We start from the raw sequence: 55,527 nt of genomic DNA on the forward strand, positions 1-55,527 counted from the left end.
GCGGTGCCCGGGATTCGTCCGCCTTCCCAGCGCGTGACGCCCGATGCGCGATCGCCTGGAGCCGGCTTGCAGCGCCCGCGGTGGCGAGCCGGATGGAGGGACGTTCGTTCATGGAAGCATATCTACTCGACTGGGCCAACCTGCTGCTGCGCTGGCTGCACGTGATCGTGGCGATCGCCTGGATCGGCTCGTCGTTCTACTTCGTCTTTCTCGACAACAACCTGCTCGCGCCCACCGCCGACGACCTGAAGAAGAAGGGCGTGGACGGCGCCATGTGGGCGGTGCATGGCGGCGGCTTCTACAACCCGCAGAAGTACATGGTGGCGCCGCAGGGCGGCATCATCGACAGCAAGCTGCATTGGTTCTACTGGGAGAGCTACAGCACCTGGCTGTCGGGCTTCGCGCTGTTCGCCGTGCTGTACCTGTGGAACGCCAGCGCGTTCCTGGTCGACCGGCAGGTGCTGGACTGGTCGCCGGTGGCGGCGGGGGCGGCGGCGCTGGGCTTCCTGGTGGTGTTCTGGATCGTCTACGACGGCATCTGCCGCGTGTTCGGCTTCCGCGCCAACGGCGAACGCACGGTGGCGGCGCTGCTGATCGTGGTGGTGGCCTTCGCGGCGTGGCTGGCGTGCCAGCTGTTCTCGGGCCGCGCCGCCTTCCTGATCGTCGGCGCCATGCTGGCCACGGCCATGAGCGCCAACGTGTTCTTCTGGATCATCCCCGGCCAGCGCAAGGTGGTGGCGGCCATGACCGGCGGCCAGCCCCGCGACGCCGACGCGCTGGCGATCCATGGCAAGCGCGGCAAGCAGCGCAGCGTGCACAACACCTACTTCACGCTGCCGGTGCTGCTGGCCATGCTGAGCAACCACTACAGCTTCCTCTACAGCCACCCGCGGCGCTGGCTGGTGCTGGTGCTGCTGATGCTGGCCGGCGCGCTGATCCGCCAGTTCTTCGTGCAGCGCCACGGCTGGCACCTGGGGCGCGCCCGCAACCCGTGGCCGCATGCGGCGGTGGGGGTGGCGGTGATCCTGGGCGTGATCGCGTGGCTCAGGCCGGCGCCCTCCGCGCCCTCGGCCGCCGCGCCGGCGGCGGTGGGCTACGCCCAGCTCAAGCTGGTGCTGGAGCAGCGCTGCTACGCGTGCCACGGCGAAGCGGTGCGGATGAAGAACCTGCGCCTGGATTCGCCCGGGCAGGTGGCGGCGCACGCCCAGCAGATCTACCAGCAGGTGGTGGTGACGAGGATCATGCCGCTGTCCAACGCCACGCGGATGACCGACGACGAGCGGGCCATGGTGGCGCGCTGGTTCGAGGGGCAGGGCAAATAAGCCCGGTCAGGGGGCGGCGGGCGTCTCGGCCGGCGCTGGCAGCGCCAGCGGCGCGGCCAGCGCCACGCGCACGCAATCGCGGATGTGCTGCTCGCCCAAGTAGCGCAGCGCGGCGTAGCCCAGGGCGCCCGACACCAGTTGCCCGGCCAGCGGTATGTACCGGGCCACCTGGGCGGTGGTCAGGCGCATGCCCAGCATCTTGGCGAAGCGCAGCACCAGCCCCTGGGTGACCACGCGGCCGACCAGCACCGGGCCGATCACGCCGATGGCCTTGTGCACGCGCTCCTTCTCGCGCGCGTCCATCCGCGCGATCTGGTGCGGCGCCAGGCCGAATTCCTCGTTGATGCGGGGCAGCAGGCGCGCCAGCATGGCCGCGTCCACCGCCCAGTCCAGGCCGGGCAGCGGCACCGCGCCGGCCACGCCCGCGACCAGCGCGCGCCGCCGCAGCATCTGGCGGCTGCGCTGCACGGCCCGCTCCAGCCGCGGATGGCCGCGGGCCAGGGCCAACGGGTCGGCCTGGGCGTCGGAGGCCATGGCGTCGTGTCCGCGCTGCGAGGGCTGGGCCCGCTCAGCGCTTCTTGGTGACCAGGCCGTAGACGAACAGCACGACGATGGCGCCGATGATCGAGGCGATCCAGCCCACCGGCGAGCCGGCCGGGTACAGGCCCAGCGCCGCGCCGCCATAGCTGGCGAGCAGCGAGCCGGCGATGCCCAGCAGCGTGGTCATGATCAGGCCCATGGCCTGGTTGCCCGGCATGACGGCGCGGGCCAGCAGGCCCACGATAAAGCCGACGATGATGGTGGTGATGATGCCCATGTGACGTGTCCTTTCCGCGTGTCGCGGTGGTGGATGAAGTCGGGCACTGTAACGCCGTGGGACCGCTTGGCGGACCGGGCGCGGCAAATCGCGGCCTCGGCCTACAGGCGGGTGGACAACTATTCCAGCCCGGCGTTGTTTTCCAGTGCCTCGATGGCGCTGGAGTGCTGCAGCCAGTCATCCTCCAGACGCGCCAGCTCGTCTTGCACCGCTTTCAGCCGGCGCCCCGCCTCGGCGATGTCGGCGGGGGCGAGCGGGGCGCTCAGGCGCTGCTCCAGCTCGGCGCGCTCGCCGCCCAGGGCCTGCATGCGCTTCTCGGCCTGGTCGAGCGCGCGCCGGTGGGGGCGCATGTGCTCGGCCAGTTGCTGGCGGCGCTGCGCCTCCAGGCGGCGCTGCTCGGTGGGGTTGAGGGCGGGTTGAGAAGGTTTTTGGCCACTGGCCCGCGCCGGTTCTATGGTGACAGCTATTGAATCGGTAGCAAACGGCGGGGCGGGCGACTCGCGCACGCGCCGGCTCTCGTCCAGCAGGTAGCGCTGGTAGTCCTCCAGGTCACCGTCGAAGGGCTGCACGCCGCCGCGCGCCACCAGCCAGAATTCGTCGCACACGCTGCGCAGCAGGGCGCGGTCGTGGCTGACCAGCATCAGCGTGCCCTCGAACTCGTTCAGCGCCACCGCCAGGGCCTCGCGCGTGGCCAGGTCGAGGTGGTTGGTGGGCTCGTCCAGCAGCAGCAGGTTGGGGCGCTGCCAGACGATCATCGCCAGCACCAGGCGCGCCTTTTCTCCGCCGCTGAACTGGCCCACGGGCTGCATCACCATCTCGCCGGGGAAGTTGAAGGTGCCCAGGAAGTTGCGCAATTGCTGCTCGCGCGCGGCCTCGGTGCCGTGCTGGCCGGTCTCGCGCGCCAGGCGCACCAGGTGTTCCAGCGGCGTGTCCTGCGGGCGCAGCACGTCCAGCTCCTGCTGCGCGAAGTAGCCGATGGTCAGGCCCTTGCCTTCGGTGAGCTGCCCGTCCAGCAGCGGCAGCGTGCGGGCCACGGTCTTGACGAAGGTGGACTTGCCCTGGCCGTTGGCGCCCAGGATGCCGATGCGCTGGCCGGCCAGCACGGTGCGGTTGACGCCGGCGAGGATGGGGGTCTCGGCACCGTCGTCCGCGCGGTAGCCGAAGCGCGCCTGGCCGATGGCCAGCATCGGGTTGGGCAGGTTGGCCGGCTCCTTGAAGGTGAAGGTGAAGTCGGCCTCGGCCAGCACCGGCGCGACGCGCTCCATGCGCTCCAGCGCCTTGACGCGGCTTTGCGCCTGCTTGGCCTTGCTGGCCTTGGCCTTGAAGCGGTCGATGAACTTCTGCAGGTGGGCGATCTTGTCCTGCTGCCGGGAATAGGCCGCCTGCTGCAGCATGAGCTGCTGCGCGCGCAGTTCCTCGAAGGCGCTGTAGTTGCCGCCGTAGCGGGCGAGGCGCCCGCCCTCGATGTGCAGCGTGACGCGCGTGACGGCGTCGAGGAAGTCGCGGTCGTGGCTGATGACGATCAGTGTGCCGGGGTAGCGCGTGAGCCAGCTCTCCAGCCACACCAGCGCGTCCAGGTCGAGGTGGTTGGTGGGCTCGTCCAGCAGCAGCAGGTCGCTGGGCGCCATCAGCGCGCGCGCCAGTTGCAGGCGCATGCGCCAGCCGCCCGAGAAGCTGTCCACCGGTCGGTCCAACTGGTCGGGCTTGAAGCCCAGCCCCAGGATCAGCGCCTCGGCGCGCGGGCGCGCGTCGTGCGCGCCGGCATCCTGCAGGTCGCTGTGCGCGTGGGCGATGGCCATGCCGCTCGCGGCATCGTCGGGATTCTCGTCGCCGGACTGCTCGGCCGCCGCGAGCTGCGCGTTCAGCCGGGCCAGCCGCTCGTCGCCCGCCAGGACGAAGTCGGTGGCGGACTCGTCGGTCTCGGGCATGTGCTGCGCCACCTGCGCCAGCCGCCAGCCGGCGGGCAGGGAGAAGTCGCCACCGTCCTCGTGCAGCGTGCCGTTCAGCAGCGCGAACAGCGTGGACTTGCCGGCGCCGTTGCGCCCGATCAGGCCGACCTTCTCGCCGGGATGCAGGGTGATGGAGGCGCCGTCGAGCAGCACCTTGGCGCCGCGGCGCAAGGTGACGTTTTGGAGCTGGATCATGCGGTGAGCGCCTCGCGCGTGAGCAGCAGCACCTGGTCGCCGCCGGCGCTGGTGTCCAGCCAGACCGGGTTCAGGCCGGGAAACGCGGCTTCGAAATGCGCGCGCCCGTGGCCGACTTCCAGCACCAGCACGCCGTGTTCACCCAAGTGCGCGGGGGCCTGGGCCAGCAGGGGGCGGATGAAGTCCATGCCGTCGGCGCCGCCGGCCAGGGCCAGGGCGGGCTCGGCGCGGTATTCGGGCGGCAGCGCGGCCATGCTGGCGCTGTTGACGTAGGGCGGGTTGCACAGGATCAGGTCGTAGGGGCCGGGGCAGCGGGCCAGGCCGTCGGACTCGATCAGCGTGATGCGGCCCCGCAGCCCGTGCCGGTCGACGTTGATGCGGGCCACGGCCAGGGCGTCCGCGCTCAGGTCGGCGGCATCGACGGCGACCTCGGGCCAAGCCAGGGCGGCCAGCACGGCGAGGCTGCCGTTGCCGGTGCACAGGTCCAGCACGGTACGGGTCTGCTCGCCCAGCCAGGGATCGATGGCGCCGTCGGCGATGGCTTCGGCGATCAGGCTGCGCGGGACGATGGCGCGCTCGTCCACGTAGAAGGGCACGCCCTGCAGCCAGGCCTCGCGCGTCAGGTAGGCGGCGGGGCGGCGGGTGTCGATGCGTGCTCTTAAAAGAGTAGCTGCCTGCGAAATACTGGCGCCGGCCAAGGGGCCATTCTGTTCTGAAAAGGCGTGCGCGTCGGTGTCCAGCGGCAGGCCCAGGGCGTGCAGCACCAACCAGGCGGCCTCGTCGTGGGCGTTGGTGGTGCCATGGCCGAAGCCGACGCCGGCTTCGACGAGCTGGCGTTCGGCGTCGGCCAGCAGGTCGGCGAGCGTCATGCCGGGCACAGGTTCTCGAGCACGCGGCGGTAGATGCGGGTCAGCGGCTCGATGTCGGCCAGCGCGATGTGCTCGTCGATCTTGTGGATGCTGGCGTTGGGCGGGCCCAGCTCGACCACCTGCGGGCACAGCTGCGCGATGAAGCGGCCGTCGCTGGTGCCGCCGGTGGTGGACAGCTCGGTCTCCAGCCCGGTCTCGGCGCGGATGGCGGCCCGCACGGCCTCGACCAGCGTGCCGGGCGGGGTGAGGAAGGGCCGGCCGCCCAGGGTCCAGGCCAACTCGTGGTCGAGGCCATGTTTTTGCAGCACCGCTTCGACGCGCTGCCGCAGCGATTCGGGCGTGGACTCGGTGCAGAAGCGGAAGTTGAAGTCCACCACCACCTCGCCGGGAATGATGTTGCTGGCGCCGGTGCCGCCGTGGATGTTGCTGACCTGCCAGCTGGTGGGCGGAAAGAAGGCGTTGCCGCGGTCCCACTCGATGGCCACCAGTTCGGCCAGCGCGGGCGCCAGCTCGTGGACGGGGTTGCGCGCCAGGTGCGGGTAGGCGATGTGGCCCTGGATGCCGCGCACCGCGAGCCGGCCGGAGAGCGTGCCGCGGCGGCCGTTCTTGATCATGTCGCCGGTGCGCTGCACCGAGGTGGGCTCGCCGACGATGCAGTAGTCGAGCGTCTCGCCGCGCGCCTTCAGCGCCTCGCAGACGACCACGGTGCCGTCCAGCGCCGGGCCTTCCTCGTCGCTGGTCAGCAGCAGGGCGATGTTCAGCGGTGCGTCGGGCCGCGCGGCGAGGAACTGCTCGGCCGCGACCACGAAGGCGGCGATCGAGGTCTTCATGTCGCTGGCGGCGCCGCGGCCGTAGAGCTTGCCGTCCCGCTCGGTCGGGAGGAACGGGTCGCTCGTCCACTGCGCCAGCGGTCCGGTGGGCACGACGTCGGTGTGGCCGGCGAATACTATGGTTTTAATAGCTTCCGGCGCAGTATCGGTGCGGGATGTGGTCCTTTTTGACCACAAATTGCGCACGCGGAAGCTGTCCGGGCCGCTGTCGATGATTTCGCTGGCGAAGCCCAGCGCGTCCAGGCGTTCGCGGATCAGGTCGATGCAGCCGGCGTCCCGCGGGGTGACGGACGGGCGGGCGATGAGGGCTTCGGCCAGGCGGCGGGTCATGGGGAGGTTGTGCGTTGGGTGTGGGGCGTGGGTGCGGATGGGCGTCGCGGAGGGTTTTCGCTCGACGCGAAACGCCAAACGCTCAACGAATCAGGCGCCGCCCGGTGAAGCTGCGGGCACGGGCGGCTCGCAGCGCCTTCTCAGGGACGCAGCAGGTCGTTGATGCTGGTCTTGGAGCGGGTCTGCGCGTCCACCGTCTTGACGATGATGGCGGCGTACATGCTGTAGGGCTGGCCGTCCTTGGTCTGCTTGGGCAGGTTGCCGCTCACCACCACGCTGCCGCTGGGCACGCGGCCGTAGCTGACCTCGCCCGTCTCGCGGTTGAAGAGGGGGGTGCTCTGGCCGATGTACACGCCCATGCCGAGCACCGAGTTCTCTTCCACGATCACGCCCTCGACCACCTCGGAGCGCGCGCCGATGAAGCAGTTGTCCTCGATGATGGTGGGGTTGGCCTGCAGCGGCTCCAGCACGCCGCCCAGGCCGATGCCGCCCGACAGGTGCACGTTCTTGCCGACCTGCGCGCAGCTGCCGACGGTGGCCCAGGTGTCCACCATGGTGCCTTCATCGACGTAGGCGCCGATGTTGACGAAGCTGGGCATCAGCACCGCGCCCTTGCCGATGAAGCTGCCGCGCCGCGCCACCGCCGGCGGCACCACGCGCACGCCGCTGTCGCGCATGGCGGCGTCGTCGAGGTGGCCGAACTTGGTGGGCACCTTGTCGAAGAAGCCCAGGTCGCCGGCGCGGATGAATTCGTTGTCCTTCAGGCGGAAGGACAGCAGCACCGCCTTCTTGACCCACTGGTGCACCGTCCACTGGCCCACGCCCTGGCGCGTGGCCACGCGCAGGCGGCCGGCGTTCAGGTCGGCGATGACGTGCTCGACCGCGTCGGCCACTTCCTTGGGCGCGGCGTCGGGCGAGAGGCTGGCGCGGGCGTCCCAGGCGTTGTCGATGATCTGCTGCAGTTGGGTGCTCATGTCGTGATCTCGGGGGAGGAGGATTGGATGAACTGGACGATGCGCTCGGCCGCTTCCAGGCACTCGGCCGTGGCGGCCACCAGCGCCATGCGCACGCGGCCCTGGCCGGGGTTGTGCCCCGCGCTCTCGCGCGCCAGGAAGCTGCCGGGCAGAACCGTCACATTGTATTGAGCCAGCAGCTCGCGGGCGAAGGCGGTGTCGCTGCCCCGCCAGGCCGGCGGCACGCCCGCCCACAGGTAGAAGCCGGCGTCGGGCAGGCGCACGTCCATCACCTGGGCCAGCAGCGGCGTGACCTGGGCGAACTTCTCGCGGTACAGGCGCCGGTTCTCGGCCACGTGGGCCTCGTCGTTCCAGGCGGCGATGCTGGCGGCCTGCACCACCGGGCTCATGGCGCTGCCGTGGTAGGTGCGGTAGAGCAGGAAGGGCTCGATGAGGCGGGCGTCGCCGGTCACGAAGCCCGAGCGCATGCCCGGCACGTTGCTGCGCTTGGACAGGCTGGTCAGCAGGATCAGGTTGCGCAGGTCCGCGCGCCCCAGCCTGGCCGCCGCCTCCAGGCCGCCCAGGGGCGGCTCGTCCCGGAAGTAGATCTCGCTGTAGCACTCGTCCGAGGCGATGGCGAAGCCGTGGCGGTCGCTCAGCTCGAACAGCAGCCGCCACTCGTCCAGCGGCATCACCGCGCCGGTGGGGTTGCCGGGCGAGCAGACGTAGACCAGCTGCGTGCGCGCCCACACCTCGTCGGGCACCGCGTCCCAGCGCGGCGCGAAGTTGCGCGCCGGGTCGCTGGGCACGTAGTGCGGCGTGGCGCCGGCCAGCAGGGCCGCGCCTTCGTAGATTTGGTAGAACGGGTTGGGGCAGACCACGGTGGCGCCGGGCCGGGCGGGGTCGACGAGGGTCTGCGCCAGCGCGAACAGCGCCTCGCGCGAGCCCAGCACCGGCAGCACCTGCGTGGCCGCGTCCACCGCCACGCCGTAGCGGCGCCTGATCCAGCCGGCGCAGGCCTCGCGCAGCGCGGGCTCGCCCGCCGTGGCGGGGTAGCCCGCCAGGCCGGTGGGCAGGGCGTCCGCCAGCGCCTGCTGGATGAAGGCCGGCGTCGCGTGCCGGGGCTCGCCGATGCCCAGGCTGATGGGGCGGTGGGCCGGCGAGGGGGTGACGTCGGCCATGAGCTGGCGCAGCCGCGCGAACGGATAGGGCTGCAGGCGGGACAGCAAGGGGTTCATGGCGCCGGATTATCCGGGAGCCGCCATGCCGCCGTGCCGCGGGTGCCGGTTATCGAATTAAATCGGCATCAAGCCGGCGTGGATATTGCGCCGTAAGCTATCAATAGCATAGTGACCGCGGCGGTCGGAGCGGCGGGCGCGCACGCTATCATTGCCGCTTCGTCCTCGTCCGTCTCCTCCCGCGCCAGTGCGTCTCAACTCCATCAAGCTCTCGGGCTTCAAGTCCTTCGCCGATCCCACCAATTTCATGCTGCCCGGCCAGCTGGTCGGGGTGGTGGGGCCCAACGGTTGCGGCAAGTCCAACATCATGGACGCGGTGCGCTGGGTACTGGGCGAATCCAAGGCCAGCGAGCTGCGCGGCGAGTCGATGCAGGATGTGATCTTCAACGGCACCACCACGCGCAAGGCCGCCTCGCGCTCGTCGGTGGAGCTGGTGTTCGACAACGCCGACCACCGCGCTGGCGGGCAGTGGAGCCAGTTCGCCGAGATCTCGGTCAAGCGCGTGCTCACGCGCGACGGCACCAGCAGCTACTACATCAACAACCAGCCGGTGCGCCGCCGCGACGTGCAGGATGTGTTCCTGGGCACCGGCCTGGGCCCGCGCGCCTACGCCATCATCGGCCAGGGCACCATCAGCCGCATCATCGAGTCGCGGCCCGAGGAGCTGCGCCTGTTCCTGGAAGAGGCGGCCGGCGTCAGCAAGTACAAGGAGCGCCGCCGCGAGACCGAGAACCGCCTGACCGACACGCGCGAGAACCTGACGCGGGTGGAAGACATCCTGCGCGAGCTGAACGCCAACCTCGACAAGCTGGAGAAGCAGGCCGAGGTCGCCCAGCAGTACCAGGGCCTGCAGTCGGCCGCCTCGCTCAGGCAGAACCAGCTCTGGTTCCTCAAGCGCGCCGAGGCCGAGGAAGGGCAGGCGCGGCTGAAGGCCGAGGCCGAGAAGGCCGCCAGCGAGCTGGAGTCGCGCGTGGCCGACCTGCGCCACGTCGAGGCCGAGCTGGAAACCATCCGCCAGGCCCACTACGCCGCCGGCGACCAGGTCAACCAGGCCCAGGGCCTGCTGTACGAGGCCAGCGCCGAGGTCGGCCGGCTGGAGGCCGAGATCCGCTTCGTCGTCGAAGGCCGCCAGCGCGCCGAGGCCCGGCTGGCGCAGCTCCAGGAGCAGCTGGCGCAGTGGGCCGCGCGCCGCGGCGACGCCGAGGCCGAGATCGAGACCCTGGCCGGGCAGGGCGCCGAGGCCGAGGACCGGCACCTCACCCTGGCCGCGCAGCTGGAGGAGCAGCAGCAGGCCCTGCCCGAGCTGGACGAGGCGCTGCGCCGCGCCCAGGCCCAGGTCGGCGAGCAGCGCGGCGCCGTGGCGCAGGTGCAGCAGCAAATCCAGGTGCTGGCGGCCGAGCAGCGCGGCATCGAGGACCAGAGCCGCCAGTTGAACGCCCGCCGCGACCGGCTGGGCGCCGACCGCAACGCCCTGGCCGCGCCCGACGAGCAGCGCCTGCTGCACCTGCAGTCGCAGCTCGCCGCCGCGCAAGAGGCCGCGCAGGTCGTCGACGCGCGCCTGCACGAACTGCAGGACGGCGTGCCCCGGCTCGACGAGGACCGCCGTGCGCGCCAGCAGGCGGTGAACCAGGAGACCGCCCGCCAGGCCGACCTGTCGGCGCGGCTGGAGGCGCTGAAGGCGCTGCAGGACAAGGTCAAGACCGACGGCAAGCTCCAGCCCTGGCTGGCCCGGCACGGGCTGGACGGGCTGCAGGGCCTGTGGAGCCGCCTGCACGTCGAGCCCGGCTGGGAGAACGCGCTCGAAGCCGCGCTGCGCGAGCGCATGGCGGCGCTCGAAGTCGGCCGCCTGGACATGGTGCGCGCCTTCGCCGCCGACGCGCCGCCGGCCAAGCTGGCCTTCTACAGCCCGCCCGCCGCGCCCGCCCCCGGCGAGGCCGGCGCGCTGCCGCGCCTGGCCGACCTGCTGCGCCTGCACGACGCCGGCCAGAAGGCGCTGCTGGCCGACTGGCTGGCCGGCTGCTACACCGCCGCCTCGTTGGAGGACGCGCTGGCGCAGCGCGGCCAGTTGCGGGCCGGCGAGGTCATCTACGTGAAGAGCGGGCATGGCGTGGGCGGCCACAGCGTCAGCTTCTACGCGCCCGATTCCGAGCAGGCCGGCCTGCTGGCGCGCGCGCAGGAGATCGAGAACCTGGACAAGCAACTGCGCGCGCAGCAGCTCATCGGCGAGGAGGCGCGCAACGCCCTGGTCAAGGCCGAGGCCGCCTACACCGACGCTGCCCAGCGCCTGACCGCCACGCGCCGCGAGGCCGCCGAGGCGCAGCAGGGCGCGCACCAGTTGCAGGTCGAGACCCTGCGCCTGACCCAGCAGGCCGAGCAGGCCAAGGCGCGCGGCGAGCAGATCGCCGGCGACCTGGCCGAGGTCGATGCCGCGCTGGACGAGTTGCAGGAGCGCCGCGTCACCGCCGAGGCGCGCTTCGAGGAGCTGGACATGCAGTTGGCCGACGCGCAGGAGCGCCACGCTCAGCTGGACGAGCGCGTGATCGGGGCCGAGCGCCGCCTGAACGAGGCGCGCGAGCAGCAGCGCGCGCTGGAGCGGCAGGCGCAGGAGGCGCAGTTCGCCCAGCGCACGCTGCAAGCCCGGCGCGCCGAACTCAGCCGCACCATCGACACCGCCGCGCAGCAGAGCGCATCCATCGAGGCCGAGCAGCAGCGCGCCGGCGACGAGCTGGCGCGCCTGACCGACGCCGCCGCGCAGGCCGGCCTGCAGACGGCGCTGGCGCTGAAGATCGAGCGCGAGCAGGCCCTGGGCGCCCAGCGCAGCCAGTACGACGACCTGACCACCCGGCTGCGCGCCAGCGACGAGCGCCGCCTGCGGCTGGAGCGCGAGCTGGACCCGCTGCGCCAGCGCATCACCGACCTGCAGCTCAAGGAGCAGGCCGCCCGCCTGGGGCTGGAGCAGTACAGCCAGTTGCTGGCCGACGCGCAGGCCGACCTGGCCGCCGTGGCGCAGTCCGTCCAGGACGGCGACGTCCGGCTGGCCGGCTTGCAGGGCGAGATCGACCGCCTGCACCGCGACATCCAGGCGCTGGGCGCGGTCAACCTGGCCGCGCTGGACGAGCTGACCGCCGCGCGCGAGCGCAAGCAATTCCTCGATGCGCAGTCGGCCGACCTGACCGAAGCCATGACCACGCTGGAGGACGCCATCCGCAAGATCGATGGCGAGACGCGCGAACTGCTGGGTGGCACCTTCAACACCGTCAACGAGCACTTCGGCCGCATGTTCCCCGAGCTGTTCGGCGGTGGCAACGCCCGGCTGGTGATGACCGGCGAGGAAATCCTCGACTCCGGCGTGCAGGTCATGGCCCAGCCGCCGGGCAAGAAGAACCAGACCATCCACCTGCTGTCGGGCGGCGAGAAGGCGCTCACGGCCATCGCGCTGGTGTTCGCCATCTTCCAGCTCAACCCCGCGCCGTTCTGCCTGCTGGACGAGGTGGACGCGCCGCTGGACGACGCCAACACCGAGCGCTACTCGCGCCTGGTGACCAGCATGAGCAAGCAGGGCACGCAGTTCCTCTTCATCAGCCACAACAAGATTGCCATGGAGATGGCCGAGCAGCTGATCGGCGTGACCATGCAGGAGCAGGGCGTCTCGCGTATCGTGGCGGTGGACATGGAATCCGCCGTGGGCCTGGCCGAGGCCGCCTGAAGCGGCGAAAAGGGGCGAAGCCGATATGAGTTCCTTGCAAGTGGGCCTGGCCGTGGCCGGTGGCCTGGTCCTAGGCGGCGTGATCGCCTACAACACCTGGAACGCGCGCCGCAACGAGCCGCGCCAGGCGCAGCCCGACACCGAGCAGATGCCCCTGCCGCCCGGGCACGCGGAGCCCGGCCCCGATGCCGCCGCCGACGCGCCCGCGCCGTCGCGCATCGAGCCCACGCTCGACCCCCGCGCGCCGCTGGGCCCGCTGCCCACGCCGGAGAAGCGCCTCCGGCTCGACGCGCTGATCGACGTCATCGCGCCCATCGCGCTCGACGGGCGCGTGGTTTCGGGCGACGCGCTGCTGGCCGCCCTGCCGGCCACGCGCCGCGTCGGCAGCAAGCCCTTCGCGATCGAGGGGCAGGCCCAGGAGTCGGGCGAGTGGGAGTTTCCCGTCGCTGGCCGTCGCTACACCGCGCTGCAGGCCGGCGTGCAACTGGCCAACCGCACCGGCGCGCTCAACGAGATCGAATACTCCGAGTTCGTCATGAAGGCGCAGCGCTACGCCGACGCCGTGGGCGGCGCGCCCGAGTTCCCGGAGATGCTGCACGAAGTCGCCCGCGCGCGCGAGCTGGACCAGTTCGCCAGCCAGCACGACGCGCAGCTCAGCCTGACCCTGCGCGCGCGTGGCGCGGCCTGGAGCCCCGGCTTCGTGCACCAGCGGGCGGGCAAGCTGGGCTTCGTCGCCGGCGTGGTGCCTGGGCGCATGGCACTGCCCTCGAGCGAAGTGGGCCTGCCGCCCATCCTGGGCCTGACCTTCGACCCGCGGGCCGCGCTGTCGGAAGACCCGGCGCACGCGGCGATCCACGAGGTCACCCTCCACCTCGACGTGCCGCAGGTGCACCGCAACGAGCAGCCCTTCGTGCGCCTGAGTGACGCCGCCTTCGCGCTGGCCGACGCCATGGACGGCCTCGTCACCGACGACGCCGGGCAGGTGCTGCGCCCGGCCATGATCGACACCATCGGCGCCGACCTGGAACGCCTGTACGACACGCTGCAGTCGCACGACCTGGCGGCCGGCTCGCCCCAGGCACGGCGGCTGTTCAGCTAGTTTTTTCAAGCCTTTTTTGGGCTACAGCCCCCATGGAATATGCGCAAGGCGCTATGAATGATGAAGTAAAAGCGACGCGACGAGCGGCCGAACTGCGCGCCGTCCTGAACCGTGCCGCGCACCAGTACTACACGCTGGACGCGCCCGACATCCCCGACGCCGAGTACGACCGGCTGTTCCAGGAGTTGCAGGCGCTGGAGGCCGCGCACCCCGGGCTGTGCACGCCCGACTCGCCCACCCAGCGCGTGGGCGGCGTGGTGCTGGACGGCCTGAAGCCGGTGCGGCACGCGCTGCCCATGCTCAGCATCCGCACCGAGACCGACACCACGGCCGCGGGCGCGCGCAAGTTCGACGAGCAGGTGCGCAACTTCCTGGCCGGCGAGCAGCGCCGCACCGAGCTGAAGGCCAGCGATCCGCGCCACCGCGCCGCGCCGCTGCCCGAAGAGGCGCTGGCGGTGCTGGGCGGCGCGCCGATCGCCTACGTCGCCGAGCCCAAGTTCGACGGCTTGGCCATCAACCTGCGCTACGAGCACGGCGTGCTGATGCAAGCCGCCACGCGCGGCGACGGCGAGACCGGCGAGGACGTGACCCACAACATCCGCGCCATCGGCCAGATCCCGCTGCGCCTGGCGGGCGACGCGCCGCCCGTGCTGGAAGTGCGCGGCGAGGTCTACATGCGCCGCGATGACTTCGAGGCGCTGAACGAGCGCCAGCGTGCCAAGACGGCGGCCGGCGCGAAGAACGAGAAGACCTTCATCAACCCGCGCAACACCGCCGCCGGCGCCGTGCGCCAGCTCGACCCCGTCACGGCGCGCGAGCGACGCCTGAGCTTCTTCGCCTACGGGCTGGGCGAGGTCACGCCGGCGGCCCAGGGCAGCCCGCGCTGGAGCAGCCACTGGGACGTGCTGCAAGCGCTGAAATCATGGGGATTTCCGGTCTCGGCCCTCGCCAGAAGGGCGCTGGGTGCTCCAGAGTTGATAGCGTTTCACGAGGACGTTGCCGGCCAGCGCGACCAGTTGCCCTTCGACATCGACGGCGTGGTCTACAAGGTGGACAGCCTGGTGCTGCAGCGCGAGCTGGGTTTCGCCACGCGCCAGCCGCGCTGGGCCGTGGCGCACAAGTACCCGGCGCAGGAGCAGTTGACGACGGTGCAGGCCATCGACGTGCAGGTTGGCCGCACCGGCAAGCTCACGCCCGTGGCCAAGCTGGCGCCGGTGTTCGTCGGCGGCGTCACCGTCACCAACGCCACGCTGCACAACGAGCTGGAGGCGCGGCGCAAGGACGTGCGCGTGGGCGATACCGTCATCGTGCGCCGCGCCGGTGACGTGATCCCCGAGGTGGTGGGCGTTCTGCCCGAGCGCCGCCCGCCCGGCGCCGAGCCTTTCGCCATGCCCGCGCACTGCCCGGTGTGCGGCAGCGACGCCGTGCGCGAGGAGGGCGAGGCCGACCACCGCTGCACCGGCGGCCTGTTCTGCCCGGCGCAGCGCAAGCAGGCGCTGCTGCACTTCGCGTCGCGCCGCGCCATGGACATCGAGGGCCTGGGCGACAAGCTGGTCGAGCAACTGGTCGATGGCGGCATCGTCCGGGCGCTGCCCGACGTCTACCGGCTGGGCTTCGTCGCCCTTGCCGCCCTGGACCGGATGGCCGAGAAATCCGCGCGAAACCTGGTGGACGCGCTGCAAAAATCGAAGCAGACCACGCTGGCGCGCTTTCTGTACGCGCTCGGCATCCGCCACGTCGGCGAAACCACGGCCAAGGACCTGGCGCGCCACTTCGGCACGCTGGACGGCGTGATGGCGGCCGGCGTCGACCCACTGCTGCAGGTACCCGACGTGGGGCCGGTGGTGGCCGAGAGCATCCACACTTTCTTCGCGCAGCCGCACAACCGCGAGGTGGTCGAGCAGTTGCGCGCCGTCGGCATCCACTGGCCCGAAGGGCCGCCCGCGCCCGCCGCGCTGCTGCCGCTGGCCGGCAAGACCTTCGTGCTCACCGGCACGCTGCCGACGCTCGGCCGCGACGAGGCCAAGGACCTGCTCGAAGCCGCCGGCGCCAAGGTCAGCGGCAGCGTCAGCAGGAAGACCCACTACGTCGTCGCGGGCGAGGAGGCCGGCAGCAAGCTGGACAAGGCGCGCGAATTGGGCGTGCCGGTGATCGACGAGGCGCAGCTGCGGGCGCTGCTGGCGGGCGCGGCATGACGGGCGCGGTTCGCCTCGGCATCGACCTCGGCGGCACCAAGATCGAGATCGCGGCGCTGGACACGCAGGGTGCCTTCCTGCTGCGCGAGCGTTGCGCCACGCCGCGCGGCGACTATGGCGCGATCCTGGACGCGATTCGCCAATTGGTGGCGGCGGCCGAGCAGCGCCTGGGCGCGCGCGGCCTGCCGCTGGGCATGGGCATTCCCGGCAGCCTGTCGCCGCTGACGGGCCGCGTGCGCAACGCCAATTCCACCGTCCTCAACGGCCAGCCGTTGCGCGAGGATCTGCAGCGCCTGCTGGGGCGCCCGCTGCGGCTGGAGAACGACGCCAACTGCCTGGTGTTGTCCGAGGCGACGGATGGCGCCGGCGCGGAGGCGGAGGTGGTGTTCGCCGCCATCCTCGGCACGGGCGTGGGGGCCGGCGTGGCCGTGCGCGGCCACGTGCTGCGCGGGTGCAATGGCGTGGCGGGCGAATGGGGCCACAACCCGCTGCCGCTGGCCACGGCCGCCGAGCTGGCGCGCCCCGCCTGCTGGTGCGGCCGGCCGGCGTGCCTGGAAACCTGGCTGTCCGGCCCCGCGTTCGCGGCCGACCACGTGCACGAGACCGGGCAGGTGCTTTCCGCCGAAGCTGTCGTCGGCGCCCTGCGCGCGGGCGACGCGGCGGCGCGCGCCAGCTTCGGCCGCTATGCCGCGCGGCTGGCGCGCGCGCTGGCCCAGGTCATCAACCTCCTCGACCCCGACGTGATCGTGCTCGGCGGCGGCATGAGCAACGTCGTCGAGGTGTACGACGCGGTGCCCCGGCTGTGGGGACCGCACGTGTTCAGCGACGGCGTGCGCACCGCGCTGCGGCCGGCGGCGCACGGCGACTCGTCCGGCGTGCGGGGCGCGGCCTGGCTGGCGCCGCCGCCGGATGCACCCTTTACATGACCGGACTACAGTAGGGGCGGCGATGCCGCTTGGCGGCCGTTCGCCGGTGTGCAAGCTCTTTTTCTGGAGAAACGGACATGGCAGTTCAATGTTCATCTTCCATCGCCCGGCGCGTGGCGCTGGGTATGGCGGGCGCCGCCCTGGCGCTGCTGTCGGGCTGCGTGGTGGCGCCGCTCGGCCCCTACGAGGTCGGCGCGCCGGTGGATTACCCGGCGGCGCCGGTGTACGGCTCGCCGTACTACTATGGCGCGCCGTCGTACTACTGGGGGCCGCCGGCGGTGTCGCTGGGTTTCCATGGCCGCTTCGGCGGCGGGCGCAACTGGAACGGCGGCCACCACGGCGGCCAGCGCGGCCACTGGGGTCAGGGCGGGCGTCGCGGAGGCTTCCAGGGCAGGGGCAACCGCCGGCCTTGAGAAGGCGGTTGCCGCGCTGCGGCATCATCGGAGCATGGCCATCCACACCATTCTGAAGATGGGCGATCCGCGCCTGCTGCGCATCGCCCGGCCCGTGCAGGCCTTCGACACCGACGAGCTGCACCTGCTGGTGCGCGACATGTTCGAGACCATGCGCGCGGCCGATGGCGCCGGCCTGGCGGCGCCGCAGATCGACGCGGACCTGCAACTGGTGATCTTCGGCACCGACAGCGTGAACCCACGCTACCCCGACGCGCCGCCCGTGCCGCGCACGGTGCTGTGCAACCCGGTCGTCACCCCATTGGGTGACGACGAGGAGGAAGGCTGGGAAGGGTGCCTGTCGGTGCCGGGCCTGCGCGGCGTGGTGCCGCGCCACAGGCGCATCCGCTACACCGGTTTCGACCCCTACGGCGACCCGATCGCGCGCGAGGCCGACGGCTTTCACGCCCGCGTGGTGCAGCACGAGTGCGACCACCTGATCGGCAAGCTGTACCCGATGCGGGTGCGCGACTTCTCGCGCTTCGGCTTCACCGAGGTGCTGTTTCCCGGCCTGGACGCCAGCGACGACTGAGTAACCGTCTTTCGAGTCAAAGCGCCGTGAAGCGATTTGTCCCAAGGTTTTGACCATGGCGTTGGGCGTGGTCAGCAGCTTGCGCATGCAGGCCACCAGACTGCTGCCAGCAGCCGGTCGTGGGAGCACTTGATTGCCGGGTTGTGCCGTGAGCGTGGTCATGTAGAGCACACCGGCGAATTCGGCGAGCATGGGCTTGCAACTCTCCAAAGCGTTACCCATGTCCTGGCACACCTGTTACCTATGTCCTCGGTCTGAACAGGGGGTCAGCGATGCAGGTGCAGAGGAGGATTTTTTGATCGGTACTGGCATGGGAAGCCGAGATGATGCCGAACCCCAACTGTGGCGGCCATGCTTGCGCAGCCACACAAGCACCGTCGATTTGCCCTGGATGCCGTAGCGATCCTGAGCCTGCTTGTAGGTGAGGTCGCCCTTTTCTACTTGATCGACCACCGACAGCTTAAAAGCCAGCGTGTAGTCCCGCTGGGTGCGTTTGACGCCTGTTTCCATTGACTCGCCTTTTCTTGAAGGAAAAGGTGTCAACCCAGATCAGGACGGGTCATTTGCTGATAAAAAAGGGGCCTTTTCGGGCTCTGTACCTTTGGATGAGGTCAAGCGGTCAGCTTGGGCGTTCTGGTGCGCCCGATGGCTCAGATGTTTTCGCCGGCCGCAGGCGCCGCCGGCCTGTCGGCGGCGGGTGCCTGGCCGAACGTGCCGCCCAGCCGCACGGCGCGTGGTGCGGGGGAGTCGCGGGTGATCACGATGGAGGTGCTGGTGGAAGGCGGCGTGCCCAGCACGCGGCGCGCGCCGTTGAAGCGGCGCTGCCAGTAGCTGATGTCCATGCGCTCCACCCGCACCTGCGAACCGGTGCGCGGCGCGTGGATGAACTTGCCGTCGCCCAGGTAGATGCCGACGTGGCTGTAGGCGCGGCGCAGGGTGTTGAAGAACACCAGGTCGCCCGGCTGCAGGTCGGCCTTGTTGATCGTCTGCGTGGCGGCGGCCTGTTCGGCGGCGCGGCGCGGCAGGATCAGGCCCATGGCCTGTTCGTAGGTGGCGCGCACGAAGCCGCTGCAGTCGAAGCCGGTCTCGGCCGACGTGCCTCCCAGCCGGTAGGGCACGCCCAGCGAGTCCATGGCGGCTGTCACGAGGTCGGCCGCGCGGTCGGTGGCCTGGTGAATGGTGTCTCCCAGGCGGGCCATCAGGCCCTTCTGGACCAGCAGTTTTTCCATCTCGTCCTGGGCCGGAGCGGCCTGGGCGGCGTGGAAGCTGGCGGTGAGCAGAATCAGTGCGGCAAGCGTTCTGGACATGACCTGATCGGCGATGAAATGGAGCCGCCCGGCGATGGCGGGCTGATCCTGGGGCGGCGCTCGTGGGAAGAGCCGCATGTTGTTTTTTGGTAACAATCCCTTGCTAAGGGTAGCCCGCGCAGTGTAGGACAACCGCCTGTGCTCTCGGGATCGCCGCAGGTGTCTCGATTAAGGGTTTTCCTGGGGTTGATGAAGCGGACAGGGGCGAAAGAGTCGCGCAGGCGACTTGGACTCGGGCTGCAAGGGCTTTCCCTCTTCATGCGTGCCGGCGGATGAACAATCATCGGCGGTCCTTCACGCACGGCGGGTACGGTTTGCTCGCGTCTTTCGTGCATTTTTCGTTTGTCGATCTAAGGAACCCCATGACCCGCGTCTCATCTTCTCTCACCCGTCGCTGCTTCCACGCATTGAGCGCCAGCATGCTGGTTTTGCCGACGCTGGCCTGGGCGCAGGGCGGTGCCGCCGCTTGGCCGAGCAAGGCCGTGACCGTCATCGTGCCGTTCTCGCCCGGCGGCGGCACCGACGCGATCGCGCGCCTGGTCGGCCTGAAGCTGGCCGCTTCGCTGAAGCAGCCCTTCATCATCGACAACCGCGTCGGCGCCAGCGGCATGATCGGCACCACGGCGGTGGCCAAGGCGCCGCCCGACGGCTACACCATCACCGTGGGCCTGAGCACGTCGCTGCTGATCAACCAGTTCCTGTACGCCAAGATGCCGTACGACGCGCAGAAGGATCTGGCCATGGTGTACCGCTTGGCCGCGGGCACCCAGATCCTGGCGGTCAAGCCCAGCCTGCCGGTCAAGAACGGTACCGAGCTGCTGGCCTACATCAAGGCCAACAAGGGCAAGCTGTCCTACGGCTCGTACGGCGCGGGCTCGACGCCGCATCTGTTCGGCGCTTACCTGAACCACATCACCAACGGCGAAATGAACCACGTGCCCTACAAGGGCGAGGCGCCGATGAACCAGGACTTCCTGGGCGGACAGATCGACATGGCCTGGGTCAGCGCGGCGGCGGCCAAGCAGCACATCCTGGCCGGCAAGATGAAGCCTATCGGCGTCAACGCCACCGAGCGCATGAAGGCGCTGCCCGACGTGCCCACGCTGAAGGAGTCCGGCATCACCGACCCGGTGTTCCAGATGGAGGGCTGGCTGGCCGTGGCCGTGCCCGCGAAGGTGCCCAAGGAGATCCAGGACAAGCTGGCCGCCGAGATTCGCAAGGCGATGCAAGACCCCGAGGTGCAGCGCAAGATCGAGGAGATGGGTTTCCGCCCCGTTCTCAACAGCAATCCCGAAACCTTCACCGCCGAGTACAAGCAGCAACTGCCCAAGTGGGCCGAGCTGGTCAAGATTTCGGGCGCCAAGCTGGATTGATGTCTTAAGGGCAAAAAATGCCCTCGGCCCTCACGTGCACTGCGCGGTTAGCTATCTATAAGATAGCGATCGGCACTGTGCTGCTGGCCTTCGGCTGGCCGGTGGCGGCGGCGCCCCGGGCCCAGCCGGTGGCCAGCGGGCTGCAGCACCCGTGGGCGGTGGCCTTTCTGCCGCAGGGGCGCTTCCTGGTCACCGAGCGGCCCGGCCGCCTGCGCGTGGTCGAGGCCGACGGCACCCTGCGCCCGCCGCTGCAGGGCCTGCCCGAGGTGGCCGCCGGCGGACAGGGCGGGCTGCTGGACGTGGCGGCGGACTCGGGCTTCGACCGCAACCGCACGATCTACTTCTGCTTTTCCGAGCCCGGCCTGGGCACCACCAACAGCACCGCGCTGGCGCGCGCCCGCCTGTCGGGCGACCTGGCGCGGCTGGAGGACGTGCGGGTCATCTTCAGCCAGAAGCCCAAGACCAGCAGTACCCTGCATTTCGGCTGCCGCATCGCCGAGCGCCGGGTCGGCGGCCAGCCCGACGGCACCTTGTTCCTGACGCTGGGCGAGCGCTTCTCGCGCCGCGACGACGCGCAGAAGCTGGACAACCACCACGGCAAGATCGTGCGCGTGGGCAAGGACGGCACCGTGCCCCCGGACAACCCCTTTGTCGGCCGGGCCGGCGCGCTGCCCGAGATCTGGAGCATCGGTCACCGCAACGCGCAGGGCGCCACGCTGGCGCCGGACGGCAGCCTGTGGATGCACGAGCACGGCGCCCAGGGCGGCGACGAGATCAACCTGCCCAAGGCCGGCGCCAACCACGGCTGGCCGGTGGTGAGCTTCGGCGTCCACTACGACGGCAGCAAGATTGGCGAGGGCGCCAGCAGCCAGCCCGGCATGGCGCCGCCGCTGCACCGCTGGACGCCCTCGATCGCGCCATCGGGCATGGCCTTCCTCACCAGCGACCGCTACGGCGCGGCCTGGAAGGGCAATCTGTTCGTCGGCTCGCTGAAGTTCCGCTACCTGGACCGCATCGAGCTGAGGGACGGCCGGGTCGTGGCCGAGCACAAGCTGCTGCAGGACGTGGGCCAGCGCATCCGCGACGTGCGCCAGGGGCCCGACGGTCTGCTGTACGTGCTGACCGACGATGCGCGCGGGCAGCTCATTCGCCTGCTTCCAGATTGATAGCTGCCGGTGGAGTATCCACGCTGGCTAGCGGCTGATTTGTCATAAAAATGGCGCCCTCCGGGGGCGCCATTCCTGGGGTGCCGATGGGCTGCCTTATTTGAACCCCACCCGGTCCAGCATCTGCTGCACCTTGACCTGGTTGGCCCCCACGGCGCTGATGGGAATGGTCTCGGACTTGAACTTGCCGCCCGCGGTCATCGACTTGAGGGCCGGGTTGTCGAAGCTCACGCCCTTGGCCGCCGGCCACTCGTTGTTGCCGTTGGCGAAGTGGTTCTGCGCCGCCGGGCTGGCGAGGTATTCGAGGAACTTGACCGCGCCCGCCGTGTTCCTGGAATGGCGCGCCACCGCGCCGCCCGCCACGTTGACGTGCGTGCCCCAGCTGTCCTGGTTGGGGAAGACCACGCCCACGCGCTCGACCACGGCCTGGTCCTCCGGCTTGCCCGAGCGCATCAGGCGCGCCAGGTAGTAGCTGTTGGTCACGGCGATCTGGCATTCGCCCGAGGCCACCCCTTGATCTGGTCGGTGTCGCCGCCTTTAGGGGAGCGAGCCATGTTGTCCACCATGCCCTTGAGCCACACCTCGGCCTTCTCGGCACCGAGGTGCTCGGTCACGGCGCCGAACAGGCTCAGGTTGTAGGGGTGCGAGCCGGAGCGGATGCACAGCTTGCCCTTGTTCTTGGGGTCGCCCAGCTCCTCGTAGGTGTCCACGTCGGCGCGCCGGACCTTGATCTTGTCGTACACGACGACGCGGGCGCGCGTGGACAGGCCGAACCATGGAATGCCGCCGTCGGCCGCCGGCGCGGCGCGCAGGTTGGCGGGGATGGCGTCTTCCAGCACCTTGGACTTGACCGGCAGGAACAGCCCGTCCTGCTCGCCGCGCCACAGGCGTGCGGCATCCACCAGCAGGATCACGTCGGCCGGCGAGGCGCTGCCCTCGGCCTTGAGCCGCGCGATGATGCCTGCATCGTCCGCGTCCACGCGGTTGATCTTGATGCCGGTGGTCTTGGTGAAGTCGGCGTACAGCGCCTCGTCGGTCGAGTAATGGCGCGCCGAATACAGGTTGATGGCCTGTTCCTGCGCCTGCGCGGCGCCACCGGCCAGAACGGCCAGCACGGCGGCGAGGGCCACGAGCTTTTTCATGCGATGGATTCCTTGGCGAAGAGGACGGAAAAAGAGGGTCGAACGCCACGGGATGATAGCGCAAACGAGAATTGTTCTCAAAGGAGGCGCGGGCAGGCGCCGTGCGCGCGCCAGAGAAGCGAAAAAAAGGGCTGATCTTGCGATCAGCCCTTGAAGGGATCCCTGAACCCGGAAGGTTTCGAAAGGACCCGAGGAGACAACGGGTTGGCGCCTTGCCGAGGCACCCAGTAAGAAGGACACGCGGCGCGGGGCGGTTTGTCCTTTTTGCTGGAGCTTCGCCGGGCAGGCCGGCGAAGCACGCGGCTCGTCATCCTTGCGGACTCACACTCCGTAGAGTGCGAAACCGCGATGCGAGTTCAACGCCCGAAGGCGATGAATCAACGCTTCTTGGCGCCCTTGGCGGCCTCGGTGGCGCTGGTGGCCACGGCGTTGAAGTTGGACTCGGCCATGTCGGAAGCCTGCTTGACGGCCTTCTGCACCGACTCGAACGCGTTGTTGGCGGCGGCCACGGCGCTCTTCATCATGGCGACGGCGGTTTCGGAGCCGGCGGGCGCGTTCTTGGCGGCGTTGTCCACCAAGGCGGTGAACTGGGCCTGGCTCTCGGCGACCTTGGCTTCGAAGGTCTTGGTGAACTCGGCGCTGGTGCCCGACGCGATGTCATACAGGTGGCGGCTGTAGGCGGCGGCCTTCTCGGCCAGGGGCTGCAGCGCGCCGGCTTGCAGGGCCAGCAGCTCCTGCACGTCCTTGACCGACAGCAGCGCCTGGGCGTGGCTGTTGGACTCGGCCAGCGCGGCCTTGGTGGCCTGCAGGTTCAGCTCGACCAGCTTCTCGACGCCTTCGAAGGCCTTGGTGGTCAGGCCGTAGATGGTTTCCAGGTTGGCTTTCTGGGAAGCGACGAGTTGTTCGGGGGTCAGCATGAGAGGGTTCTCCTAGACAATGGTGGAAAGGGTTGCTTCTGGGTGCCGCCCTGAACCACTTCTTTTGTTGCAGTGCAGCATGGCACGAATTGTAGGGGACGGAGGAGCGTTTGCAAGCCGCTTTGGTGCATTGCAGCATTTTTAGACGCGGCGTTCTAACCCCTGCGGCGAGCCGTCTGGCGGGATCGGGAGGCGTGAGGTGAAGGCGTTCTATTCCATCCGCTTCGTGCTGCCGCTGCCGCCGGGTCATCGCTTTCCGATGGGTAAGTACGCGCGGCTGCGCGAGCGGGTCGCGGCGGAACTACCCGCCGTCACCCTCGGGCCCGCCGAGCCCGCCACGGACGGCCAGCTGGCGCTGGCGCACGCGCCGGCCTACATCGACGCCGTGGCGCGCGGCACGCTGGATGCGCGCGCGCAGCGCGAGATCGGCTTTCCGTGGAGCGAGGCCATGGTCGAGCGCTCGCGCCGCTCGGTCGGCGCCACCATCGCCGCCGCCCGCGCGGCGCGGGCCGAGGGCGTGGCCGCCAACCTGGCCGGCGGCACGCACCACGCCGGCGCCGGCGGTGGCAGCGGCTACTGCGTGTTCAACGACGTGGCCGTGGCCGCGCGCCTGATGCAGGCCGAGCACACGCGTCGCCAACCCAGCGCCCGCCCGCCGCGCGTGGCCGTGATCGACCTGGACGTGCACCAGGGCAACGGCACGGCGGCCATCTTCGCGGGCGATGCGTCGGTGTTCACGCTGTCGCTGCACGGCGAGAAGAACTTCCCGTTCCGCAAGGTGGCGGGCGACCTGGACGTGGGCCTGCCCGACGGCACGGGCGACGACGAATACCTGCACGCGCTGGAGCTGGCCCTGGCCGAGCTGGAGGCGCGCTTCGACGCCGACCTCGTGTTCTACCTGGCCGGCGCCGACCCGCACGAGGGCGATCGGCTCGGCCGCCTGCGGCTGAGCCACGATGGGCTGCAGGCGCGCGACCGCCGCGTGTTCGACTGGGCCTGGCGGCGTCGGCTGCCGCTGGCCCTGTCCATGGCCGGCGGCTACGGCCGCGACATCGCCACCACGGTGCAGGCGCAGATGAACACCTTTGGCGTCGCGCTGGAGTACTGGCGCCGCTGGCAGAATGGGGCGCGATGAACCAGTCCGCACGACCCCGGCCCGAGCACCGCGGCAGCTACCGCGCCTTCCGCACCATCACCACCCGCTGGATGGACAACGACCAGTACGGCCACGTCAACAACGTCGTCTATTACTCGTGGTTCGACACCGCCGTCAACGCGCTCCTGATCGAGCGGGGCGTGCTCGACACCGCCAGCGGCGGCACCATCGGCTTCGTGATCGAGACGCAGTGCCAGTACTTCGCCCCGCTGGCCTTCCCGCAGAACGTCGAGGCCGGCATCCGCGTGGCGCACATCGGCTCGTCCAGCGTGCGCTACGAGGTCGGCCTGTTCGCCGAGGGCGCCGAGACCACCGCCGCGCAGGGCCACTTCGTGCACGTCTACGTCGATCGCGCCACGCAGCGGCCGGTGCCGCTGCCGGCCGCGCTCAAGTCCGTCCTGGAGCAGCTTCGATGTCCCAAGTAAGCGCGCCGATCCACGACCCCGCCAGCGTGGACGCGGCCATCGAGAACCGTTTCTGCGCGCGCGCCTTCCTGCCGCGGCCCGTGCCGCGCGAGACGCTGGAGAACATCCTGCGCGTGGCCAGCCGCGCGCCCTCCGGCACCAACAGCCAGCCTTGGCGCGTGTATGTGCTGGAGGGCGCGGCCAAGGACGAGCTGGTCGCCAAGGTCTGCGAGGCGCACGACGCGCTGCGCGAGCACCCCGAGCTGGAGACCAAGTACCGCGAGGACTACGACTACTACCCGCGCCACTGGGTCGAGCCCTACCTGGGCCGCCGGCGCCAGAACGGCTGGAGCCTGTACGGCCTGCTGGGCATCGGCAAGGGCGACAAGGACGCGATGCACGCCCAGCACCAGCGCAACTTCCGCTTCTTCGACGCGCCGGTGGGCCTGATGTTCACCCTCGACCGCGTGATGGGGCAGGGCAGCCTGATGGACTACGGCATGTTCCTGCAGAACGTCATGGTCGCCGCCCGGGCGCGCGGCCTGCACACCTGTCCGCAGGCGGCGTGGAACCACTTCGGCTCCATCATTCTGCCGCACATCGGCGCCAGCGCCGAGGAGATGCTGGTGTGCGGCATGTCGCTGGGCTGGCCGGACCTGGACGCGCCGGTCAATACTTACTTCACGCCGCGCGAGCCGGTCGAATCCTTTACTCACTGGGTCGGCCAGGGCCAGCCATGATCATCGAAAGCCTGCTCGACACCGACCTGTACAAGTTCACCATGATGCAGGCGGTGCTGCACCAGTTTCCGGCGGCGCAGGTGGAGTACAAGTTCAAGTGCCGCACGCCGGGCGCGCAGCTCGCGCCCTACATCCACGAGATGCACGACGAGATCCGCCACCTGTGCAGCCTGCGCTTTTCCGAGGACGAGCTGGCCTACATGGGCAGCCTGCGCTTCATCAAAAGCGATTTCATCGACTTCCTCGGCCTGTTCAGGCTGAGCGACAAGCACATCACCCTCACCCCGCTGGACAACGGCGAGATCGACATCCGCGTGCGCGGCCCCTGGCTGCACACCATCCTGTTCGAGATCCCGGTGCTGGCCATCGTCAGCGAGGTGTTCTACCGCCACACGCAGCCGGGACTGGACCTGAACGAAGGGCGCCGGCGCCTCGACGCCAAGATCGCCCAGTTGCAGGCGCCCCGCCAGCCCGAGTTGAAGATTGCCGACTACGGCACGCGCCGGCGCTTCTCGCGCGCATGGCACCGCGAGGTGCTGGAGATCCTGAAGGCCGGCCTTGGCACGGGCGAAGGCGGGCAGCTCACCGGCACCAGCAACGTGCTGTTCGCCAAGGAGTTGGGCCTGCGCCCCATGGGCACCATGGCGCACGAGTACCTGCAGGCCTGCCAGGCGCTCGGCCCGCGCCTGCGCGACAGCCAGGTCTACGGCTTCGAGAAGTGGGCGCAGGAATACCGGGGCGACCTCGGCATCGCCCTGTCGGACGTGTACGGCATGAACGCCTTCCTGCGCGACTTCGACATGTACTTCTGCAAGCTGTTCGACGGCGCGCGGCACGACTCCGGCGACCCCTTCGTCTGGGGCGAACGCATGATCGAGCACTACGCCGCCAACCGCTGCGACCCGCGCACCAAGACCATCATCTTCAGCGACGGGCTGACCATCCCGCGCTGCATCGAGCTGTTCGAGCGCTTCCACGGCCGCATCCAGGTCGCCTTCGGCGTCGGCACCAACCTCACCAACGACCTCGGCCCCGAGGCCCTGCAGATCGTGCTGAAGATGGTGCAGTGCAACGGCCAGCCCGTGGCCAAGATCTCGGACACGCCGGGCAAGACCATGGTCGAGGACGAGGGCTACCTGAGCTACCTGCGCCAGGTGTTCGACCTGCCCGCGCCGGCCGCGCCGCCCAGCGGCCCCGTCATCCGGCCGCCGCCGGTGATGATGTGATGCTCCTTATTTAATAGCAGTCAGTTCAATATCGGCGCTGGCTAGACACGATTTTGGTTTGTTTTTCATCATGAATCCCAGGCCGACGACCGATCCTCGCCCGCGCTGGCGCCGCATCCCAGGCCTGGCCGCGCTGCTGGCCCTGGCCGCGCCCGCCCAGGCCGCCGGGCTGGACGGCAGCCAGTTGTCCGTGCTGTGGGGCGTGCCCTTCGCTGGCATCCTGCTGTCCATCGCCCTCTGGCCGCTGCTGGCGCCGCGGATGTGGCACCACCATTTCGGCAAGATCGCCGTGGGCTGGGCGCTGGCGTTCTTCGTTCCCTTCGCGCTCGTCTTCGGCCCGGGCACGGCCGCCGCCGGGCTGGTGCACGCGCTGCTGGCCGAATACGTGCCCTTCATCCTGCTGCTGACCGCGCTGTTCACCGTCTCCGGCGGCATCCACGTGCGCGGCAACCTGCACGGCACGCCGCTGCTCAACACCGGCATCCTGCTGGCGGGCGGCATGCTGGCCAGCGTCATGGGTACCACCGGCGCGTCCATGCTCCTCATCCGCCCGCTCATCCGCGCCAACGACCACCGCCCCGGCTGCGCGCACGTCGTCGTCTTCTTCATCTTCATCGTCGGCAACATCGGCGGCTCGCTCACGCCGCTGGGCGATCCGCCGCTGTTCCTGGGCTTCCTCAAGGGCGTCGATTTCTTCTGGACCGCGCGCCACATCCTGCCGGACACCGTGTTCATGATGGCGGCGCTGCTGGCCCTCTTCTTCGTGCTCGACACTTGGCTGGCGCGCCGGCAGGGCGCGGCCCGGCCCGACCCCACGCCCGACACGCCCCGCTTCGGCTTCGACGGCGCCGCCAACTTCGCGCTGCTGGCCGCCGTCGTCGGCCTGGTGCTGATGAGCGGGCTGTGGAAGCCCGGCATCGAATTCGACGTGATGGGCACCCCCGTCGGCCTGCCCGGGCTGGTGCGCGACGCAGGGCTCATCGCCGTGACCGCCGCGTCGCTGGTCCTCACGCCCCGGCGCGTGCACGAGGCCAACCAGTTCGGCTGGGGGCCGATGCAGGAGGTGGCGAAGCTCTTCGCCGGCATCTTCCTGACCATCATCCCGGTCATCGCCATGCTGCAGGCGGGCGCCCAGGGTCCCTTCGGCGCCGTCGTGCGCGCCGTCACCCGCGCCGACGGCACGCCCGACGCGGCCATGTACTTTTGGGCCACGGGCCTGCTCAGTTCCTTCCTCGACAACGCGCCGACCTACCTGGTGTTCTTCAACACCGCCGGCGGCGACGCGGCCGAACTGATGGGGCCGCTGGCCGGCACCCTGGCGGCCATCAGCGCCGGCGCCGTCTTCATGGGCGCCAACACCTACATCGGCAACGCCCCCAACTTGATGATCAAGGCCATCGCCGAGGACCGCGGCGTGAGGATGCCCGGCTTCTTCGGCTACATGGCCTGGAGCGGCGCGATCCTGGTGCCGCTGTTCGCCGCCATGACGTTCCTGTTCCTGCGCTAAAGCGGCGGCGTATCCGAGGCCAGTCCCATGCCCCTGTCCGGAAACCCGCGCAGCATCGCCGCGATGCTGGCGGCCTGCGCCATGTTCGCTTGCATGGACGCGCTCATGAAAGCGCTGGCCGGCCACTATCCGCCGCTGCAGGTCACGTCCCTGCGCGGGCTGACCGCGCTGCCACTGGTGGGCCTGTACGTCCTCTGGCGGCGCGAGTTCAGGGCCGCCACGGGCCGCCATCTGCGCTGGGGCCTGCATCTGCTGCGCGGCCTCATCGGTGTGCTCATGCTGGCGCTGTTCACCACGTCGCTGCGCACGCTGGGCCTGGCCGAGGCCTATACGCTGAGCTTCGTGGCGCCGCTGCTGGTCGCGGTCCTGGCCGTTCCGGTGCTGGGCGAGCGCGTGAGGCCCCGGCACTGGGCGGCCATCGCCGTGGGTTTCGTGGGCGTGGTGGTGGCGCTGCGCCCCAGCCAAATGGTCTTCCTGTCGGCGGGAGCGCTGGCGGCGTTGGGGGCGGCCGTCTGTTATGCCGTGTTCAACGTCCTGGGCCGGCTCATCAGCCGCACGGAGCCCAGCTCCAGCCTGGTGCTCTGGACCACGGTCTGCATGGCCGTGTTCGGTGGCGTGCTGGCGCTGCCGCAGTGGACCCCCGTGCGGTCGGAGCACGCGCTGCTGCTGTCCGGGCTGGCCGTCTCGGGCTTTCTGGGGCAACTGGCGATTTCGGAGGCCTTCCGCCACGGGCAGGCCGCGGCGGTGGCGCCCTTCGAATACAGCGCGCTGGCCTGGGCCGTGCTGATCGACTGGCTGTTCTGGCACGCGGCGCCCGATCCGTGGACGCTGGCGGGCGCGGCCATCATCATCGCCAGCGGCATCTACCTGGTGCGGCGCGAAGCGCCGGGCGCCGAACAACCGGCCACGCCGGCCGTCGTGGAAGTCGCGCGGCTGAAATGACCGATTCGGCACCCGTCCGCGCCCCGTGCATGGCGCGTGATCGATGGGGCGCTGGGTGCGTTCAGCCGCGCCGCGCGGCGACGTCGCACAGCGCCGAGAAGTCGCGGATGATGATGCGGTTGTAGTCCGTGCCGATGGTGCCCCTATGTTCCAGGGCGCGCAGGACCCGGTTCACGCTCTGGCGCGTCACGCCCAGCATGGCGCCCAACTGCTCCTGCGGCAGGCGCAGCCCCAGCTCCATGACGCCATCCTCGATCAGGCCGTGCATCCCCGCCAGCTCGACCAGGGCCGCGGCCATGCGCTGCTCCAGAGTGCCCAGCGCCTGGTCGTTGAGAAAGCGCATGTTCTCCCCGTGGCGCTCGCACAGCAGCAGGGCGAGGTCGCGCCACAGGATCGGCTCGGCGTCGAGGCTGCCCATCAGCGCGTCGCTGGGCAGATGCAGCAGCACGCTGTCGTCGTAGGCGTGGTAGTCGTAGTGCAGCGGCACGCGCGCCAGCAGGCGGATCAAGCCCAGGATCTCGCCCGGGCCGATGATGTTGCGCGCGAACCTCTTGCCGCTGGCCGTGCCGCGGCTGACCTCGATGCGGCCGGAGGCGACGACGAAGACCTCGCGCCGCTGCGGGTTGCCCGCGAACACCTGCGCGCCGCGCGCGTAGCGCCGGACCTGGACGGCCACGGCCGCCTCGGTCAGCCGCTCCGGCGGCCAATGGGCGAACAGCGAGCAGCGCCGCAGCGCCCGCACGCGGTCGTCCAGGAGGTCGAAATCCAGCGCTTCGTGCTCCTCTGCGCCGGGGGATCGGGTCGTTGTCGCCATGAAGCCGGCCATTCTCGGCCAGAATGCCCCGGAGCGCGCTGACCGCGAGCGGCGGATTGTCCGTGGATTGACAGACCGGCCGTGCCTGCGCCACTAATTTAGCGTTCGCCGCCGCGAGACGACGCATCGGCTACCGAGTCAGGACGCCGATCCATGGCCCGAGACAACAACCCAGGAGACCCTGAATGAGCAACCATGCGAGCCACCCGATCACCGAGGCCGAGGCCCACGCCATCGGCATCGAGGCCTACACCTACGCCTACCCGCTGGTGCTGATGGAGCTGACGCGCCGCGTGGCCACCAACGTGGCGCGGCCCGATGGCGCCCTGCTGCGCGCGCCCATGAACCAGTTCGCGCATGCCACGGCCTACCCGGACGCCGACTTCAAGGACGTGGTGCGCCCCAATGCCGACACGCTGTACTCGATGCTGTGGTTCGACGTCGGCCAGGAGCCGCTGGTGCTGGCGCTGCCCGACACCGGCGGGCGCTACCACGTGATCCCCTTCATGGACATGTGGACCGACGTCTTCGCCGCGCTCGGCACGCGCACCACCGGCAACGGCGGCGGCCTCTTCGCCTTGGTCGGCCCGCGCTGGAAGGGCAGCCTGCCGGCGGGCATGCGCGCCATCGTCAGCCCGACCGAGGTTGGCTGGATCATCGGGCGCATCCAGACCAATGGCGCGGCCGACTACGGCCACGTGCACGGTCTCCAGGCGGGCCTGAAGGCCGCTCCGCTGTCGGCTTGGGGCCAGCCGCAGGCCGGGGCGACGGGGCGCGTCGATGCCGCCATCGACATGAGCGCGCCCGCCGAGCAGGTGAGCCGGCTGGAGTCGGGCGCTTTCTTCGCGCTGTTCGCTGAACTGATGAAGCGCCACCCGCCCCATGCCGCCGACCATGCCGTGCTGCTGCGCATGGAGCGCCTCGGCCTGGTCGCGGGCCAGGGGTTCGATCTGGCGCGCGCCGATCCCGCCGTGCAGCGCGCCCTGGCGCGGGCCGCGCCCGACGCCTACCAGCGCATGATCGACCGCGGCAACGCGCTGCGCCAGCAGCGCCACGGCTGGACCCGCGCCGCCGGCATGACCGGCACCTATGGCAACGACTATCTGCTGCGCGGCTTCACCGCCTACCGCGGGCTGGGCGCGCTGCCACCGGAGGAGGCCATCTACCCCGGCGCGGCGGTCGACGGCGACGGCCAGCTCCTCACCGGCGCCGCGCGCTACGTGCTGCACTTCGAGCCGGGCCAGGCGCCGCCGGCGGACGCCTTCTGGTCGCTGACGATGTACGGCACCGACCAGTTCTTCGTCGCCAACCCGCTCGGCCGCCACGCCATCGGCGACCGCGATCCGCTGGTGTTCAACGCCGACGGCTCGCTGGACATCCACATCCAGCACGCCTCGCCCGGCAAGGACAAGGAATCCAACTGGCTGCCGGCCCCGGCGGGCTCCTTCAACCTGAGCCTGCGCTTGTACCTGCCGCAGGCACCAGCGGTGGACGGTCGCTGGGCGACACCGGGGATCACGCGACTGCCGGACTGAATACCCGCCTGGCCGCGCCGCGTTTATTGGCCAAATCGCCTTGCAGCCCGTACCCGTCAAGCGCTGTCAGCTACGTTAAAGATAGCGATCAAGCCTGTCCGGCCCGATGCATCCCGCGCAAGTGCCGATGCATCCGGCGTGTCGCCCGGCGCCGCCGCGGCCAGCGCCCAGTCGCGGAACGCCGCCACCTTGGGCCGTGCCGCGCTGCTCGGCGGGTACACCAGGTAATAGGCAAAGGCTTCGGGCCACGCCGCGTCCCACAGGCGCGACAGCCGGTCCTGCGCGATGTCGGCCTCGACCAGCGCGGCGGCCAGCAGTGCCGCGCCCTGGCCGGCGATGGCGGCCTGACGCAGCAGCCCAGGGTCGTCGAAGGCCGGGCCGCGCGGCGGCGGGGCCGCGGGCACGCCCTGCGCCTGCAGCCACAGCGGCCAGTCCTGGCGCTCGGCATCGTGCAGCAGCGGCCAGTTCGCCAGCGCATCGGCGCTGCGCGGCCGGCCCTGCCGCTCCGTCAATTCGGGTGCGGCCACAGGGACCAGTTCCACCGCGAACAGCCGCTCGCTGCGCAGGCCAGGGTAGCGACCCAGCCCGTGCCGAATGGCGACGTCCACGTCGTCGCGTGTGAAGTCCACCAGGCCCTTGCCGGTCAGCAGACGCAGGTCGATGGCCGGGTGCGCCTGCTGGAACGTGGGCAGCCGCGGCACCAGCCAGGTGGCGGCGAACGAGGGCGTGGTGCTCACGCTCAGGGTGCCGCCATCGGTCGCGCTGGCGATGCGGCGGGTGGCTTCGGCCAACTGCGTCAGGGCACTGCGCACCGGCGGCAGGTAGTTCTGACCGGCGTCGGTGAGAAACACGGCCCGGTGGGCGCGCCGCAGCAGCGCGGTGCCCACCCGCGCCTCCAGGCCCTTGAGCAGTTGGCTCACCGCCCCCGGCGTGACGTGCAGTTCCTCGGCGGCCTTCTTGACCGAGAGGTGGCGCGCCGTGGCTTCGAAGGCACGCAGCGCGTTCAAGGGGGGTAGTGGGTCACTCATGGTTTAGAAATTCTCAACGATGCAGGCGCCGATTTCTCGCTTGAAGACGGGTGCCGCAAAGGGAAGAATACGCCATATCAACACCCTTTTTGAAGCCATCCACATGACACGGATTCAATGCAGCTCCACTGATGCGAACCCGTTGGCCACCCAGGCCGGCATGTTCCGCGGCTGGCGGGTGGTGGCGGGCGCTTTCGGGGTCACGCTGGTGGGCTTTGGGAGCGCCTACACCTTCAGCGTGTTCGTCGCGCCGCTGCAGCAAGCCTTCGGGGCCTCGCGCGGCGCGGCTTCGCTGGTGTTTTCGCTGGCGGGCTTTCTTTACTTCGGGCTGGGCGTGCTGAGTGGGCCGCTGGCCGACCGTTTTGGGGCGCGGCGGCTCGCGCTGGCGGGCATGCTGCTGGTGGGGCTGGGCCTGGCGTTGGCCGGCCTGGCGCAACGGCTGGAGCAGGTCTATCTGGCCTATGGGCTGGGCGTGGGCTTGGGTGTGGGCCTGGCCTATGTGCCGGTGCTGGGCGCGGTGCAGCGCTGGTTCACGCGGCGGCGCGGGCTGGCGTCGGGCCTGGCGGTGAGCGGCATCGGGGTGGGCACGCTGCTGCTGCCGCCACTGGCCGCGCTGCTGGTCGAGCGGCTGGGCTGGCGCGGTGCTTACCTGAGCCTGGGCGTGCTGGCACTGGTGTTGGGCCTGGCGGCGGCGTGGCTGGTGGAGGACGACCCCCGGCGCCACGGCCTGGGGCCGGACGGCGACCCGCCGAACGCCGGCGCGGCGGCGCGGGCGGCGCAGGGCGCCACGGTGTGCGAGGCGTTGCGCGCGCCGGCGTTCTGGCGCCTTTATGCGGCCTGCCTGTTGTGCTCGTTCAGTGTGTTCCTGCCCTTCGTGCATCTGGTGCCCTATGCAGAGGCGCACGGCGTGCCGCTGGCGTCGGCGGTGCTGCTGCTGGGCCTGATCGGCATCGGCAGCACGGCGGGGCGATTCCTGCTGGGCGGCCTGCTGGACCGCATCGGCCGTGGCCGCGCGCTGCTGGCGCTGTTTGCCGGCATGGCGCTGGCGCTGGCCGGGTGGGCGCTGGCCAGTGGGTTCTGGGCGCTGGCCGCCTTCGCGCTGGTGTACGGCACGGTGTACGGCGCCTGGGTGGCCGTGTTGCCGGCCGTGGTGATGGACCACTTCGGCGGCCGCAGCGTGAGCGGCATCATCGGCGCGCTGTACACCAGCGTGGCGGTGGGCACGCTGGCCGGGCCCACCGCGGCCGGCTTTGCCTTCGACCTGCGGCACAGCTACCAGTGGCCGATCTGGCTGGGCGTCGCCCTCAACGTGTTGGCGGTGGGCGTCATGCTGCGCCAGTCCAGCCCGGCGGGAGCGCGCGCATGAGCGGGAACGCCACCACACTTCACGCGGCGCAGGCCGGCTCGCTGCCGGGCCTGCTGGGCTTCGAGTGGGACGAGGCTCGGCATGGTTTGGTGCGTGGGCATGTCGTTGTGAAGCCGCACCACCTGGCGCCCACCGGCTACCTGCACGCGGCAAGCGTGGTGGCGCTGGCCGACAGCGCCTGCGGTTTCGGCTGTCTTGCGTCCCTGCCCGTGGGCGCAACCGGTTTCACCACCATCGAGTTGAAGGCCAACTTCGCCGGAACGGTGCGGCAGGGGCGCGTGGAGTGCGAGGCGCGCCTGTGGCATGCCGGGCGCAGCACGCAGGTCTGGGACGCCGAGGTGCGTGACGCGGCCACCGGCAAGGCCATCGCCGTGTTCCGCTGTACGCAGATGCTGCTTTGTCCGCAGGGCACGGCGGCGGGCCGCTGAACGCGCTGCCGGCGAGGGGCTGCGCTGCGCGTCAGTCCAGCCGGCCCAGCAGCAGGTACTCCATCAGCGCCTTCTGCACGTGCATGCGGTTCTCGGCCTCGTCCCACACCACCGACTGCGGGCCGTCGATGACCTCGGCGCTGACTTCCTCGCCGCGGTGCGCGGGCAGGCAGTGCATGAACAGGGCATCCGGCTTGGCGGCGGCCATCATCTCGGCGTCCACGCACCAGTCGGCAAAGGCCAGTCGGCGCGCCTCGTTCTCGGCCTCGTAGCCCATGCTGGTCCACACGTCGGTGGTCACCAGGTCGGCGCCGCGGCAGGCGTCCAGCGGGTTCCCGAATACCTTGTAGCAGCCGGCGCGTGGCGGTCTGGCGCCAAAGGCCAGCTTCTCATCGACCTCGTAGCCGCCAGGCGTGCTGACGTGCACGGTGAAGTCCAGCAAGTCGGCGGCCTGCAGCCAGGTGTTGGCCATGTTGTTGCCGTCGCCCACCCAGGCGACGGTCTTGCCCTGGATGGAGCCGCGCTGCTCGATGAAGGTGAACAGGTCGGCCAGGATCTGGCACGGGTGGTATTCGTTGGTCAGGCCGTTGATGACGGGCACGCGCGAATACTCGGCGAAGCGCGCGATGCGCGCCTGCTCGAAGGTGCGGATCATCACGATGTCGGTCATGCGGCTGATGACGCGCGCCGTGTCCTCGATCGGCTCGCTGCGGCCGAGCTGGCTGCCTTCGCTGGTCAGGTGCACCACGCTGCCGCCCATCTGGTACATGCCGGCCTCGAAGCTCACGCGCGTGCGCGTGCTGGCCTTCTCGAAGATCATGGCCAGGGTGCGGTCGCACAGCGTGTGGTGCTTTTCGTAGGCCTTGAACTTGCGCTTGATCAGCGCCGCGCGCTCGAACAGGTAGGCGTAGTCGCTGGCCGTGAGGTCGGAGAACTGCAGGTAGTGCTGGAGGGGGGGCGTGGTGGTCATCACGGCGGGTCCGTTCATTCCGTCAGGAAGGCTTCGATCAGCGGCACCAGGATGGCGACGATCTCGTCGGCCTCGGCCCGCGTCAGGATCAGCGGCGGCACCAGGCGCACCACGGTGTCAGCGGTCACGCTGAGCAGCAGGCCGGCGTCCAGCGCGCGCTGCGCCAGCACGCCGCAGGGCCTGGTCAACTCGATGCCGAGCATCAGGCCCTGGCCGCGCACCTCCTTCACGCCGGGGTTGCCGGCGAAAGCGTTCTCCAGCGACGCCTTCAGGTGCGTGCCGACCTGGACCGCGTTGTCCAGCAGGCCGTCCTCTTCCATGATGCGGATCGTCTCCAGGCCGGCGCGCATGGCCAGCGGGTTACCGCCAAAAGTGGTGCCGTGGTTGCCGGGCTGGAAGATCCGCGCCGCCCTGGGGCCGGCCACCACGGCACCGATCGGCACGCCCGAGCCCAGGCCCTTGGCCAGCGGCATCACGTCGGGCACGATGCCGGCCCACTGGTGCGCGAACCACTTGCCCGTGCGGCCCATGCCGCACTGCACCTCGTCGATCATCATCAGCCAGTCGCGCTCGTCGCAGAGCTGGCGCAGCTGCTTCAGGTAGTCGATGCGCATCGGGTTGATGCCGCCTTCGCCCTGGATGGTCTCGAAGAACACGGCCACCACGTCGGGGTTGCCCTCGGTGGCTTTCTTCAGGGCCTCGATGTCGTTCATCGGCACGCGGATGAAGCCCTCCACCAGCGGCCCGAAGCCGGCCTGCACCTTCGGGTTGCCCGTGGCGCTGAGCGTGGCGATGCTGCGGCCGTGGAAGGCCTTCTCGTAGACGACGATCTGCGGCTTGTCGATGCCCTTGTCGTGGCCGAACTTGCGCGCCAGCTTGAGCGCCGCCTCGTTGGCCTCCAGCCCGGTGCAGCAGAAGAACGCGTTGGTCATGCCCGACAGCGCCACCAGTTTGGCGGCCAGCTTCTCGGCGCCCGGCACGTGGTAGTAGTTGGAACAGTGGATCAGCGTGGCGATCTGCTCCTGCAGCGCCGGCACCAGCCGGGGATGCGCGTGGCCCAGCGTGTTGACGGCGATGCCGCCCAGGCCGTCCAGGTAGCTCTTGCCGTTGACGTCCCAGATCCGGGAGCCCTGGCCGCGCGCCATGGCCACCGGCAGGCGGGCGTAGGTGTTCATCAGGTGGGGCGAGGCGGCTTCGATGTGCTCGGTCACGGGGCGGCTCCTGGGGCTGGGCAAAAAAGAATCGGGCCGACGCGGCCCGCTGAAGTGCATTCTAGGGTCCCTGCGCGCCGCCGCGGTTGCAGGTTTCGCATGACAGCGATGCGCTGGCCGGGCCGCCAGCAGATAGAATTTTGCTGCCCCGCAGCACGCCACGAGCGAGGCCGAGCGGCCCACCCGAACCCGCGACATCCTCCGCGCCCCATGACCGCCACCCCCTCCAGCAGCGAAGTTTTCATCCAGGGCGTCACGCGCGACGGGCGGACCTTCCGCCCCAGCGACTGGGCCGAGCGCCTGGCCGGCGTGATGGCGCAGTTCCGCCCCGGCGGCGGGGCGCGGCGGCCGGGCGGGCACATCGCCTATTCGCCCTGGTGCGTGCCCACGTCCCTGAACGGCGTCAAGTGCGTGGTCGTGAACCGCGCGCTACAGGACCACGAGCCCATGGCCTGGGACTTCGTGATGGGCTTCGCCCGCGACAACGACCTGCAGGTGGCCGAGGCCTGCCTGCTGCCCGAGGCTCCGGGGCCTCGGGCTTGATTTCAAGTGAAATTGGCGTCTAGCCAGCGTGGATACTGCGTGAACAGCTATCAATATCGTAGTTTTGCACGGGCTTTCAGCGGCCCCGCAGGAACAGCGCGTCCAGCTCGCGCAGCGTGAGCTGGCGCCAGGTGGGGCGGCCGTGGTTGCACTGGTCGGAGCGCTCGGTGGCTTCCATCTGGCGCAGCAGGGCGTTCATCTCCTCGCCCGTCAGGCGGCGGTTGGCGCGCACGGCGCCGTGGCAGGCCATGGTGGCCAGCAGCTCGTGCCGGGCGCGCTGCACCACGGTGCTGGCCTCGTGCTGGGCCAGCTCGGCCAGCACGCCGCGCGCCAGCTCCACCGGGTCGCCATCGGCCAGCGCGGCGGGCACGGCGCGCACCGCCAGGGTGCGCGGCGAGAAGGGCGTGACCTCCAGCCCCAGCGCGGCCAGCACGCCGGCGCAGGCCTCGGCGGTGGCCGCTTCCTGCGGCGTGGCGGCGAAGGGCGCGGGGATCAGCAAGGGCTGGCTGGCCACCCCTTGCCCCTTCGCGTTGCCGTCCCATTGGGCCTTGAGCCGTTCGTAGACGATGCGCTCGTGCGCGGCGTGCATGTCGACGATGACCAGGCCCTGGCGGTTCTCGGCCAGGATGTAGATGCCGTGCAGTTGCGCGAGGGCGCGGCCCAGCGGCCAGTCGGCGGGCGGTTCAGCGGCCGGGGGCGCGGGCGCGGCGGGTTGCCACAGCGCCTGCAGCTCGGCCACGGCGTGCCGGTGTGACGCTACTGAATCAATAGCTTGCGGCGCAAACGGGATGCGGGCCTGGGGCTGAAAAGGCTTGAAATCCGGCGCCGGGGCGGGCAGGGCACCGCGCCAGCCGGGAGCGGCTGCCTCGGCCGCGGCGTCGGCTTGCCGCGCCAGCAGGGCGGCGCGCGGCGCGGCCAGCGCGTTCTCGACCGCGTGGCGCACGGCCTGGTGCACTTCGCGGCTGTCGCGAAAGCGCACCTCGATCTTGGTGGGGTGCACGTTGACGTCCACGCGGGCGGGGTCGATGTCCACGTACAGCACGTACACCGGCTGGCGCTGGCCGTGCAGCACGTCCTCGTAAGCGCCGCGCGCGGCGTGGGTGATGACCTTGTCGCGCACGAAGCGGCCGTTGACGTAGGCGAACTGCTGGTCGGCGCGCGAGCGGGCGTGGTCGGGCAGGCCGGCGCGGCCGCTGACGCGCAGCGCGCCGGCGTGGTGGTCCACGGCCACCGATTCGGTCAGGAAGTCCTCGCCCAGCACGTCGGCCAGGCGCTGGTCCCGCCCCGCTTCGCCCGGCTGGCGGCGCCATTGCTCGATCAGCCTGCCGTCGTGCCAGATGGCGAAGGCGACGTCGGGCCGCGCCAGGGCGTGGCGGCGCACGGCCTCGATGCAGTGGGCCAGCTCGGTGGCGTCGGTCTTGAGGAACTTGCGCCGCGCCGGCACGCTGAAGAACAGCTCCTTGACCTCCACCGTGGTGCCGACCGCGCGTGCGGCGGGCCCCAGCTCGCCGGTGCGGCCGTTCAGCAGGTGGGCGGCCGGCTGGCCGTCGGTGCGCGAGAACAGCGAGAGCTCGGCGATCGAGTTGATGGCGGCCAGCGCCTCGCCGCGAAAGCCCATGGTGCCCACGGCTTCCAGGTCGCGCAGGCTGGCGATCTTGCTGGTGGCGTGGCGCCTGAGCGCGGTCGCCATCTCGCCGGGCGCGATGCCGGCGCCGTCGTCCTCCACCGCGATCAGCCGCACGCCGCCGGCGGCCAGGCGCAGCGTGACCTGGGTGGCGCCGGCGTCCAGCGCGTTGTCCAGCAGCTCGCGCACCACCGAGGCCGGGCGCTCGACCACCTCGCCGGCGGCGATCTGGCTGATCAGCTCGTCGGGCAATTCGCGGATGGGGCGGCGGGGGGTGGAGAGGGTCATGGCGGGATTCTAGAAAGCCAGTGGCAGGCAGCCGGGATAATCCCGCCCATGGACATCGTGATGCAACTGGTCGACTTCATCCTGCACGTCGACAGATACCTGGGCGCGTTCGTGGCGCAATACGGCGCGTGGGTGTACGCGCTGCTGTTTCTCATCGTGTTCGTCGAGACGGGGGTGGTGGTGATGCCCTTCCTGCCCGGCGATTCGCTGCTGTTCGTGGTGGGCGCGCTGGCCGGCGCGGGCCATCTCGACTATGCGGCGGCGTGCGCGGTGCTGCTGGTGGCGGCGATCCTGGGCGACCAGTGCAACTACAGCATCGGGCGCTACTTCGGGCCGAAGGTGTTCCAGTGGGAGAACTCGCGCTTCTTTAACCGCCAGGCCTTCGACCGCGCGCACCAGTTCTACGAGCGCCATGGCGGCGTGACGGTGATCCTGGCGCGCTTCATGCCCTTCATCCGCACCTTCGTGCCCTTCGTGGCGGGCGTGGCGGAGATGAGCCGCGGCAAGTTCACGCTGTTCAACGTGGTGGGCGCGCTGATCTGGGTGCTGGGGCTGGTCACGGCGGGCTACCTGTTCGGCAACCTGCCGTGGGTGCAGACCCACCTGAGCAAGATCATCTGGGCGCTGATCCTGGTGCCGGGGCTGATCGCCCTCTACGGCGGGTGGAAGGCCGGGCGGGCGGAACGGCAGGCGGTCTGAGTAACTGTCTTTCGAGTCAAGTGCCGTGAAGGGATTTATCCCAAGGTTTGTTGGTTTTGACCATGACGTTGAGCGTGGTCAGGAGCTTGCGCATGCAGGCCACCAGAGCGACCTTGGGCAGCTTGCCTGCTGCCAGCAGCCGGTCATGGAAGCACTTGATGGCCGGGTTGTGGCGTGCAGCCGTGAGCGTGGCCATGTAGAGCACGCGGCGTATCTCGAAGCGCCCGCCCTGCACGCGCCGTCGCCCCTTCGAGTTGCCGAGTCGTTGGCCATCGGGGCCACGCCGACCAAGGCCGCGATCTCGCGGCGGTTGAGCTTGCCCAGTTCCGGCAATTCAGCGATCAGGGTGGCGCTGGCCACCGGGCCGATGCCGCTGGCCGAGCGCAGCAGCTTGTCCAACTCGGCGTGGTGCGCCTGGACGTGGCCGACCATCTGGGCCTCCACGTCATCGAGCTGCTTGCGGATCGCCTCGATCATGGCCTCGATGCTCGGGCGCACGACGGCAATGGCCAACTGCAGCCGCTGGCGCTCGGACAGCATCATCGTCACGAGCTGGCGCCTGCGCGTGACCATCGCAGCCAGCGCCTGCTGCTCTTGATCCGCCAGGGGGCGGATGAAGCTGGCCAGGTCGTCGCGGCGCACCAATACAGCGGCAAACGCGGCCAGCATGCGCGCGTCGATGCGGTCGGTCTTGGCCAGCCGTCCCATGGACTTGGCGAAGTCGCGCGTCTGGCGCGGATTGACCACCGCCACGGGCAAGCCCGCTGCCTGCAGCGCACAGGCCAGCGCCGCCTCGTAGCCCCCGGTGGCCTCCATCACCACCAGCGCCACGTCCAGTGGCTTCAGCGCCGCCGCCAGCGCCGAATGAGCTTCGGCCTCATTGTCGAAACGCTGGACATCGAGCTTGGTGCCCAGCACCCAGACATCCACGTGCGCCTTGGCGACGTCGATGCCCACCACCACAGCAACCATCTTGAATGACTAACTCAAGCTATCCCTGCGATCTCGTTGCGCCAAGGCGACTTGGTGCGAGCGATGGCGTTCAGGATGATCAGCAGTTTGTGCATGCAGGCCACGAGGGCGACCTTCTTGGGTTTGCCCGCCACCAGCAGCTTTGCGTAGAAGGCTTTGAGCACTGGATTGAAGCGTGTACCGACGAGCGCGGCCACGTAGAGCACGCGACGCACGTCGGAGCGCCCGCCGAAGATATGACGCTGCCCGCGCAAGGTGCCCGAGTCGCGGTTCATCGGGGCCAAGCCCACCAGCGAGGTGATCTGCCTGCGGTTGAGGTGACCGAGTTCAGGCAGCTGCGCCAGGAGCGTGCTGGCTGTCGTGGGGCCAACGCCTTTGACGGAGGTCAGCAGTTTGGCCAGGTCAGCGTGGTGAGCCCGCACGTGTTCGCGCAGCTGCCCGTCCACGTCGTGGAGCTGGGCGGCGATCGCATCCATGATCGCCAGGATGCTGGCCTTGGCCTTCGGATGGGCCAGCGCCAGGCGCTGGCGCTCGGCCACCAGCATGGCGACCAACTGACGTCGGCGCGTCACCAGCGCGGTGAGTTCGCGCTGCTGCGCATCGAGCAGCGCACGCGGCTCATGACCCTGCGCGTCCAGCAAGGCGGCGAAGCCGCGCAACACCTGCGCGTCGATGCGATCGGTCTTGGCCAGCTTGCCCGTGCAGCGGGCGAAGTCGCGTGCCTGGCGCGGGTTGATGACCGAAACGCGCAGGCCCGCCGCAGCCAGCGCAAGCGCCAGCAGTCGCTCATGGCCGCCCGTGGCCTCCAGCAGGATCAGGCGCGGTGCCAGCGGTACCAGCACCTGGCACAACTCGGCGTGGCCCGCCTCGTCGTTGCCCAGACTCAAGGTTTGCGCCTCGCCGCTGGCAGCCACCTCGAAGCTGGCCTTGGCGACATCGATACCCACGTAGACAGGTTCACTCATAGCAGTTCTCCGGCTCCCAGCCTTATGAATACGAAATGTGTTCGATCAACCATTCGGGATGCAGCAGAACAAAAAGACCACCACCGCGCGCCCTGTGCTGTGGTTCGAGCTCGGGCTCGCAGGAGACCCAGGCTGCGCAATGGCGAGTCAACCCGTTCACTGATCGACGTGCTTGCCTGCACTTCGACCACTGAAGTTTGAATTATTTGAAAGATATAAGAGGAAACAGACATGGTCTTCAGATCCCTTGCTTGTGAATGCGCTCTCGGGCGAACCGGCGCGCGTAACCGTTCGGGCTTCAGGAAGACCAGCACGGTGGCCGTGCGCGATGTACTCAGACACGGGCTTCAAAGCCCCAGCGCATACCAGGCTGCACGGACCGGTCTGGCCGCCTCAACGGCAACCAAACTCTACCGTGCTGGTCTGGTCTGGTCTGAACATACAAGCGTCACGCCGGCAGCAGGCAGATCGTCACCAGCAGCGAGGCGTCCTCGCGCGCGGTGAGTTCGTGCGGCACGCCGCCGGCCAGGTGCAGGAAGTCGCCCGCGCGCAGGCGGTGCACGTCGGCGCCAGCGCGGAAATCGACCACGCCTTCCAGGCATTGCACGGTGATCTCGCCCGCCACGCGGTGTTCGGGCATGGCCTTGCCGGCGCGCAGCACCACGCGCATGACTTCGAGCTGCGCGGCCTTGAGCAGCGCGTGGGAGGGCGTGCTGGCCAGCTGCGCGCCCAGGGGCAGCACGCTGCCGAGCTGGCCGGAGGCGAGGTGCGGTTGTGCCATAGGGTCTCCTTGTCGTTGGCGTCGATGCCCGAGTGTGGCGCAGCGGCCGTGCCCGCGGTGGCACATGCGCGCCCGGCGCTACACCTGTCGGCTGCGCGCCAGCGGCGGATTGGCGGCGAAGTACTTCTGGATGCCGCTGATGAGCGCGTTGGCCAGGTCGTTCTGGTAGGCCTCGCTGCGCAGCTTGCGCTCCTCGTCGGGGTTGCTGATGAAGGCGGTCTCCACCAGCACGCTCGGCACGTCGGGGTTGCGCAGCACGGCGAAGTTGGCGCGCTCGACGCTGCGCTTGTGCAGCCGGCCGACGCCGCCGATGTGGCCCAGCATGGCGTCGCCCAGCTTCAAGCTGTCGCGGATCTGCGCGGTGGTGCTCATGTCCAGCAGGGCGCGCTGCACCAGCGAATCCTTGGCCTCGACGTTGACGCCGCCGATGCGGTCGGCGTCGTTCTCCTTGTTGGCCAGCCAGCGCGCGGCGGTGCTGGAGGCGCCGCGCTCGGACAGTGCGTATACGCTGGCGCCGCTGGCCTCGGGCCGCATGAAGGCGTCGGCGTGAATGCTGATGAACAGGTCGGCGCCGACGCGCCGCGCCTTCTGCACGCGCGTGGCCAGGGGGACGAAGAAATCGGCGTCGCGCGTCAGGAAGGCGCGCATGGGGTTGCCGCCCACGGTGCTGTTGTTGAGGCGATCGCGCAGCTTCAGCGCCACCTGCAGCACCACGTCCTTCTCGCGCGTGCCGCCGGGGCCGATGGCACCGGGGTCCTCGCCGCCGTGGCCGGGGTCGAGGGCGACGATGATCAGGCGGTCGGTGCGCGCGGCCGCGTCGGGCGGGCGCGCGGCCGGCGCGCGGGCGGTGGCCGTGCTGCCCGGGCGCGCCGTGGTGTTGGCGCGCTCGATCTGGCGGGCGATCAGCTCGCCCAGCGAGTCGGGGGCATCCGGCGGCGGCGCGGCGCGCGCGCCGGCGGGCGGGGCACTGCCCAGCTCCTTCATGCGCTCGGCGATCAGCGCCTCCAGCGGGTCGGGCGGGTGGGCGGGGTAGAGGTCGAACACCAGCCGGTGCTGGTAGGCCGCCACGGGCGCCAGGGTGAAGACCTGCGGCTTGCTGTCCTGCTTGAGGTCCACCACCAGGCGCACCACGCCCGGCGCGTTCTGGCCGACGCGGATGCCGGCGATGTTCGGGTCGTCGCGCCGCACCTTGGCCACCAGTTCGCGCAAGGCCGGGTTCAGGTCCAGCCCGTCGATGTCCACCGCCAGCCGGGGCGGCGAGCCGACCATGCGGTGCGTGGCCTTGAGGGCGGCGTCGGACTCGATGGTGACGCGCGAGTAGTCCTCCGCCGGCCACACGCGCACCGCCACGATGCCGGCGCCGCGCGCGATGTGGTGGGGGCCCAGCAGCAGCACCACGGTACCGGTCTTCAGCAACTGCCGGCGGTGGGGGGAGGCGGCGGGCGAGGGGGGCAGGGGGGGGGGGGTCATTCGGTCAGCTCCCGCAGCAGGCGTGCGCCCAGACCAGTGGGGGCGGCCAGGTGCACGGCGCGCGCCTCGCCGGGCTGCAGCGCGATGCGGAGCACCAGGTCGGCCGGGGGCAGCACGGTGGCGGCGTGTTCGGGCCATTCGGCCAGCTTCAGGCCGGGCGCGGCGAACAGGTCGCGAAAGCCCGCGTCCTCCCACTCGCGCGGGTCGGCGAAGCGGTAGAAGTCGAAGTGCGACACGCTCAGGCCGCCGGGCGTCTCGTGCGGCTCGACCACGGCGTAGGTCGGGCTCTTGATGCGGCCCTGTACGCCCAGGGCGCGCAGCAGGTGGCGCACGAAGGTGGTCTTCCCGGCGCCCAGCTCGCCTTGCAGGGCGATGAAGGCGTTGCGCAGGCCCGGCAGGGCGGCCAGGCGCCGGGCGAAGGCGGCGGTGTCGTCCTCGGTGCGCCACAGCAGGCGGGCGGCGGGGGGGCTTTCTACAATCCGGGCGTGACTGGACATGGCGCGCAAATCGATTCTGAAACGCTGATGGCCGGCGTGCGCAACTGGGCGCGGGCGCTGGGGTTTTCGCAGGTCGGCGTGGCGGGGGTGGATCTGTCCAGCGCCGAACCCGGTCTGATGCAATGGCTGGCCGCCGGGTTCCATGGCGGCATGGGCTACATGGCCGCGCACGGCTTGAAGCGCGCGCGGCCGGCGGAGCTGGTGCCGGGCACGGTGAGCGTGATCACCGCCCGCATGAACTACCTGCCGCGCGCCACGCCCGAGGGCTGGCAGGCGATCGAGCTGCGGCGCCTGGAGCGCCCGCGGGAGGGCGTCGTGTCGCTCTACGCCCGCGGCCGCGACTACCACAAGGTGCTGCGCGCGCGGCTGCAGAAGCTGCAGGAGCGCATCGCGCGGGAGATCGGCCCCTTCGGCCACCGCGTGTTCACCGACTCGGCGCCGGTGCTGGAGGCCGAGCTGGCCGCGCGCAGCGGCCAGGGCTGGCGCGGCAAGCACACGCTGGTGCTGTCGCGCGAGGCGGGGTCGATGTTCTTTCTGGGCGAGATCTACGTCGACCTGGCGCTGCCGGCCACGCCACCAGCCAGCAGCCACTGCGGCAGTTGCCAGGCCTGCATCGACGTCTGCCCCACGCGCGCCATCGTGGCGCCCCACCGGTTGGATGCGCGGCGCTGCATCTCCTACCTGACGATCGAGCACGACGGCCCCATCGACGAGGCCCTGCGCCCGCTGATGGGCAACCGGGTGTACGGCTGCGATGACTGCCAACTGGCCTGCCCGTGGAACAAGTACGCCGGCCGCAGTGCCCTGCCGGACTTCGATGCGCGCGACGGCCTGAGCGGCGCGGCGCTGGCCGACTGGTTGGGCTGGTCGGAGGCCGAGTTCCTGCGTCGCACCGAGGGCGGCCCCATTCGCCGCATCGGCCACGAGCGCTGGCTGCGCAACGTGGCCGTGGCCCTGGGCAATGCGCTGGCGGCGCTGCCCGCGCACGACGCGCGCGCCGAGCCCCTGCGCGCCGCGCTGCGGGCGCGCGCCGGGCACCCCAGCGCCTTGGTGCGCGAGCATGTTCAATGGGCGCTGGGCCGTTGAGTGGGGGCGATTGCTAGCGTTTTTGCGCATGGCGTCGGCGCGGGGATTGCGCAGGATGCTGCCATTTTCATAGCATTCCGGGGCGGCGTCAACCGCGCGCCGCCAGGGGGCCCAGCACGCCCAGCGCCCACGGCAGGCTGAGCACGCCGAGCACGGTCGAGAGCGTCACCAGCCCCGCCACGTAGGGGCCGTTGTAACCCATGCGCGCGGCCAGCACGTAACAGCTCGACGAGGTGGGCAGGGCCGAGAAGATGAGCAGCACCGTCGTTTCCGCCGCGCCCAGCCCCAGGGCGCGGGCCAGCAGCCAGGCCACCACGGGCAGCAGCAGGTGCCGGATCGCCAGCAGGGCCGCGCCCAGCGCCTTGCCCTGGGCCAGGCTCTGCCATTGCATGCCGGCGCCAGCGGCCATCAGGCCCAGCGCGATCGACGCCGCGCCGATGCGCGACACCGTGGGCGCCAGCCAGGTCGGGACGGTCAGGCCGGCCAGGTTGGCCGCCAGCCCCAGCGCCGTGGCGATGATGAGCGGGTTGCGCGCCAGCTCGCCGGCAAAGCCGCGCCCGGCGTGCCGCGCCATCGGCCACACCGCCGCCACGTTGAACAGCGGCACGCACACGCCGATCAGCACCGCGATGAGCTGCAGGCCCTGCGGTCCTGCCAGCCGCTCGGCCAGGGCCAGGCCGATGAAGGAGTTGAAGCGGAAAGCGACCTGCGCGCTGGCGGCGTGCTCGCGCGCGTCGATCCGGCCGCGCAGCAGCGGCAGATGGGGCAGGGCGTAGGCCAGGGCGATGCCGGCGAGGCCCAGGGCCAGCCCGCTGGCCATCAGGCCGGAGGCGGCGTGCAAGTCCAGCGGCGTGCGCACGATCGACTGGAACAGCAGCACCGGAAACAGAAAAAAATACACCAGCGGCTCCACCGCCTGCCACACCGCCCGGTCGAGCGCCGTGTGGCGGCACAGCAGGTAGCCGATCAGGATCAGCGAGAAATCCGGGAAAAGAAGCTGGGCGTAGTGCACCGCGCGAGGATAGCGGGGCACAGTGAGGGTTTGTCCTTGGAAATTCATTCTCACCCGTTGAAACATGCAGTTAGGATCGACGCTCCAAACCGTGTTCAGTCCAGACCACTCAAGGAGGCCCCATCCATGCAACGCCGTCACCTGATCGCGCTCGCCGCGGCTACCTTCGCCACCGGCACCGCCGTGGCGCAGACCTACCCCACCAAACCCATCCGCCTGATCGTGCCCTTCGCCCCCGGCGGCACCACCGACATCATCGCCCGCGTGGTCGGCGAACCGCTGGGCCGCGCGCTGGGCCACCCCGTGATCGTGGACAACAAGAGCGGCGCGGGCGGCGCCATCGGCGCGCTGGAGGCTTCGCGCGCCGCGCCCGACGGCTACACGCTGAGCGTGGCCACGGTGTCCACCACCGCCGCCAACCCGGCCATCAACAAGAAGATCGGTTACGACCCGGTGAACGACTTCGTGCCGGTGATCAACATCGCCGCCACGCCCAACGTGCTGGCCGTCAACCCGGCCGTGCCGGCCAAGGACTACAAGAGCTTCGTGACGCTGATCAAAAAGGAGCCGGGCAAGTATTCATTCGCCTCGTCGGGCGCCGGCGGCATCGGCCACCTGCAGATGGAGCTGTACAAGAGCCTGACTGGCCTGTTCATCACCCACATCCCCTACCGCGGCGCCGGCCCGGCGCTGAACGACGTGGTGGCCGGCCAGGTGCCGATCATGTTCGACAACCTGCCCTCGGCGCTGCCCTTCATCAGGTCGGGCAAGCTGGTGCCCATCGTCGTGGCCGCGCCCGAGCGCCTGAAGGACCTGCCCGACACGCCCACCTTCAAGGAAGTGGGGCTGGAGCCGGTCAACCGCATGGCCTACTACGGCATCCTGGCGCCCAAGGGCACCCCCAAGGACATCGTCGACAAGCTGAACGCCGCCACCAAAAAGGTGCTGGAAGACCCGGGGGTCAAGAAGCGTATCGAGGACACCGGCTCGCTCATCATCGGCAACACGCCCGAGCAGTTCGCCCAGCAGATCAAGGACGAATTCGCCGTGTACCAGCAGGTGGTGGCCAAGCAGAAGCTGAGCCTCTGACCGGGCACTTGCCGCAGGCTGATAGGCCGCCGCGCACCGGCGGCTTTTTCTCGTGTGCGCCCAGCATGGACGCACTCCTGGAGGAGTAAGTCCTGCCCAGTCCCCGGCCGCCACCGTCCGCGCAGGCCATGCCTCCGGGAAACTCGGCTGCTGGCGCGGTCTGTCCATCAGCTGGTATTTTAATTTCTATACATGCACACATATGCATATACAATGACCGATACCCGCCCCTATTCTCAGCGGCAGAAGATGAGCGCCCCGACCCAAGACGCCCTGCGAGCCCAAGCCATCAACTCGGCAATGGCCGTGCTGGACGATCCGCTGTTCAAGGCTTTGCAGGAGCCGTCGCGGGTCGCCGTGCTTCGGCAACTCATGCTGCTGGGCCGGGCCGACGTGGGACAGATCGCCGAGAAGTTGCCTCAGGAGCGCTCGGTGATCTCGCGGCACCTGCAACTGCTGCTGGAGGCCGGGATCGTGCGCATGGAGCGCGCCGGACGCCATCGCATCTACGAGGTGGATGGGCCGACGATCCTGCGCAAGTTCGAGGTCATCTTGCGTGAGGTCGGCCAGCTCGCACCCTACTGCTGCCCTGCGAATGGCTCAGAAAACAAATGATCGCCTTCCTCACATTTTTGCCCATTGAATGCATGCATGCGCACACCTGTCCATGAGAGCTCACTCATGAAGACTCTGCAAACCCTCGTCATCGGCGGCGGCCAGGCCGGCCTGGCCATGGGCTGGCACCTCGCGCAGCAGCAAATCAGCTCCCTGATTCTGGAAGCTTCCGACCGCTCTGGCGGCGCATGGCGAAGCTACTACGACAGCCTGGAATTGTTCTCGCCCGCCGGTTATTCCGCGCTACCCGGCATGCCATTTCCGGGGCCGCAGGCACGTTATCCACGCCGCGATGAAGTCGTGGACTACCTGGACGACTACGCGCGGAAATTCCGGTTGCCGATCCGCACCGGGGAAAAGGCGGTGGACGTCGCTCGCACCGAAGACGGGTTCGAAGCCGTAACGTCCAGCGGCCAACGCTATCGTGCTAGAACGGTCGTCGCGGCCTCTGGCGCGTTCGGCATGCCCCATATTCCATCCATCGAGGGGAAAGAGCACTTCCGCGGGCGCATGCTGCACAGTGCCGAGTACCTCAATCCAAAAGAATTCCTGGGGCAGCGCGTCATCGTGATCGGCGGTGCCAATTCCGCCGTGCAGATCGCCACGGAACTCGCGGGGATCGCCCGCGTGACGCTGGCCACCCGGCAACCGATCCGCTTCGTCCCACAGCGCTTCCTCGGGCTGGATTTCCATTTCTGGGTGAAGTGGACAGGCCTGGAGCAAACACGCTGGCTGAACGATCAAAGCACCTCGGTGCTCGACAGCGGCCAATACAGCCACGCGATCAGGACCGGGCGATTGCCGCGCCGGGAAATGTTCACCCGCATCACCGCGCACGGCGTGATCTGGCCGGATGGAGCAGAAGAACAAGTGGATGCCCTGCTGTTCGCAACGGGCTTCCGTCCGAATGCTTCCTACCTTCGCGAGCTGGGCGGCATTGACGCCGACAACCGCCTGGCCCAGCGCAATGGCATCGCCCAAGGCATCCCCGGCCTCTACTTCGTGGGGTTTCCAAGGCAACGCAACTTTGCTTCAGCCACCCTGCGTGGCGTGGGCGCGGATGCGGCCCACATCATGCCGCGTCTGCTCGAACACTTGCACGAGCGCGATCAGCAGGCCGGCAAGATCAATACATTCGGAGCCCTGGCGTCATGAATGCGATGACTTGGCTGGCGCCCCTTTCATCGTGGCTCGTGATGCTTCACCTTGGCGCGCAAGCCTATGTGCAGCACGACGCGCCGTCCTCCCGGCCGGGTGTCGCTTTCTATCTGGCGCACTACGGCGCGCCCCTGGCCGTCGTTTTCCTGCTCGGCCACGCCGGCGTGATCGGTTCGCATGAAAGCCTCGGACTGGCCGTCTGCGTGCTCTCGGGCGTGGGGACGTCGGCCGTCCCCTGGGCGCTGCGCGATGGTGCCAGCGCTGGCGCAATGACCCGAAGGCTCGCGCTCGGCGCAACCGTCGCATTGATCGCCTTGCCGCTGGCCTCGCTCGCCTATGCGGATCGAGATCACGCGTTGATCCGTTTCGCCGTGACGGCCTCGATACTCGTCGGCGTCTTGTGGCTGCCGTGGCGCCTGGGCCGGTTGCTGCTGCGGCACGCGTGGCTCCCGAAGCCCGGTCTTGCGGTTCTTGGGACTGCCGCCACGCTCTCGGTCATCGCACTGATCCTGCTGGTGGCCTGGCACGAGTTGCCCCGACTGCCGGAGCGCCCCTGGTTGATCGCGGCGTGCTTCCTGCTCGTGACCACGCAAGGCGTGGGTGGTGCCTTGCTGGATGCGCGCACGGGGCTGGCGACAACAGCGGTTATCCGCAACCTCACGCTCGCCACCCTGGTGCTTGTGATCGATGAGCGAACCGCCAACGCCGTGACTGCGCTCGCCGCCTTCGGAACACTGATGTATCTCGGAGTCTGGCCCACGTCCCGGCTGGCAAGACTGCTGGGCGCGCCCAGGCCAAGCACGGCAACAGCGGAGCAGGACACACGATAGGACGAGCAACCCACGGTTGGCTTGCCGCCACCAAGTGACTTGGCGCTTGGTCCCTATCAGCCGCTTTTCCTTGACAGGGGGGTTTCGCGAGCCAGGTGTTCTGAGGGGAGGCGCTTGACGCCGGCGTTTTTATGCTCTTCTGCTATTGATAGAATAGCTTGCGGCGCAATACCCATAAGGACTTGAGCCACTATTCATCATGAATACGCAGCCGCCACCGCCCGATGCGTCCATCGACGCTTTCATCGACGCCCTGTGGCTCGAGGACGGCCTGTCGCCCAACACCCTGGCCGCGTACCGGCGCGACCTGCTGCTCTACGAGCGCTGGCTGCGGGCCGGGCATGGCGCGCGGCTGCCGCAGTCGCTGGAGCATCACCTGCTGGGCTACTTCGCCGCCCGAGCCGGCACGCGCGCCACCTCGGCCAACCGGCGGCTCACCGTGTTCAAGCGCTACTTCCGCTGGGCGCTGCGCGAGCGGCTGGTGGACGCCGACCCCACGCTCAAGCTGCTGGCCGCCAGGCAGCCGCTGCGCGTGCCCAAGACGCTGGGCGAGGCCCAGGTCGAGGCGCTGCTGGCCGCGCCGGACACCGGCACGCCGCTGGGCCTGCGCGACCGCGCCATGCTGGAACTGATGTACGCCAGCGGCCTGCGCGTGAGTGAGCTGGTCACGCTCAAGACCTTCCACGTCAGCCTGAACGACGGCGTGCTGCGCGTCATGGGCAAGGGCGGCAAGGAGCGCCTGGTGCCCTTCGGCGAGCTGGCGCGCGAGTGGCTGGAGCGCTATTTGCACGAGGCGCGCCCCGCCATCCTGGGGCCGAGGCAGACGGACGCGCTGTTCGTCACCAGCGCCGGCCGCACGCCCGGCACGGCCATGTCGCGCATGATGGTCTGGACGCTGGTCAAGCGCTACGCGGCGCAGGCCGGCGTCACCGCGCCACTATCGCCGCACACGCTGCGCCACGCCTTCGCCACCCACCTGCTCAACCACGGCGCCGACCTGCGCGCGGTGCAGATGCTGCTGGGGCACGCCGACATCTCCACCACCACCATCTACACCCACGTCGCGCGTGAGCGGCTGAAGGACCTGCACGCCCGGCACCATCCGCGCGGATGAGGCGGCTTACAAGAAAATAAAGGCCATAGCCCGCGCCGGTATTGCGATGACAGCTATAAAAAATGTAGCTTTCGAGCGCTCGGCCGCGCCGCCGGAGCTTGACGCACAATCGGCGCCATGAATCTGCCCGACACCTCCTTCCCGCGCCGCCGCGCCGTCGGCTGCCTTGCCGCGCTGGCGCTCGCACCCGCCGTGGCGCGCGCGCAGGCCTGGCCCGCCAAACCCGTCAGGATCACCGTCGCCTACCCGCCCGGCGGCGTGGCCGACGGCATGGCGCGCCTGCTGGCCGACAAGCTGGCGCCGATGCTGGGCCAGAGCGTGGTGGTGGACAACAAGGCCGGCGCCAGCGGCACCATCGGCCTGGACGCGGTGGCCAAGTCGGCGCCCGACGGCCATGCGCTGGGTTTCGCGGCCATCAGTCCGCTGGTGCTCAACCCGCACTTGGGCAAGTCGCCCTTCGACCCGGCCCGGGACATCGCGCCCGTGGCCAGCGTCATCGCCTCGCCGGTGCTGCTGCTGGGCACCACGGCGCTGGCGGCGGCGGACTTCAAGGCGCTGCTGGCCGCCGCCAAGGCCCGGCCCGGCGCGCTGCTCTGGGCCACGTCGGGGCCGGCGTCGCTGGGCCACATCGTGCTGGAACAGGTGAAGGTCGGCGCCGGCGTGGACATCACCCACATTCCCTACAAAGGCGGCGGGCAGCAGATCAACGACGCCCTGTCGGCCCAGTTCGAGGTGCTGTCGGTCAACGCCGGTCCGGCCGTGATGGGGCACATCCAGGCCGGCAAGCTGCGTCCGCTGGCGGTGGGCTCGCCGGTGCGGCTGGGCGCGCTGCCCGGCACGCCCACGCTGGCCGAGCTGGGCCTGCCGGCGGCCAACCTGGCCTCGGTGTTCGGCCTGTTCGCTCCGGCCGGCACGCCGGCCGCCGTGGTCGAGCGCCTGAACGCCGAGGTCAACCGGCTGCTGAAGGACCCTGACGTGCGCCGTCGCATCGAGGCCGCCGACAACGTGCCCACGGGCGGCAGCGCGGCCGACTTCGCGCGGCTCATCGCCAGCGAATCGGCCAGCAACGCGCGCGTCATCCGGCAGGCGGGGATCCAGGCGGAGTACCCACGCCCGCCTAAACCGCCGCCATGATCCCCGGCGGCGGCACCGCCGGCGGCGCCAGCTCGGTGAACTGCCCGTTCCAGTAGGGGTTGTGGGGGTAGGGTGGCGTCACGGCGCTGGCGGCGTCGAGCCTGGCGACCTGCGCGGGCGTCAGGTTCCAGCCCACGGCGCCGAGGTTCTGCTTCAGTTGCGCCTCGTCGCGCGCGCCGATGAGCACGCTGGACACGGTGGGACGTTGCAGCAGCCAGTTGATGGCGGTCTGCGGCACCGTCTTGCCTGCTTCCCCGGCCACCTCGACCAGTGCATCGACCACACGGTACAGGTGGTCGTCGGTCACCGGCGGCGCGAAGGTGGCCGTCTCGTGCAGGCGGCTGCCGGCAGGCCATGGCTGGCCGCGCCGGATCCTGCCCGTCAGGCGGCCCCAGCCCAGCGGGCTCCACACCAGCGCGCCCAGGCCCTGGTCCAGGCCCAGCGGCATCAGGTCCCACTCGTAGTCGCGGCCGATGAGCGAGTAGTAGGTCTGGTTGGCGACGAAGCGCTCGGTGCCCAGCCGGTCGGCTGCGGCAAGCGCCTTCATCAACTGCCAGCCCGCGAAGTTGGACGTGCCGATGGCCCGCACCTTGCCGGCGCGCACCAGGTCGTCGAGCGTGCGCAGCATCTGCTCCACCGGCGTGGCGGCGTCGAAGGCGTGCAGTTGCAGGATGTCGATGTGGTCGGTCTTCAGCCGCCGCAGCGCGGCCTCCGTGGCCCCGATGAGGTGGTGGCGCGACCAGCCCGCGTCGTTGGGGCCGTCGCCCGTGCGCAGCGTCAGCTTGGTGGACACGATGGCGCGGTGGCGCCGGCCAGCCAGCGCGGCGCCGAGGATCTCCTCGGACGCGCCGTCCGAATACACGTCGGCGGTGTCGAAGAGGTTCACGCCGTGCGCCAGGCAGAGGTCGATCATGCGCCGCGCCTCCTCCACGCCGGCGCGGCCCCAGGCGCTGAAGAGCGGGCCGCGTCCGCCGAAGGTGCCGGTGCCGAAGCCCAGGACCGGCACGCGAAAGCCGGAGCGGCCGAGCAGCCGATGTTCCATCGTGATGATTCCTTGAAAAGATGAAAAGGGAAAGCGGGGCATCAGGCGCCGAGCGGCGCCAGCCTCGAGCGCCGCCGATCCAGCGCCCGGCTGGCGATGGCCAGCCCCAGGCCGGCCAGCGTCAGCGCCGCGGCGGCCGGGCCCAGGTTCGCCAGGCCCTGCAGGCCGGGTCCGTGCTCGATGACCGCGCCGCCGACCCCCGCCCCCAGCGCGTTGCCGAGGTTGAAGGCGGCGATGTTCAGGATGGAGGCCAGGTTCTGTCCGGCGCCCGCGGCCTGCTCCAGCACGCGCATCTGCAGCGGCGCCACGGTGGCAAAGGCCGCCACGCCGAGCAGGGCGATGAAGACCACGGCCGACACCGCGTGCGGCATCGCCCAGCGGGCGCCGGCCAGCACCAGTGCCAGCACGAGCAGGGTGCCGACCGCCGCGCGCATGGCGCCTTTGTCGGCCAGCCGGCCGCCCAGCAGGTTGCCCGCCGCCAGCCCGCCGCCGAACAGCAGCAGGACGGGCGAGACGGCCGATTCGGACAGCCCGGTCACGCGGGTCAGCAGCGGCTGCACGTAGGTGTACAGGGCGAACAGGCCGGCGAAGCCCAGCACTGTCATCGCCAGCCCCAGCCAGACCTGCGGGCGGGCCAGCATGGCCAATTCTTCGCGCAGTGGCACGGGTTCGACGCGGCCGGCGCCCTGGGGCACGAAGCGCCACAGCACCGCCAGCGCCACGAGGCCGGTCACCGTCACCGCCCAGAAGGCCGAGCGCCAGCCGAAGTGCAGGCCGATCCAGGCGCCCGCGGGCACGCCGAGCAGGGTGGCCGCCGTGAGGCCGGTGAACATGAGGGCGATGGCCGAGGCGCGCTTGTCCGGCGGCACCAGCCCGGTGGCCACCACCGCGCCGACGCCGAAGAAGGTGCCGTGCGCCAGCGAGGTGAGCACGCGGGCGGCCATCAGCGCGCCATAGCCCGGCGCCAGCGCGCAGGCCAGGTTGCCGAGTGTGAAGACGGCCATCAGCGCCAGCAGCACCAGCTTGCGCGGCAGCCGGCGCGTGGCCAGGGTCAGCAGCGGCGCACCGGCGGCCACCCCGAGGGCATAGCCGGAGATGAGCAGGCCGGCCGTGGGGATGGAGACGTGGAGATCCTTGGACACCTGCAGCAGCAGGCCCATGATGACGAATTCGGTGGTGCCGATGCCGAAGGCGCCGGCGGTGAGGGCAAGAAGTGCGATGGGCATGATGGACCGCACTGTGCAGGCCCGCGGCGCCGATGAATAGAATGCCGCTTCGACCAGAACCTGTGAATTCAATTCACAGCCAAGCCATGCCGCGCATCGAAGTCAACCGCTCCGGCGAGATGGAAGCCTTCGTCCAGGTGGTGGACCGGGGCGGCTTCTCCGCCGCCGCGCGCGTGCTGGGCATGACGCCCTCGGCCGTCAGCAAGCTCGTCGCCCGGCTGGAGGCGCGCCTGGCCGTGCAGCTGGTGCACCGCTCCACCCGCAAGCTGCAGCTCACCGCCGAGGGCCGCCATTTCTACGAGCGCAGCGCGCGCGTGCTGGCCGACATGGACGAGGCCGAGCGCTGCGCCGCCGGCGCCGCGCCGCGCGGACGGGTCAGCCTCAGCGTCAGCGTGCCCTTCGGCCAGCACGTGCTGCTGCCGCTGGTGCCCCGGCTGCTGGCGGCGCACCCCGAGCTGACGCTGGATTTGAACCTGACCGACCGCATCGTGGACCTGATGGACGAGCGCGCCGACATCGCCATCCGCTGGGGGCGGCTGGCCGACTCGGAACTGGTGGCGCGCCTGCTGGGCCACACCGAGCAGGTGATCGTCGGCTCGCCCGCCTACCTGGCGCGCCGCGGCACGCCGCGCACGCCGGATGACCTGATGCGACACGACCGCCTGGGCACCAACTACCGGCGCAACGTGCCGCACTGGCCGCTGAAGGTGGACGGGCGCGTTGCCGAGGTGCCGATC

49 protein-coding genes and 3 pseudogenes (1 of these 52 cut by a window edge) are annotated in these 55,527 nt (G+C 70.1%); 28 read left to right on the forward strand and 24 right to left on the reverse strand.

Annotated features, from left to right (window positions below):
- Positions 1 to 110 precede the first annotated feature (110 nt).
- Complete coding sequence (locus IPG65_RS14175; protein WP_293190992.1) at positions 111 to 1,322, forward strand: urate hydroxylase PuuD; 1,212 nt, start codon at positions 111 to 113, stop codon at positions 1,320 to 1,322.
- Between the two features lie 6 nt (positions 1,323 to 1,328).
- On the opposite strand, the gene IPG65_RS14180 is transcribed toward IPG65_RS14175, so the two are convergent.
- From IPG65_RS14180 to dapC, 7 genes are all read right to left on the reverse strand, one after another.
- On the reverse strand, positions 1,329 to 1,856 hold the full coding sequence (locus IPG65_RS14180) for a hypothetical protein (protein WP_293190994.1): 528 nt from the start codon (positions 1,854 to 1,856) through the stop codon (positions 1,329 to 1,331).
- 34 nt (positions 1,857 to 1,890) lie between these two features.
- Positions 1,891 to 2,139, reverse strand: a complete 249-nt coding sequence (locus tag IPG65_RS14185; protein ID WP_293190996.1) for a GlsB/YeaQ/YmgE family stress response membrane protein — start codon at positions 2,137 to 2,139, stop codon at positions 1,891 to 1,893.
- A gap of 119 nt (positions 2,140 to 2,258) precedes the next feature.
- Complete coding sequence (locus IPG65_RS14190) at positions 2,259 to 4,283, reverse strand: ATP-binding cassette domain-containing protein (RefSeq protein ID WP_293190998.1); 2,025 nt, start codon at positions 4,281 to 4,283, stop codon at positions 2,259 to 2,261.
- The gene (prmB, locus tag IPG65_RS14195; protein WP_293191000.1) at positions 4,280 to 5,152 is read right to left on the reverse strand and encodes a 50S ribosomal protein L3 N(5)-glutamine methyltransferase; all 873 of its coding nucleotides are present in this window, start codon (positions 5,150 to 5,152) and stop codon (positions 4,280 to 4,282) included. The genes IPG65_RS14190 and prmB overlap by 4 nt, the downstream gene beginning before the upstream one ends.
- Positions 5,149 to 6,312 (reverse strand): succinyl-diaminopimelate desuccinylase, encoded by a 1,164-nt coding sequence (gene dapE, locus IPG65_RS14200; RefSeq protein ID WP_293191002.1) that lies wholly within the window; start codon positions 6,310 to 6,312, stop codon positions 5,149 to 5,151. Before dapE ends, prmB begins: the two co-directional genes overlap by 4 nt.
- Before the next feature lie 140 nt (positions 6,313 to 6,452).
- Entirely contained in the window at positions 6,453 to 7,286 is an 834-nt protein-coding gene (gene dapD, locus IPG65_RS14205; protein WP_293191004.1) for a 2,3,4,5-tetrahydropyridine-2,6-dicarboxylate N-succinyltransferase, read from the reverse strand.
- Positions 7,283 to 8,503, reverse strand: a complete 1,221-nt coding sequence (gene dapC, locus IPG65_RS14210) for a succinyldiaminopimelate transaminase (RefSeq protein ID WP_293191006.1) — start codon at positions 8,501 to 8,503, stop codon at positions 7,283 to 7,285. Before dapC ends, dapD begins: the two co-directional genes overlap by 4 nt.
- Positions 8,504 to 8,690: 187 nt before the next feature.
- On the opposite strand from dapC, the gene smc reads away from it, so the two are divergent.
- The 6 genes from smc to def all read left to right on the forward strand — a co-directional run bounded on the left by smc (position 8,691) and on the right by def (position 17,413).
- Positions 8,691 to 12,209 carry a chromosome segregation protein SMC gene (smc, locus tag IPG65_RS14215; RefSeq protein WP_293191009.1) on the forward strand — a complete coding sequence of 1,173 codons (3,519 nt, stop codon included), beginning with the start codon at positions 8,691 to 8,693 and terminating at the stop codon, positions 12,207 to 12,209.
- A gap of 25 nt (positions 12,210 to 12,234) precedes the next feature.
- The gene (locus IPG65_RS14220) at positions 12,235 to 13,308 is read left to right on the forward strand and encodes a cell division protein ZipA C-terminal FtsZ-binding domain-containing protein (protein WP_293191012.1); all 1,074 of its coding nucleotides are present in this window, start codon (positions 12,235 to 12,237) and stop codon (positions 13,306 to 13,308) included.
- A gap of 53 nt (positions 13,309 to 13,361) precedes the next feature.
- Positions 13,362 to 15,503 carry an NAD-dependent DNA ligase LigA gene (ligA, locus tag IPG65_RS14225; protein WP_293191015.1) on the forward strand — a complete coding sequence of 714 codons (2,142 nt, stop codon included), beginning with the start codon at positions 13,362 to 13,364 and terminating at the stop codon, positions 15,501 to 15,503.
- A complete protein-coding gene (locus IPG65_RS14230) occupies positions 15,500 to 16,429 on the forward strand; it encodes an ROK family protein (protein WP_293191016.1) in 930 nt (309 codons plus the stop codon). The genes ligA and IPG65_RS14230 overlap by 4 nt, the downstream gene beginning before the upstream one ends.
- A gap of 77 nt (positions 16,430 to 16,506) precedes the next feature.
- Positions 16,507 to 16,842, forward strand: a complete 336-nt coding sequence (locus IPG65_RS14235) for a hypothetical protein (protein ID WP_293191018.1) — start codon at positions 16,507 to 16,509, stop codon at positions 16,840 to 16,842.
- A 34-nt stretch (positions 16,843 to 16,876) separates the two neighbouring features.
- Positions 16,877 to 17,413 carry a peptide deformylase gene (def, locus tag IPG65_RS14240; protein WP_293191020.1) on the forward strand — a complete coding sequence of 179 codons (537 nt, stop codon included), beginning with the start codon at positions 16,877 to 16,879 and terminating at the stop codon, positions 17,411 to 17,413.
- Positions 17,414 to 17,758: 345 nt separating this feature from the next.
- Here def and IPG65_RS14245 read toward each other — a convergent pair.
- Positions 17,759 to 17,923 (reverse strand): annotated as a pseudogene (locus IPG65_RS14245) (IS3 family transposase); the annotation flags it as partial.
- A gap of 140 nt (positions 17,924 to 18,063) precedes the next feature.
- The gene (locus IPG65_RS14250) at positions 18,064 to 18,720 is read right to left on the reverse strand and encodes a C40 family peptidase (protein WP_293191022.1); all 657 of its coding nucleotides are present in this window, start codon (positions 18,718 to 18,720) and stop codon (positions 18,064 to 18,066) included.
- A 419-nt stretch (positions 18,721 to 19,139) separates the two neighbouring features.
- On the opposite strand from IPG65_RS14250, the gene IPG65_RS14255 reads away from it, so the two are divergent.
- Entirely contained in the window at positions 19,140 to 20,093 is a 954-nt protein-coding gene (locus IPG65_RS14255) for a tripartite tricarboxylate transporter substrate binding protein (RefSeq protein WP_293191024.1), read from the forward strand.
- 17 nt (positions 20,094 to 20,110) lie between these two features.
- On the forward strand, positions 20,111 to 21,259 hold the full coding sequence (locus IPG65_RS14260) for a PQQ-dependent sugar dehydrogenase (RefSeq protein WP_293191026.1): 1,149 nt from the start codon (positions 20,111 to 20,113) through the stop codon (positions 21,257 to 21,259).
- A 96-nt stretch (positions 21,260 to 21,355) separates the two neighbouring features.
- Here IPG65_RS14260 and IPG65_RS14265 read toward each other — a convergent pair.
- Together IPG65_RS14265 and phaP are read right to left on the reverse strand one after the other, a co-directional pair.
- Positions 21,356 to 22,401 (reverse strand): annotated as a pseudogene (locus IPG65_RS14265) (extracellular solute-binding protein).
- A 377-nt stretch (positions 22,402 to 22,778) separates the two neighbouring features.
- Entirely contained in the window at positions 22,779 to 23,318 is a 540-nt protein-coding gene (gene phaP / locus IPG65_RS14270; protein ID WP_293191028.1) for a TIGR01841 family phasin, read from the reverse strand.
- Between the two features lie 199 nt (positions 23,319 to 23,517).
- Here phaP and IPG65_RS14275 point away from each other — a divergent pair, with 199 nt between their 5' ends.
- From IPG65_RS14275 to IPG65_RS14300, 6 genes are all read left to right on the forward strand, one after another.
- Positions 23,518 to 24,453 (forward strand): histone deacetylase, encoded by a 936-nt coding sequence (locus IPG65_RS14275; RefSeq protein ID WP_293191030.1) that lies wholly within the window; start codon positions 23,518 to 23,520, stop codon positions 24,451 to 24,453.
- On the forward strand, positions 24,450 to 24,899 hold the full coding sequence (locus IPG65_RS14280) for a thioesterase family protein (protein WP_293191032.1): 450 nt from the start codon (positions 24,450 to 24,452) through the stop codon (positions 24,897 to 24,899). Before IPG65_RS14275 ends, IPG65_RS14280 begins: the two co-directional genes overlap by 4 nt.
- Positions 24,887 to 25,618, forward strand: coding sequence for a nitroreductase (locus IPG65_RS14285; protein WP_293191034.1), 732 nt, complete (start codon positions 24,887 to 24,889; stop codon positions 25,616 to 25,618). The genes IPG65_RS14280 and IPG65_RS14285 overlap by 13 nt, the downstream gene beginning before the upstream one ends.
- Positions 25,615 to 26,844: a nicotinate phosphoribosyltransferase gene (gene pncB, locus IPG65_RS14290; protein ID WP_293191036.1), complete on the forward strand. Its 1,230-nt coding sequence runs from the start codon at positions 25,615 to 25,617 to the stop codon at positions 26,842 to 26,844. Before IPG65_RS14285 ends, pncB begins: the two co-directional genes overlap by 4 nt.
- 70 nt (positions 26,845 to 26,914) lie before the next feature.
- Positions 26,915 to 28,351, forward strand: a complete 1,437-nt coding sequence (locus tag IPG65_RS14295) for a sodium:proton antiporter (protein WP_293191038.1) — start codon at positions 26,915 to 26,917, stop codon at positions 28,349 to 28,351.
- Positions 28,352 to 28,378: 27 nt separating this feature from the next.
- Positions 28,379 to 29,293, forward strand: a complete 915-nt coding sequence (locus tag IPG65_RS14300; protein WP_293191040.1) for a DMT family transporter — start codon at positions 28,379 to 28,381, stop codon at positions 29,291 to 29,293.
- Positions 29,294 to 29,354: 61 nt separating this feature from the next.
- Here IPG65_RS14300 and IPG65_RS14305 read toward each other — a convergent pair whose 3' ends face one another.
- A complete protein-coding gene (locus IPG65_RS14305) occupies positions 29,355 to 30,107 on the reverse strand; it encodes a Crp/Fnr family transcriptional regulator (protein ID WP_293191042.1) in 753 nt (250 codons plus the stop codon).
- A gap of 185 nt (positions 30,108 to 30,292) precedes the next feature.
- On the opposite strand from IPG65_RS14305, the gene IPG65_RS14310 reads away from it, so the two are divergent.
- The gene (locus IPG65_RS14310; protein WP_293191044.1) at positions 30,293 to 31,642 is read left to right on the forward strand and encodes a DUF1254 domain-containing protein; all 1,350 of its coding nucleotides are present in this window, start codon (positions 30,293 to 30,295) and stop codon (positions 31,640 to 31,642) included.
- 56 nt (positions 31,643 to 31,698) lie between these two features.
- Here the strand turns inward: IPG65_RS14310 and gcvA are convergent, their stop codons facing one another.
- The gene (gene gcvA, locus IPG65_RS14315; RefSeq protein ID WP_293191046.1) at positions 31,699 to 32,670 is read right to left on the reverse strand and encodes a transcriptional regulator GcvA; all 972 of its coding nucleotides are present in this window, start codon (positions 32,668 to 32,670) and stop codon (positions 31,699 to 31,701) included.
- 103 nt (positions 32,671 to 32,773) lie between these two features.
- Between gcvA and IPG65_RS14320 the strand changes: the two genes are divergently transcribed.
- Positions 32,774 to 34,036, forward strand: coding sequence for an MFS transporter (locus IPG65_RS14320; protein WP_293191048.1), 1,263 nt, complete (start codon positions 32,774 to 32,776; stop codon positions 34,034 to 34,036).
- Positions 34,033 to 34,464, forward strand: a complete 432-nt coding sequence (locus IPG65_RS14325; RefSeq protein ID WP_293191050.1) for a PaaI family thioesterase — start codon at positions 34,033 to 34,035, stop codon at positions 34,462 to 34,464. Before IPG65_RS14320 ends, IPG65_RS14325 begins: the two co-directional genes overlap by 4 nt.
- A 31-nt stretch (positions 34,465 to 34,495) precedes the next feature.
- Here IPG65_RS14325 and argF read toward each other — a convergent pair whose 3' ends face one another.
- Together argF and IPG65_RS14335 are read right to left on the reverse strand one after the other, a co-directional pair.
- Positions 34,496 to 35,434 (reverse strand): ornithine carbamoyltransferase, encoded by a 939-nt coding sequence (gene argF, locus IPG65_RS14330; protein ID WP_293192985.1) that lies wholly within the window; start codon positions 35,432 to 35,434, stop codon positions 34,496 to 34,498.
- 14 nt (positions 35,435 to 35,448) lie between these two features.
- Positions 35,449 to 36,645: an aspartate aminotransferase family protein gene (locus tag IPG65_RS14335; protein WP_293191052.1), complete on the reverse strand. Its 1,197-nt coding sequence runs from the start codon at positions 36,643 to 36,645 to the stop codon at positions 35,449 to 35,451.
- Between the two features lie 210 nt (positions 36,646 to 36,855).
- On the opposite strand from IPG65_RS14335, the gene IPG65_RS14340 reads away from it, so the two are divergent.
- Positions 36,856 to 37,188: a DUF3579 domain-containing protein gene (locus IPG65_RS14340; protein WP_293191054.1), complete on the forward strand. Its 333-nt coding sequence runs from the start codon at positions 36,856 to 36,858 to the stop codon at positions 37,186 to 37,188.
- Positions 37,189 to 37,264: 76 nt separating this feature from the next.
- On the opposite strand, the gene mutL is transcribed toward IPG65_RS14340, so the two are convergent.
- Complete coding sequence (mutL, locus tag IPG65_RS14345) at positions 37,265 to 39,100, reverse strand: DNA mismatch repair endonuclease MutL (protein ID WP_293191056.1); 1,836 nt, start codon at positions 39,098 to 39,100, stop codon at positions 37,265 to 37,267.
- A gap of 48 nt (positions 39,101 to 39,148) precedes the next feature.
- On the opposite strand from mutL, the gene IPG65_RS14350 reads away from it, so the two are divergent.
- A complete protein-coding gene (locus IPG65_RS14350; protein WP_293191058.1) occupies positions 39,149 to 39,799 on the forward strand; it encodes a DedA family protein in 651 nt (216 codons plus the stop codon).
- A 16-nt stretch (positions 39,800 to 39,815) separates the two neighbouring features.
- On the opposite strand, the pseudogene IPG65_RS14355 reads toward IPG65_RS14350, so the two are convergent.
- The 5 genes and pseudogenes from IPG65_RS14355 to tsaE all read right to left on the reverse strand — a co-directional run bounded on the left by IPG65_RS14355 (position 39,816) and on the right by tsaE (position 44,484).
- Positions 39,816 to 40,771, reverse strand: a pseudogene (locus tag IPG65_RS14355) (IS110 family transposase).
- 14 nt (positions 40,772 to 40,785) lie between these two features.
- On the reverse strand, positions 40,786 to 41,736 hold the full coding sequence (locus IPG65_RS14360; protein ID WP_293188396.1) for an IS110 family transposase: 951 nt from the start codon (positions 41,734 to 41,736) through the stop codon (positions 40,786 to 40,788).
- Between the two features lie 448 nt (positions 41,737 to 42,184).
- On the reverse strand, positions 42,185 to 42,517 hold the full coding sequence (locus IPG65_RS14365) for a cupin domain-containing protein (RefSeq protein ID WP_293191060.1): 333 nt from the start codon (positions 42,515 to 42,517) through the stop codon (positions 42,185 to 42,187).
- Between the two features lie 78 nt (positions 42,518 to 42,595).
- Positions 42,596 to 43,987 (reverse strand): N-acetylmuramoyl-L-alanine amidase, encoded by a 1,392-nt coding sequence (locus IPG65_RS14370; RefSeq protein WP_293191062.1) that lies wholly within the window; start codon positions 43,985 to 43,987, stop codon positions 42,596 to 42,598.
- Positions 43,984 to 44,484, reverse strand: a complete 501-nt coding sequence (gene tsaE, locus IPG65_RS14375; protein ID WP_293191064.1) for a tRNA (adenosine(37)-N6)-threonylcarbamoyltransferase complex ATPase subunit type 1 TsaE — start codon at positions 44,482 to 44,484, stop codon at positions 43,984 to 43,986. The genes IPG65_RS14370 and tsaE overlap by 4 nt, the downstream gene beginning before the upstream one ends.
- A gap of 27 nt (positions 44,485 to 44,511) precedes the next feature.
- On the opposite strand from tsaE, the gene queG reads away from it, so the two are divergent.
- A complete protein-coding gene (gene queG, locus IPG65_RS14380; RefSeq protein ID WP_293192988.1) occupies positions 44,512 to 45,570 on the forward strand; it encodes a tRNA epoxyqueuosine(34) reductase QueG in 1,059 nt (352 codons plus the stop codon).
- An 88-nt stretch (positions 45,571 to 45,658) separates the two neighbouring features.
- On the opposite strand, the gene IPG65_RS14385 is transcribed toward queG, so the two are convergent.
- Complete coding sequence (locus tag IPG65_RS14385; protein WP_293192990.1) at positions 45,659 to 46,582, reverse strand: AEC family transporter; 924 nt, start codon at positions 46,580 to 46,582, stop codon at positions 45,659 to 45,661.
- A gap of 126 nt (positions 46,583 to 46,708) precedes the next feature.
- On the opposite strand from IPG65_RS14385, the gene IPG65_RS14390 reads away from it, so the two are divergent.
- From IPG65_RS14390 to IPG65_RS14415, 6 genes are all read left to right on the forward strand, one after another.
- On the forward strand, positions 46,709 to 47,671 hold the full coding sequence (locus IPG65_RS14390; protein WP_293191066.1) for a tripartite tricarboxylate transporter substrate binding protein BugE: 963 nt from the start codon (positions 46,709 to 46,711) through the stop codon (positions 47,669 to 47,671).
- A 213-nt stretch (positions 47,672 to 47,884) separates the two neighbouring features.
- Complete coding sequence (locus IPG65_RS14395) at positions 47,885 to 48,286, forward strand: metalloregulator ArsR/SmtB family transcription factor (protein WP_293191068.1); 402 nt, start codon at positions 47,885 to 47,887, stop codon at positions 48,284 to 48,286.
- A gap of 66 nt (positions 48,287 to 48,352) precedes the next feature.
- Positions 48,353 to 49,441, forward strand: coding sequence for an NAD(P)-binding domain-containing protein (locus IPG65_RS14400; protein ID WP_293191070.1), 1,089 nt, complete (start codon positions 48,353 to 48,355; stop codon positions 49,439 to 49,441).
- Complete coding sequence (locus IPG65_RS14405; protein ID WP_293191072.1) at positions 49,438 to 50,274, forward strand: hypothetical protein; 837 nt, start codon at positions 49,438 to 49,440, stop codon at positions 50,272 to 50,274. The genes IPG65_RS14400 and IPG65_RS14405 overlap by 4 nt, the downstream gene beginning before the upstream one ends.
- Positions 50,275 to 50,473: 199 nt before the next feature.
- On the forward strand, positions 50,474 to 51,388 hold the full coding sequence (gene xerD / locus IPG65_RS14410) for a site-specific tyrosine recombinase XerD (RefSeq protein ID WP_293191074.1): 915 nt from the start codon (positions 50,474 to 50,476) through the stop codon (positions 51,386 to 51,388).
- Positions 51,389 to 51,505: 117 nt separating this feature from the next.
- On the forward strand, positions 51,506 to 52,522 hold the full coding sequence (locus IPG65_RS14415; protein WP_293191076.1) for a tripartite tricarboxylate transporter substrate binding protein: 1,017 nt from the start codon (positions 51,506 to 51,508) through the stop codon (positions 52,520 to 52,522).
- On the opposite strand, the gene IPG65_RS14420 is transcribed toward IPG65_RS14415, so the two are convergent.
- Together IPG65_RS14420 and IPG65_RS14425 are read right to left on the reverse strand one after the other, a co-directional pair.
- Positions 52,506 to 53,564 carry an aldo/keto reductase gene (locus tag IPG65_RS14420; protein WP_293191077.1) on the reverse strand — a complete coding sequence of 353 codons (1,059 nt, stop codon included), beginning with the start codon at positions 53,562 to 53,564 and terminating at the stop codon, positions 52,506 to 52,508. The two genes, IPG65_RS14415 and IPG65_RS14420, sit on opposite strands and share 17 nt — an antisense overlap.
- 41 nt (positions 53,565 to 53,605) lie before the next feature.
- Positions 53,606 to 54,790 (reverse strand): MFS transporter, encoded by a 1,185-nt coding sequence (locus IPG65_RS14425; protein WP_293191078.1) that lies wholly within the window; start codon positions 54,788 to 54,790, stop codon positions 53,606 to 53,608.
- Positions 54,791 to 54,876: 86 nt separating this feature from the next.
- Here IPG65_RS14425 and IPG65_RS14430 point away from each other — a divergent pair, with 86 nt between their 5' ends.
- A protein-coding gene (locus IPG65_RS14430) for a LysR family transcriptional regulator (RefSeq protein WP_293191079.1) crosses the window boundary here: on the forward strand, positions 54,877 to 55,527 show its 5' portion. 273 nt of this gene lie beyond the right edge of the window; only the first 651 of its 924 coding nucleotides appear in the window; the start codon lies at positions 54,877 to 54,879; the stop codon falls past the right edge of the window.

Origin of the sequence: Ottowia sp., assembly GCF_016703145.1 — a bacterium.
GTDB lineage: Bacteria > Pseudomonadota > Gammaproteobacteria > Burkholderiales > Burkholderiaceae_C > Ottowia.

Bases quoted from the DNA above. Each gene is read 5' to 3' on its own strand.
- IPG65_RS14175 (WP_293190992.1), top strand. From the start codon at position 111: ATGGAAGCATATCTACTCGACTGGGCCAACCTGCTGCTGCGCTGGCTG.
- IPG65_RS14180 (WP_293190994.1), bottom strand. From the start codon at position 1,856: ATGGCCTCCGACGCCCAGGCCGACCCGTTGGCCCTGGCCCGCGGCCAT.
- IPG65_RS14185 (WP_293190996.1), bottom strand. From the start codon at position 2,139: ATGGGCATCATCACCACCATCATCGTCGGCTTTATCGTGGGCCTGCTG.
- IPG65_RS14190 (WP_293190998.1), bottom strand. From the start codon at position 4,283: ATGATCCAGCTCCAAAACGTCACCTTGCGCCGCGGCGCCAAGGTGCTG.
- prmB (WP_293191000.1), bottom strand. From the start codon at position 5,152: ATGACGCTCGCCGACCTGCTGGCCGACGCCGAACGCCAGCTCGTCGAA.
- dapE (WP_293191002.1), bottom strand. From the start codon at position 6,312: ATGACCCGCCGCCTGGCCGAAGCCCTCATCGCCCGCCCGTCCGTCACC.
- dapD (WP_293191004.1), bottom strand. From the start codon at position 7,286: ATGAGCACCCAACTGCAGCAGATCATCGACAACGCCTGGGACGCCCGC.
- dapC (WP_293191006.1), bottom strand. From the start codon at position 8,503: ATGAACCCCTTGCTGTCCCGCCTGCAGCCCTATCCGTTCGCGCGGCTG.
- IPG65_RS14220 (WP_293191012.1), top strand. From the start codon at position 12,235: ATGAGTTCCTTGCAAGTGGGCCTGGCCGTGGCCGGTGGCCTGGTCCTA.
- ligA (WP_293191015.1), top strand. From the start codon at position 13,362: ATGAATGATGAAGTAAAAGCGACGCGACGAGCGGCCGAACTGCGCGCC.
- IPG65_RS14230 (WP_293191016.1), top strand. From the start codon at position 15,500: ATGACGGGCGCGGTTCGCCTCGGCATCGACCTCGGCGGCACCAAGATC.
- IPG65_RS14235 (WP_293191018.1), top strand. From the start codon at position 16,507: ATGGCAGTTCAATGTTCATCTTCCATCGCCCGGCGCGTGGCGCTGGGT.
- def (WP_293191020.1), top strand. From the start codon at position 16,877: ATGGCCATCCACACCATTCTGAAGATGGGCGATCCGCGCCTGCTGCGC.
- IPG65_RS14250 (WP_293191022.1), bottom strand. From the start codon at position 18,720: ATGTCCAGAACGCTTGCCGCACTGATTCTGCTCACCGCCAGCTTCCAC.
- IPG65_RS14255 (WP_293191024.1), top strand. From the start codon at position 19,140: ATGCTGGTTTTGCCGACGCTGGCCTGGGCGCAGGGCGGTGCCGCCGCT.
- IPG65_RS14260 (WP_293191026.1), top strand. From the start codon at position 20,111: ATGCCCTCGGCCCTCACGTGCACTGCGCGGTTAGCTATCTATAAGATA.
- phaP (WP_293191028.1), bottom strand. From the start codon at position 23,318: ATGCTGACCCCCGAACAACTCGTCGCTTCCCAGAAAGCCAACCTGGAA.
- IPG65_RS14280 (WP_293191032.1), top strand. From the start codon at position 24,450: ATGAACCAGTCCGCACGACCCCGGCCCGAGCACCGCGGCAGCTACCGC.
- IPG65_RS14285 (WP_293191034.1), top strand. From the start codon at position 24,887: ATGTCCCAAGTAAGCGCGCCGATCCACGACCCCGCCAGCGTGGACGCG.
- pncB (WP_293191036.1), top strand. From the start codon at position 25,615: ATGATCATCGAAAGCCTGCTCGACACCGACCTGTACAAGTTCACCATG.
- IPG65_RS14295 (WP_293191038.1), top strand. From the start codon at position 26,915: ATGAATCCCAGGCCGACGACCGATCCTCGCCCGCGCTGGCGCCGCATC.
- IPG65_RS14300 (WP_293191040.1), top strand. From the start codon at position 28,379: ATGCCCCTGTCCGGAAACCCGCGCAGCATCGCCGCGATGCTGGCGGCC.
- IPG65_RS14305 (WP_293191042.1), bottom strand. From the start codon at position 30,107: ATGGCGACAACGACCCGATCCCCCGGCGCAGAGGAGCACGAAGCGCTG.
- IPG65_RS14310 (WP_293191044.1), top strand. From the start codon at position 30,293: ATGAGCAACCATGCGAGCCACCCGATCACCGAGGCCGAGGCCCACGCC.
- gcvA (WP_293191046.1), bottom strand. From the start codon at position 32,670: ATGAGTGACCCACTACCCCCCTTGAACGCGCTGCGTGCCTTCGAAGCC.
- IPG65_RS14320 (WP_293191048.1), top strand. From the start codon at position 32,774: ATGACACGGATTCAATGCAGCTCCACTGATGCGAACCCGTTGGCCACC.
- IPG65_RS14325 (WP_293191050.1), top strand. From the start codon at position 34,033: ATGAGCGGGAACGCCACCACACTTCACGCGGCGCAGGCCGGCTCGCTG.
- argF (WP_293192985.1), bottom strand. From the start codon at position 35,434: ATGACCACCACGCCCCCCCTCCAGCACTACCTGCAGTTCTCCGACCTC.
- IPG65_RS14340 (WP_293191054.1), top strand. From the start codon at position 36,856: ATGACCGCCACCCCCTCCAGCAGCGAAGTTTTCATCCAGGGCGTCACG.
- mutL (WP_293191056.1), bottom strand. From the start codon at position 39,100: ATGACCCTCTCCACCCCCCGCCGCCCCATCCGCGAATTGCCCGACGAG.
- IPG65_RS14350 (WP_293191058.1), top strand. From the start codon at position 39,149: ATGGACATCGTGATGCAACTGGTCGACTTCATCCTGCACGTCGACAGA.
- IPG65_RS14360 (WP_293188396.1), bottom strand. From the start codon at position 41,736: ATGAGTGAACCTGTCTACGTGGGTATCGATGTCGCCAAGGCCAGCTTC.
- IPG65_RS14365 (WP_293191060.1), bottom strand. From the start codon at position 42,517: ATGGCACAACCGCACCTCGCCTCCGGCCAGCTCGGCAGCGTGCTGCCC.
- IPG65_RS14370 (WP_293191062.1), bottom strand. From the start codon at position 43,987: ATGACCCCCCCCCCCCTGCCCCCCTCGCCCGCCGCCTCCCCCCACCGC.
- tsaE (WP_293191064.1), bottom strand. From the start codon at position 44,484: ATGTCCAGTCACGCCCGGATTGTAGAAAGCCCCCCCGCCGCCCGCCTG.
- queG (WP_293192988.1), top strand. From the start codon at position 44,512: ATGGCCGGCGTGCGCAACTGGGCGCGGGCGCTGGGGTTTTCGCAGGTC.
- IPG65_RS14390 (WP_293191066.1), top strand. From the start codon at position 46,709: ATGCAACGCCGTCACCTGATCGCGCTCGCCGCGGCTACCTTCGCCACC.
- IPG65_RS14395 (WP_293191068.1), top strand. From the start codon at position 47,885: ATGACCGATACCCGCCCCTATTCTCAGCGGCAGAAGATGAGCGCCCCG.
- IPG65_RS14400 (WP_293191070.1), top strand. From the start codon at position 48,353: ATGAAGACTCTGCAAACCCTCGTCATCGGCGGCGGCCAGGCCGGCCTG.
- IPG65_RS14405 (WP_293191072.1), top strand. From the start codon at position 49,438: ATGAATGCGATGACTTGGCTGGCGCCCCTTTCATCGTGGCTCGTGATG.
- xerD (WP_293191074.1), top strand. From the start codon at position 50,474: ATGAATACGCAGCCGCCACCGCCCGATGCGTCCATCGACGCTTTCATC.
- IPG65_RS14415 (WP_293191076.1), top strand. From the start codon at position 51,506: ATGAATCTGCCCGACACCTCCTTCCCGCGCCGCCGCGCCGTCGGCTGC.
- IPG65_RS14420 (WP_293191077.1), bottom strand. From the start codon at position 53,564: ATGGAACATCGGCTGCTCGGCCGCTCCGGCTTTCGCGTGCCGGTCCTG.
- IPG65_RS14425 (WP_293191078.1), bottom strand. From the start codon at position 54,790: ATGCCCATCGCACTTCTTGCCCTCACCGCCGGCGCCTTCGGCATCGGC.